At 73.4% G+C, this 56,096-nt stretch carries 54 protein-coding genes and 2 pseudogenes (1 of these 56 running past the window's edge); 31 read left to right on the top strand and 25 right to left on the bottom strand.

The annotated features are described in order from the left end of the window. Nucleotides 1-100: pseudogene (locus ABT232_RS30820) on the top strand (IS481 family transposase); the annotation flags it as partial. Between the two features lie 172 nt (nt 101-272). Here the strand turns inward: ABT232_RS30820 and ABT232_RS30825 are convergent. Together ABT232_RS30825 and ABT232_RS30830 are read right to left on the bottom strand one after the other, a co-directional pair. Then, complete coding sequence (locus ABT232_RS30825; protein ID WP_351845899.1) at nt 273-830, bottom strand: GNAT family N-acetyltransferase; 558 nt, start codon at nt 828-830, stop codon at nt 273-275. 89 nt (nt 831-919) lie between these two features. Beyond that, nucleotides 920-1,648, bottom strand: coding sequence for a hypothetical protein (locus ABT232_RS30830; protein WP_351845902.1), 729 nt, complete (start codon nt 1,646-1,648; stop codon nt 920-922). A 115-nt stretch (nt 1,649-1,763) separates the two neighbouring features. On the opposite strand from ABT232_RS30830, the gene ABT232_RS30835 reads away from it, so the two are divergent. The 3 genes from ABT232_RS30835 (at nt 1,764) to katG (ending at nt 6,663) form a co-directional block, all read left to right on the top strand. Then, nucleotides 1,764-3,824, top strand: coding sequence for a galactose-binding domain-containing protein (locus ABT232_RS30835; RefSeq protein WP_351845904.1), 2,061 nt, complete (start codon nt 1,764-1,766; stop codon nt 3,822-3,824). Between the two features lie 125 nt (nt 3,825-3,949). Beyond that, nucleotides 3,950-4,384 (top strand): Fur family transcriptional regulator, encoded by a 435-nt coding sequence (locus ABT232_RS30840; protein ID WP_351845906.1) that lies wholly within the window; start codon nt 3,950-3,952, stop codon nt 4,382-4,384. Nucleotides 4,385-4,446: 62 nt separating this feature from the next. Next, nucleotides 4,447-6,663 (top strand): catalase/peroxidase HPI, encoded by a 2,217-nt coding sequence (gene katG, locus ABT232_RS30845; protein WP_351845909.1) that lies wholly within the window; start codon nt 4,447-4,449, stop codon nt 6,661-6,663. A gap of 49 nt (nt 6,664-6,712) precedes the next feature. Here katG and ABT232_RS30850 read toward each other — a convergent pair whose 3' ends face one another. Beyond that, complete coding sequence (locus tag ABT232_RS30850) at nt 6,713-7,354, bottom strand: LysE family translocator (protein ID WP_351845912.1); 642 nt, start codon at nt 7,352-7,354, stop codon at nt 6,713-6,715. A 248-nt stretch (nt 7,355-7,602) separates the two neighbouring features. On the opposite strand from ABT232_RS30850, the gene ABT232_RS30855 reads away from it, so the two are divergent. Beyond that, nucleotides 7,603-8,004, top strand: a complete 402-nt coding sequence (locus tag ABT232_RS30855) for an SseB family protein (protein ID WP_351845915.1) — start codon at nt 7,603-7,605, stop codon at nt 8,002-8,004. 34 nt (nt 8,005-8,038) lie between these two features. On the opposite strand, the gene ABT232_RS30860 is transcribed toward ABT232_RS30855, so the two are convergent. From ABT232_RS30860 to ABT232_RS30875, 4 genes are read right to left on the bottom strand one after another with little or no spacing between them, the layout of a single operon-like run. Beyond that, a complete protein-coding gene (locus ABT232_RS30860) occupies nt 8,039-9,070 on the bottom strand; it encodes a LacI family DNA-binding transcriptional regulator (protein WP_351845918.1) in 1,032 nt (343 codons plus the stop codon). Then, complete coding sequence (locus ABT232_RS30865; RefSeq protein ID WP_351845921.1) at nt 9,067-9,972, bottom strand: carbohydrate ABC transporter permease; 906 nt, start codon at nt 9,970-9,972, stop codon at nt 9,067-9,069. Before ABT232_RS30865 ends, ABT232_RS30860 begins: the two co-directional genes overlap by 4 nt. Further along, a complete protein-coding gene (locus tag ABT232_RS30870) occupies nt 9,969-10,895 on the bottom strand; it encodes a carbohydrate ABC transporter permease (protein WP_351845923.1) in 927 nt (308 codons plus the stop codon). The genes ABT232_RS30865 and ABT232_RS30870 overlap by 4 nt, the downstream gene beginning before the upstream one ends. Then, nucleotides 10,892-12,211 (bottom strand): ABC transporter substrate-binding protein, encoded by a 1,320-nt coding sequence (locus ABT232_RS30875; RefSeq protein ID WP_351845926.1) that lies wholly within the window; start codon nt 12,209-12,211, stop codon nt 10,892-10,894. Before ABT232_RS30875 ends, ABT232_RS30870 begins: the two co-directional genes overlap by 4 nt. Nucleotides 12,212-12,393: 182 nt before the next feature. Here ABT232_RS30875 and ABT232_RS30880 point away from each other — a divergent pair, with 182 nt between their 5' ends. The 12 genes from ABT232_RS30880 to ABT232_RS30935 all read left to right on the top strand — a co-directional run bounded on the left by ABT232_RS30880 (nt 12,394) and on the right by ABT232_RS30935 (nt 25,070). Beyond that, the gene (locus tag ABT232_RS30880) at nt 12,394-14,415 is read left to right on the top strand and encodes a beta-galactosidase (RefSeq protein WP_351845928.1); all 2,022 of its coding nucleotides are present in this window, start codon (nt 12,394-12,396) and stop codon (nt 14,413-14,415) included. 234 nt (nt 14,416-14,649) lie between these two features. Then, nucleotides 14,650-16,209, top strand: a complete 1,560-nt coding sequence (locus tag ABT232_RS30885; RefSeq protein WP_351845930.1) for a glycoside hydrolase family 53 protein — start codon at nt 14,650-14,652, stop codon at nt 16,207-16,209. A gap of 229 nt (nt 16,210-16,438) precedes the next feature. Beyond that, nucleotides 16,439-16,726, top strand: a complete 288-nt coding sequence (locus tag ABT232_RS30890; RefSeq protein ID WP_351845932.1) for a helix-turn-helix domain-containing protein — start codon at nt 16,439-16,441, stop codon at nt 16,724-16,726. A gap of 102 nt (nt 16,727-16,828) precedes the next feature. Next, nucleotides 16,829-17,782 (top strand): SMP-30/gluconolactonase/LRE family protein, encoded by a 954-nt coding sequence (locus tag ABT232_RS30895; RefSeq protein WP_351845934.1) that lies wholly within the window; start codon nt 16,829-16,831, stop codon nt 17,780-17,782. Nucleotides 17,783-18,028: 246 nt separating this feature from the next. Then, nucleotides 18,029-18,490 carry a fluoride efflux transporter CrcB gene (gene crcB, locus ABT232_RS30900; RefSeq protein WP_351845936.1) on the top strand — a complete coding sequence of 154 codons (462 nt, stop codon included), beginning with the start codon at nt 18,029-18,031 and terminating at the stop codon, nt 18,488-18,490. Continuing rightward, nucleotides 18,487-18,834, top strand: a complete 348-nt coding sequence (locus tag ABT232_RS30905; RefSeq protein WP_351845938.1) for a DUF190 domain-containing protein — start codon at nt 18,487-18,489, stop codon at nt 18,832-18,834. Before crcB (ABT232_RS30900) ends, ABT232_RS30905 begins: the two co-directional genes overlap by 4 nt. Further along, nucleotides 18,831-19,205, top strand: a complete 375-nt coding sequence (gene crcB / locus ABT232_RS30910) for a fluoride efflux transporter CrcB (protein ID WP_351845940.1) — start codon at nt 18,831-18,833, stop codon at nt 19,203-19,205. Before ABT232_RS30905 ends, crcB (ABT232_RS30910) begins: the two co-directional genes overlap by 4 nt. 156 nt (nt 19,206-19,361) lie before the next feature. Further along, on the top strand, nt 19,362-20,087 hold the full coding sequence (locus ABT232_RS30915; protein WP_351845943.1) for a FadR/GntR family transcriptional regulator: 726 nt from the start codon (nt 19,362-19,364) through the stop codon (nt 20,085-20,087). A gap of 44 nt (nt 20,088-20,131) precedes the next feature. Next, a complete protein-coding gene (locus ABT232_RS30920) occupies nt 20,132-21,127 on the top strand; it encodes an asparaginase (protein WP_351845945.1) in 996 nt (331 codons plus the stop codon). A 128-nt stretch (nt 21,128-21,255) separates the two neighbouring features. Beyond that, entirely contained in the window at nt 21,256-22,188 is a 933-nt protein-coding gene (locus tag ABT232_RS30925; protein WP_351845948.1) for a glutaminase, read from the top strand. 96 nt (nt 22,189-22,284) lie between these two features. Continuing rightward, entirely contained in the window at nt 22,285-23,721 is a 1,437-nt protein-coding gene (gene mptB / locus ABT232_RS30930) for a polyprenol phosphomannose-dependent alpha 1,6 mannosyltransferase MptB (protein WP_351846060.1), read from the top strand. Next, on the top strand, nt 23,718-25,070 hold the full coding sequence (locus tag ABT232_RS30935) for a glycosyltransferase 87 family protein (protein ID WP_351845951.1): 1,353 nt from the start codon (nt 23,718-23,720) through the stop codon (nt 25,068-25,070). The genes mptB and ABT232_RS30935 overlap by 4 nt, the downstream gene beginning before the upstream one ends. Nucleotides 25,071-25,153: 83 nt before the next feature. Here ABT232_RS30935 and ABT232_RS30940 read toward each other — a convergent pair. Together ABT232_RS30940 and rho are read right to left on the bottom strand one after the other, a co-directional pair. After that, nucleotides 25,154-25,981: pseudogene (locus ABT232_RS30940) on the bottom strand (D-alanyl-D-alanine carboxypeptidase family protein); the annotation flags it as partial. A 132-nt stretch (nt 25,982-26,113) separates the two neighbouring features. Further along, nucleotides 26,114-27,259: a transcription termination factor Rho gene (gene rho / locus ABT232_RS30945; protein ID WP_351845954.1), complete on the bottom strand. Its 1,146-nt coding sequence runs from the start codon at nt 27,257-27,259 to the stop codon at nt 26,114-26,116. A 414-nt stretch (nt 27,260-27,673) separates the two neighbouring features. Here rho and ABT232_RS30950 point away from each other — a divergent pair, with 414 nt between their 5' ends. Together ABT232_RS30950 and ABT232_RS30955 are read left to right on the top strand one after the other, a co-directional pair. Continuing rightward, nucleotides 27,674-28,207 carry a GNAT family N-acetyltransferase gene (locus ABT232_RS30950; protein WP_351845956.1) on the top strand — a complete coding sequence of 178 codons (534 nt, stop codon included), beginning with the start codon at nt 27,674-27,676 and terminating at the stop codon, nt 28,205-28,207. 18 nt (nt 28,208-28,225) lie between these two features. Further along, a complete protein-coding gene (locus ABT232_RS30955; protein ID WP_351845959.1) occupies nt 28,226-28,957 on the top strand; it encodes a class I SAM-dependent methyltransferase in 732 nt (243 codons plus the stop codon). Nucleotides 28,958-29,050: 93 nt separating this feature from the next. Here ABT232_RS30955 and ABT232_RS30960 read toward each other — a convergent pair whose 3' ends face one another. The 6 genes from ABT232_RS30960 to ABT232_RS30985 form a co-directional block, all read right to left on the bottom strand. After that, the gene (locus tag ABT232_RS30960; protein WP_351845961.1) at nt 29,051-29,833 is read right to left on the bottom strand and encodes a GntR family transcriptional regulator; all 783 of its coding nucleotides are present in this window, start codon (nt 29,831-29,833) and stop codon (nt 29,051-29,053) included. A 141-nt stretch (nt 29,834-29,974) separates the two neighbouring features. Continuing rightward, entirely contained in the window at nt 29,975-31,141 is a 1,167-nt protein-coding gene (locus ABT232_RS30965) for a serine hydrolase domain-containing protein (RefSeq protein WP_351845963.1), read from the bottom strand. Between the two features lie 105 nt (nt 31,142-31,246). Beyond that, nucleotides 31,247-32,215, bottom strand: a complete 969-nt coding sequence (locus ABT232_RS30970; protein ID WP_351845965.1) for an acetylxylan esterase — start codon at nt 32,213-32,215, stop codon at nt 31,247-31,249. Between the two features lie 156 nt (nt 32,216-32,371). Beyond that, nucleotides 32,372-32,956 (bottom strand): Rv1733c family protein, encoded by a 585-nt coding sequence (locus tag ABT232_RS30975; RefSeq protein WP_351846063.1) that lies wholly within the window; start codon nt 32,954-32,956, stop codon nt 32,372-32,374. 111 nt (nt 32,957-33,067) lie between these two features. Continuing rightward, nucleotides 33,068-33,823: a ferredoxin reductase gene (locus ABT232_RS30980; protein WP_351845968.1), complete on the bottom strand. Its 756-nt coding sequence runs from the start codon at nt 33,821-33,823 to the stop codon at nt 33,068-33,070. Further along, nucleotides 33,816-34,421, bottom strand: coding sequence for a sulfite oxidase-like oxidoreductase (locus tag ABT232_RS30985; RefSeq protein ID WP_351845971.1), 606 nt, complete (start codon nt 34,419-34,421; stop codon nt 33,816-33,818). Before ABT232_RS30985 ends, ABT232_RS30980 begins: the two co-directional genes overlap by 8 nt. 270 nt (nt 34,422-34,691) lie before the next feature. Between ABT232_RS30985 and ABT232_RS30990 the strand changes: the two genes are divergently transcribed. Then, complete coding sequence (locus ABT232_RS30990; RefSeq protein ID WP_351845974.1) at nt 34,692-35,402, top strand: GNAT family N-acetyltransferase; 711 nt, start codon at nt 34,692-34,694, stop codon at nt 35,400-35,402. Between the two features lie 271 nt (nt 35,403-35,673). Here the strand turns inward: ABT232_RS30990 and ABT232_RS30995 are convergent, their stop codons facing one another. Continuing rightward, complete coding sequence (locus tag ABT232_RS30995; protein WP_351845976.1) at nt 35,674-36,114, bottom strand: MarR family winged helix-turn-helix transcriptional regulator; 441 nt, start codon at nt 36,112-36,114, stop codon at nt 35,674-35,676. Between the two features lie 102 nt (nt 36,115-36,216). Here ABT232_RS30995 and ABT232_RS31000 point away from each other — a divergent pair, with 102 nt between their 5' ends. Both ABT232_RS31000 and ABT232_RS31005 read left to right on the top strand, forming a co-directional pair. After that, nucleotides 36,217-37,254 (top strand): hypothetical protein, encoded by a 1,038-nt coding sequence (locus ABT232_RS31000; protein ID WP_351845978.1) that lies wholly within the window; start codon nt 36,217-36,219, stop codon nt 37,252-37,254. Nucleotides 37,255-37,433: 179 nt separating this feature from the next. Then, nucleotides 37,434-38,237 (top strand): putative protein N(5)-glutamine methyltransferase, encoded by an 804-nt coding sequence (locus ABT232_RS31005; RefSeq protein ID WP_351845981.1) that lies wholly within the window; start codon nt 37,434-37,436, stop codon nt 38,235-38,237. Between the two features lie 57 nt (nt 38,238-38,294). Here the strand turns inward: ABT232_RS31005 and ABT232_RS31010 are convergent, their stop codons facing one another. Next, nucleotides 38,295-39,140 carry an LLM class flavin-dependent oxidoreductase gene (locus ABT232_RS31010; protein ID WP_351845983.1) on the bottom strand — a complete coding sequence of 282 codons (846 nt, stop codon included), beginning with the start codon at nt 39,138-39,140 and terminating at the stop codon, nt 38,295-38,297. A gap of 249 nt (nt 39,141-39,389) precedes the next feature. Between ABT232_RS31010 and ABT232_RS31015 the strand changes: the two genes are divergently transcribed. Beyond that, entirely contained in the window at nt 39,390-40,325 is a 936-nt protein-coding gene (locus ABT232_RS31015; protein WP_351845985.1) for a hypothetical protein, read from the top strand. Between the two features lie 41 nt (nt 40,326-40,366). On the opposite strand, the gene ABT232_RS31020 is transcribed toward ABT232_RS31015, so the two are convergent. Further along, on the bottom strand, nt 40,367-42,445 hold the full coding sequence (locus tag ABT232_RS31020; RefSeq protein ID WP_351845987.1) for a SpoIIE family protein phosphatase: 2,079 nt from the start codon (nt 42,443-42,445) through the stop codon (nt 40,367-40,369). Nucleotides 42,446-42,723: 278 nt separating this feature from the next. Between ABT232_RS31020 and ABT232_RS31025 the strand changes: the two genes are divergently transcribed. From ABT232_RS31025 to ABT232_RS31035, 3 genes are all read left to right on the top strand, one after another. Beyond that, entirely contained in the window at nt 42,724-43,092 is a 369-nt protein-coding gene (locus tag ABT232_RS31025) for a hypothetical protein (RefSeq protein ID WP_351845989.1), read from the top strand. Between the two features lie 245 nt (nt 43,093-43,337). Beyond that, on the top strand, nt 43,338-45,353 hold the full coding sequence (locus tag ABT232_RS31030; protein WP_351845991.1) for an oxidoreductase: 2,016 nt from the start codon (nt 43,338-43,340) through the stop codon (nt 45,351-45,353). A gap of 41 nt (nt 45,354-45,394) precedes the next feature. Beyond that, complete coding sequence (locus tag ABT232_RS31035) at nt 45,395-45,946, top strand: PadR family transcriptional regulator (RefSeq protein ID WP_351845994.1); 552 nt, start codon at nt 45,395-45,397, stop codon at nt 45,944-45,946. Here the strand turns inward: ABT232_RS31035 and ABT232_RS31040 are convergent. Continuing rightward, nucleotides 45,934-46,470, bottom strand: coding sequence for a hypothetical protein (locus tag ABT232_RS31040; protein WP_351845997.1), 537 nt, complete (start codon nt 46,468-46,470; stop codon nt 45,934-45,936). The genes ABT232_RS31035 and ABT232_RS31040 overlap by 13 nt on opposite strands. Before the next feature lie 184 nt (nt 46,471-46,654). Further along, complete coding sequence (locus ABT232_RS31045) at nt 46,655-47,626, bottom strand: fibronectin type III domain-containing protein (protein ID WP_351845999.1); 972 nt, start codon at nt 47,624-47,626, stop codon at nt 46,655-46,657. A gap of 361 nt (nt 47,627-47,987) precedes the next feature. Here ABT232_RS31045 and ABT232_RS31050 point away from each other — a divergent pair, with 361 nt between their 5' ends. Beyond that, on the top strand, nt 47,988-48,707 hold the full coding sequence (locus tag ABT232_RS31050) for a glycoside hydrolase family 75 protein (protein WP_351846002.1): 720 nt from the start codon (nt 47,988-47,990) through the stop codon (nt 48,705-48,707). A 92-nt stretch (nt 48,708-48,799) separates the two neighbouring features. Here ABT232_RS31050 and ABT232_RS31055 read toward each other — a convergent pair whose 3' ends face one another. Then, entirely contained in the window at nt 48,800-49,561 is a 762-nt protein-coding gene (locus ABT232_RS31055) for an SDR family NAD(P)-dependent oxidoreductase (RefSeq protein ID WP_351846005.1), read from the bottom strand. 159 nt (nt 49,562-49,720) lie between these two features. Between ABT232_RS31055 and ABT232_RS31060 the strand changes: the two genes are divergently transcribed. Next, on the top strand, nt 49,721-50,362 hold the full coding sequence (locus ABT232_RS31060; RefSeq protein WP_351846008.1) for a TetR/AcrR family transcriptional regulator: 642 nt from the start codon (nt 49,721-49,723) through the stop codon (nt 50,360-50,362). Between the two features lie 450 nt (nt 50,363-50,812). Here ABT232_RS31060 and dhaM read toward each other — a convergent pair whose 3' ends face one another. The 4 genes from dhaM to ABT232_RS31080 all read right to left on the bottom strand — a co-directional run bounded on the left by dhaM (nt 50,813) and on the right by ABT232_RS31080 (nt 53,902). Next, nucleotides 50,813-51,232, bottom strand: coding sequence for a dihydroxyacetone kinase phosphoryl donor subunit DhaM (gene dhaM, locus ABT232_RS31065; protein ID WP_351846010.1), 420 nt, complete (start codon nt 51,230-51,232; stop codon nt 50,813-50,815). Further along, nucleotides 51,225-51,824, bottom strand: coding sequence for a dihydroxyacetone kinase subunit DhaL (dhaL, locus tag ABT232_RS31070; RefSeq protein WP_351846012.1), 600 nt, complete (start codon nt 51,822-51,824; stop codon nt 51,225-51,227). Before dhaL ends, dhaM begins: the two co-directional genes overlap by 8 nt. A 45-nt stretch (nt 51,825-51,869) precedes the next feature. Further along, nucleotides 51,870-52,862: a dihydroxyacetone kinase subunit DhaK gene (gene dhaK, locus ABT232_RS31075; RefSeq protein WP_351846015.1), complete on the bottom strand. Its 993-nt coding sequence runs from the start codon at nt 52,860-52,862 to the stop codon at nt 51,870-51,872. Between the two features lie 203 nt (nt 52,863-53,065). Next, nucleotides 53,066-53,902 (bottom strand): hypothetical protein, encoded by an 837-nt coding sequence (locus tag ABT232_RS31080; RefSeq protein WP_351846017.1) that lies wholly within the window; start codon nt 53,900-53,902, stop codon nt 53,066-53,068. Nucleotides 53,903-54,077: 175 nt separating this feature from the next. Between ABT232_RS31080 and ABT232_RS31085 the strand changes: the two genes are divergently transcribed. The 3 genes from ABT232_RS31085 to ABT232_RS31095 all read left to right on the top strand — a co-directional run. Beyond that, complete coding sequence (locus ABT232_RS31085) at nt 54,078-54,401, top strand: SHOCT domain-containing protein (protein WP_351846020.1); 324 nt, start codon at nt 54,078-54,080, stop codon at nt 54,399-54,401. A gap of 87 nt (nt 54,402-54,488) precedes the next feature. Continuing rightward, on the top strand, nt 54,489-55,772 hold the full coding sequence (locus ABT232_RS31090) for a chloride channel protein (RefSeq protein WP_450871870.1): 1,284 nt from the start codon (nt 54,489-54,491) through the stop codon (nt 55,770-55,772). Between the two features lie 214 nt (nt 55,773-55,986). After that, nucleotides 55,987-56,096, top strand: partial view of an SDR family oxidoreductase gene (locus ABT232_RS31095; protein ID WP_351846066.1) — the 5' end (the start) only. The gene runs 730 nt beyond the window's last position; only the first 110 of its 840 coding nucleotides appear in the window; the start codon lies at nt 55,987-55,989; its stop codon lies off the right edge, out of view.

Below are 56,096 nucleotides of genomic sequence, written 5' to 3' on the forward strand. Positions count from 1 at the left end.
AGACTTCCTGCACACCTACAACCACCACCGCTGCCACACCGCACTCGGCGGCCAGCCACCCATCACCCGCGTGAACAACCCTGCGGGTCAATACAACTAGGGCCTGCCTGACAATTCCCGCCTGCTCCGCGGTGCCTGGCACGCGCGCTCGCCGCGTTGCCGAATCACCCACGTGGCTCCGCCACGAGGGTGCTCCGGCGCCTTGCGATCGCACGCACCAGGCGCCGCGGAGCCCGCCCTCCGGGCGGACGACGGGAATTGTCAGACAGGCCCTAGGCCTGCCTGGCGGCCCGCCACTCCGGCGCGAGGATCGACCAGACCTCGATGTCGTACCGCTGGCCCCGGTACAGGAAGTACTCCCGCAGGACGCCCTCGCGCGTCATCCCCAGCCGCCGGGCCACCGCGATGCTGGCCTCGTTCCCCGACGCGGCCAGCCACTCCACGCGGTGGATGCCCCGCTCCTCGACGGCCCAGTCGACGATGACGCGGACGGCGCGGGTCACCAGGCCCTTGCCCACCGCCGACGGCTCCAGCCAGCAGCCGGCCTCGGCGGTGCCCTGCGCGACGTCCATCGTCCGGAAGAGGACACCGCCGACCAGCTCGCCGTCCACCCAGATGCCGAAGACGCGGCCGGTGTCGGCCGCCGCCTTCTCCGCGTAGGCCTGGAGGAACGCGCGGCTCGACTCCAGATCGCTGACCGCGTCGGCCAGCCCGATGAACCGCCCGACGAACTCCCGCCCCCGGTCCATGTGCGCCAGGAACTCCTCGGCCCGCCAGGGCTCCAACGGCCGCAGCTCCGCAGCGTCGTCGCCCAGCGATATCGCGTACATCGTCATCCTCCTGTTGGCCGGGACCGGCGGGAAAGCGGGAGTGATCGTCTCACGGCACCCACCGAGGGACGAGGCGATATTCCCGCCCCTCAGCTCACCGGGTCCCCCGCCGCCACCGGGAACGCCTCCAGCTCCGGCGAGGCCAGCAGTTCGGCGATCAGGGACTGCGGACCGCCGACGTAGGTGCTCACCAGGTCCACGTCGCCGCCCACGCACCAGGCGCGGTCCTCGGGCCACCACAGGTCCGGCAGCTCGGCGAACTCGTCCATGGAGACGGGGGAGACCGCGTCGGCCAGCGTGCCGGTGAGCAGGATCTCGTCACGGCCGGGCGTCTCGAAGGACGGCAGCGCGTCGAAGTCCCAGGTTCCGTAGCCGCTCCACAGGCCGAACCAGCAGCGGTCCGGGGTGCGGGTGTGCCGGGCGAGGACGGGGAGGAGGGCGCGGGCGACCTCGGGCGGGGTCGGGCCCTCGGCGGGGTGCTCGTCCCACACGCCGGGCAGGCCGTACTCGGAGGCGTTCTGGTAGTACACGTCCATGCCGGTGAGCCGGTGCCAGCGGGTGCCCGGCGCGAGCGGGCGGCCGTACGCGGCGGCCACCGTCGCCCAGCGCACCGGCCGCTCGTCCAGCGACGCGGGATGCAGTACGCGGACGTAGGCCGGGAATCCGGGTGCGGCCACCCCGGCGACCGTCCCGAAGTCGCCGTGGCCCAGGGAGCGTTCGGTGAGCCATCGGGCGGGTCCGAGGTCGTCGGTCCGCACGCGCAGACGCCCGTACCACTCCGGGGCGGGGTCCCGGTGCACCGGGCGGTAGTCGTTCACACCGGACAGTGTGACCGGCCGCGCACCTTGACTCTTCATGGACCCCTGACGACACTGGCGAGTAACTTGCGCCGGACATGACAAGGTGCCGGGCATCGAGGGACGAGGGCAGACCATGACCCGACGCTCGCACCATTCGCGCAAGCACCTCACCGTCGTCTCGCTGCTGCTCCTGGTGCTGGCCATGACCCTCGGCCCCGCGCCGAGCTCCGCCGCCGGCACCGACTGGTGGAACCCGACCGCACGGCCGGCCCCGGACTCCGGGATCGGCGTCACCGGCGAGCCCTTCACCGGCACGAACGCCCGCGGCGAGGTGCGCGGGTTCGTCGACGCGCACAACCACCTGTTCTCCAACGAGGCCTTCGGCGGCCGCCTCATCTGCGGCAGGCCCTTCTCCGAGGCGGGCATCGCCGACGCCCTCAAGGACTGCCCCGAGCACTACCCCGACGGCTCCCTCGCCGTCTTCGACTTCATCACGGGCGGCGGCGACGGCAAGCACGACCCGGTCGGCTGGCCCACCTTCAAGGACTGGCCCGCCCACGACTCGCTGACCCACCAGCAGAACTACTACGCCTGGGTGGAGCGCGCCTGGCGCGGCGGCCAGCGGGTGCTCGTCAACGACCTCGTCACCAACGGCGTGATCTGCTCGGTCTACTTCTTCAAGGACCGCGGCTGCGACGAGATGACGTCGATCCGCCTCCAGGCCAAGCTGACCTACGACCTCCAGGCGTACGTCGACCGGATGTACGGCGGTCCCGGCAAGGGCTGGTTCCGCGTCGTCACCGACAGCGCGCAGGCCCGCGACGTCGTCGAACAGGGCAAGCTGGCCGTGATCCTGGGCGTCGAGACCTCCGAACCCTTCGGCTGCAAGCAGATCCTGGACATCGCGCAGTGCGGCAAGGAGGACATCGACAAGGGCCTGGACGAGCTGTACGCGCTCGGCGTGCGCAGCATGTTCCTCTGCCACAAGTTCGACAACGCGCTGTGCGGCGTCCGCTTCGACTCGGGCACCCTCGGCACCGCCATCAACGTCGGACAGTTCCTGTCCACCGGCACCTTCTGGAAGACCGAGAAGTGCGCCGGACCGCAGGCCGACAACCCCATCGGCCTCGCCGCCGCCCCCGCGGCCGAGAAACGGCTCCCGGAGGGCGTCGCGGTCCCCGCCTACGACACGGACGCCCGGTGCAACACCCGCGGGCTCACCGCGCTCGGCGAGTACGCGGTGCGCGGCATGATGCAGCGCAAGATGATGCTGGAGATCGACCACATGAGCGTCAAGGCCACCGGCCGGGTGCTCGACATCTTCGAGGCCGAGTCCTACCCCGGCGTCCTCTCCTCGCACAGCTGGATGGACCTCGACTGGACCGAGCGGGTCTACGGTCTCGGCGGCTTCGTCGCCCAGTACATGCACGGCTCCGAGGGCTTCGGTGCCGAGGCGGAACGCACCGACGCGCTGCGCGACAAGTACGGCGTCGGCTACGGCTACGGCACCGACATGAACGGCGTCGGCGGCTGGCCCGCCCCGCGCGGCGCCGACGCCCCCGACCCGGTCCGCTACCCCTTCCGCAGCGTCGACGGCGGCTCCGTCATCGACCGCCAGACCACCGGCTCCCGCACCTGGGACCTGAACACCGACGGCGCCGCCCACTACGGCCTCGTCCCCGACTGGATCGAGGACATCCGGCTCCGCGCCGGCCAGGACGTGGTGGACGACCTCTTCCGCGGCGCCGAGTCCTACCTCGACACCTGGGGAGCCTCCGAACGGCACCGCGCGGAGACCGATCTCGCCGCGGGCGGCACGGCCACCGCCAGCTCCGCCGAGTGGTGGAACCCCTTCACCAGCCACGCCCCGGGCCGGGCCGTGGACGGCGACCGGGACACCCGCTGGGCCAGCGAGTGGAGCGACGCCCAGTGGCTGCGCGTCGACCTGGGCGCCACCCACCTCGTCGGCCGCGTCACCCTCGACTGGGAACGCGCGTACGGCAAGGCGTACCGCATCGAGCTGTCCACCGACGGCACCACCTGGCGGACCGTCTGGTCCACCACGGCCGGCGACGGCGGTCTGGACACCGCGCGGTTCACCCGTACGCCCGCCCGACACGTCCGGGTCGTCGGCGTGGAGCGCGGCACCGGCTGGGGTTATTCGCTCCACGAGGTGAGCGTCCACAGCGGCTGACGGCCGCCCTCCGAGGCGCGGCTCGGGCGCGTCACTCCCGCGCCGCGCAGCCCACCCCGCACGGCCATCCAACTTGAAGAGTTTGTTTTCTTTAATTGTTCGTGTTTACCCGCTAGGTTTGCCCCATGACCGCATCCGGGACCCCGAGCGCCGCCGACGAACTGCGCGGCGCCGGCCTGCGGGTGACGGCCGCGCGCGTCGCGATGCTCGACACCGTGCGCAGCGGTGACCACCTCGGTGTCGAGGCCATCGCCGAGGGAGTGCGCGAGCGCGTGGGCCACGTCTCCCTCCAGGCCGTGTACGAGGCGCTGCACGCGCTCGCCGCGGCGGGACTCGTCCGCCGCCTCGAACCCCCCGGCAGCCCGACCCTCTACGAGGGGCGCGTCGGGGACAACCACCATCACCTCGTGTGCCGCTCGTGCGGCGTCGTCGCCGACGTCGACTGCGCGGTGGGTCATGCCCCCTGCCTGACCGCTTCCGACGACCACGGCTTCGCCGTCGACGAGGCCGAGGTCATCTACTGGGGCCTGTGTCCCGACTGTTCCACCAGCAGTTCCTGAGCACGCAGTTCCTGAGCACGCAGTTCCTGAGCACTGTGATCCACTAGTTCGGAAGGTTTCCCATGGCTGAGAACCCCGATGCGATCGTCACCGACCCCAAGGCCGAGAGCACCGGAGGCTGCCCGGTCGCGCACGGGCGCGCCCTGCACCCCACCCAGGGCGGCGGCAACCGCCAGTGGTGGCCGGAGCGGCTCAATGTGAAGATCCTCGCCAAGAACCCCGCCGTGGCGAACCCGCTCGGTGCGGACTTCGACTACGCCGAGGCCTTCAAGAGCCTCGATCTCCCGGCCGTGAAACGGGACATCGCCGAGGTGCTCACCACCTCCCAGGACTGGTGGCCCGCCGACTTCGGCCACTACGGTCCGCTCATCATCCGGATGGCCTGGCACAGCGCCGGCACCTACCGGATCAGCGACGGCCGCGGTGGCGCCGGCGCCGGCCAGCAGCGCTTCGCCCCGCTGAACAGCTGGCCGGACAACGCCAACCTGGACAAGGCCCGCCGCCTGCTGTGGCCGGTGAAGAAGAAGTACGGCCAGAGCCTGTCCTGGGCCGACCTGATGATCCTCGCCGGCAACGTCGCCCTGGAGACCATGGGCTTCGAGACCTTCGGCTTCGCCGGTGGCCGCGAGGACGTCTGGGAGCCGGAGGAGGACGTCTACTGGGGTCCCGAGACCACCTGGCTCGACGACAAGCGCTACTCCGGCGACCGCGAGCTGGAGAGCCCGCTCGGCGCGGTCCAGATGGGCCTGATCTACGTCAACCCCGAGGGCCCCAACGGCAACCCGGACCCGCTGGCCGCCGCCCGCGACATCCGTGAGACGTTCCGCCGCATGGCGATGAACGACGAGGAGACCGTCGCGCTCATCGCCGGCGGCCACACCTTCGGCAAGACCCACGGCGCCGGCCCGGCCGACCACGTCGGCAACGACCCCGAGGCCGCCTCCCTGGAGGAGCAGGGCCTCGGCTGGAAGAGCACCTACGGCACCGGCAAGGGCGGCGACACCATCACCTCCGGCCTGGAGGTGACCTGGACCAGCACGCCCACGCAGTGGAGCAACGGCTTCTTCAAGAACCTGTTCGAGTTCGAGTACGAGCTGACCGAGTCCCCGGCCGGCGCCAAGCAGTGGGTCGCCAAGGACGCCGAGGCGATCATCCCGGACGCGCACGACCCGTCGAAGAAGCACCGGCCGACGATGCTCACCACCGACCTGTCGCTGCGCTTCGACCCGGTCTACGAGCAGATCTCCCGCCGCTTCTACGAGAACCCGGACCAGTTCGCGGACGCCTTCGCGCGCGCCTGGTACAAGCTGACCCACCGCGACATGGGCCCGAAGTCGCTGTACCTCGGCCCGGAGGTCCCGGAGGAGACCCTGCTGTGGCAGGACCCGCTGCCGGAGGCCGAGGGCGAGGTCATCGGCGCCGCGGACGTCGCGGCGCTCAAGGCCAAGCTGCTCGACTCGGGCCTGACCGTGGCGCAGCTGGTCAGCACCGCCTGGGCGTCGGCCTCGACGTTCCGCGGCAGCGACAAGCGCGGCGGCGCCAACGGCGCCCGGATCCGCCTGGAGCCGCAGCGCGGCTGGGAGGTCAACGACCCCGACGAGCTCGCCGTCGTCCTGCGCACCCTGGAGAGCATCCAGCAGGAGTACAACACCGGCGCCAAGAAGGTGTCCCTCGCCGACCTGATCGTCCTCGGCGGCTCCGCCGCGGTCGAGAAGGCCGCCAAGGACGCCGGCTTCGACATCGAGGTGCCCTTCACCCCCGGCCGCGTCGACGCGACCGAGGAGCACACCGACGTGGAGTCCTTCGCCGCGCTGGAGCCGACCGCCGACGGCTTCCGCAACTACCTCGGCAAGGGCAACCGCCTGCCGGCCGAGTTCCTGCTGCTCGACCGGGCGAACCTGCTCACCCTGAGCGCCCCCGAGCTGACGGTGCTCGTCGGTGGTCTGCGGGTGCTCGGCGCCAACCACCAGGGCTCGCAGCTGGGTGTCTTCACCACGACCCCGGGCGCGCTGACCAACGACTTCTTCGCCAACCTGCTCGACCTGGGCACGACCTGGAAGTCGACCTCCGAGGACCAGACCACCTTCGAGGGCCGCGACGCCGTCACCGGTGAGCTGAAGTGGGCCGGCACCCGTGCCGACCTGGTCTTCGGTTCGAACTCCGAGCTGCGCGCGCTGGCCGAGGTGTACGCGAGCGACGACGCGAAGGAGAAGTTCGTCAACGACTTCGTCGCGGCGTGGGTCAAGGTCATGGAGCTGGACCGCTTCGACCTGGTCTGATCCCGGTCCGTCCCGGGGCCGCCGTCACCTCGGCGGCCCCGGGACGGGGTCAGTCCTCGCGTCCCGTGACCGCCACGGTCACACCCAGCCCCACCATCGTCAGACCCCCCACACCGCCGACCAGCGAGAGCCGGCGGGGCGAGCGGGCGAACCAGTCGCGGGCCGTGGCCGCGGCCAGACCCCAGACGCTGTCGCAGGCCAGCGCGATGACGTTGAAGACCAGACCGAGCAGCAGCATCTGGGCCACCACGTGCCCGGCGCCGCGATCGACGAACTGGGGCAGCACCGCGGCGAAGAACACCATCGTCTTCGGATTGGCGACGCCGACCGCGAACCCGTCCCACAGCGTCCGCAGCCCGCTCCCACCGGCGGCCGTCTCCCCGGTGAACGAGTCCCGCAGCGCGCCCCGCCGCCGCCACGCCTTCACACCGAGGTGGATCAGATAGGCGGCCCCCGCGAGCTTCAGCGCCGTGAACACCACCACCGAGCGCTCGACGACCGTGCCGACCCCCAGGGCCACCGCCACCACCAGCACATACGCGCCGAGCGTGTTCCCCGCGACGGTGGTCAGCGCGGCCCGCCGCCCCTGCGCCAGCGCCCGCCCGACGACGAACAGGACACTCGGCCCGGGTATCACGATCAGCAGAAACGACAGGGCCACGAAGGCCCCGAGACGGTCCAGGGAAGTCATGCGCGCCATGGAAGCACGGGCGCACGAAGACGGTCAGCGGGTTTTTCCCGCGCGGCACCGGCGCCGGACGGGAGGCGCACGGGTGGCATGCGCGGACGGGCGTACGTACGGATGGGGCGTACGGGCTTTCCGCAGGCGGCCGTGGCGAGGGTGAATGGTCTCGCCGGCTTCGGGTACGCGAGGAGCACCGCCCCCGTCCGATCTTGGCCCGGGCGCGCCGTACGACCGCAGCTACCTGGGGACCCGCCATGGACGACACACCCGCCGAGAACGGCACCAACCCCGCCCAGCGGGCGCTCGACGCGCTCGCCCTGGACACCGAGAACACCGCCGCGCTGGACACGCTCGCCCACAGCGATGTGCTGATCCCGGTGCCGGACGATGTCTCCGAGGAGGACGCGACCGACCCCTCCGCCGTGGCGCTGCCGGTGCTGGAGCAGCCGGACGGCGTTCCGGTGGTGCCCGTCTTCACCTCCGAGCTGGAGATGGCGGGGCTGCTGCCGTTCGTCTCCCGCTACCGCCTGGTCCCGCTGAACGCGCTGGCCGCCCAGTGGCCCTCCGAGGACCTGTCCCTCACCATCGACGCCAGCTCCGCCCACGGGCTGACCCTCACCTCGGACGGAGTGCGCACCCTGCTGGCCCGCCCCTGAGCCCGCGACCACCGCGGCCGGGGCCTGACCAGCGTCACGTCGACCGGCGTCTGACCAGCTCGGTCGGCAGGATCACCGCCGCCGGGTCCTCGCCGCCGATCTGGGCGAGCAGCACCCGCACCATCTCGGCGCTGATCCGGTCCCAGGGCTGCCGTATGGTCGTCAGCTCGGGGCTGGCGGCGACCGCGGCGGGGGAGTCGTCGAAGCCGCCGACGGCGACGTCCTCCGGGACGCGCCGCCCGGCCCGCTGGAGCGCGGTGAGCACGCCCTGGGCCATCAGGTCGGAGGCGACGAACACCGCGTCCATGTCGGGGGCCTGCGCGAGCAGCCGCTCGGCGCCCGCCTCGCCGCTGGCCCGGCTGTAGTCGCCGGAGACGACGAGCCGGTCGTCGACCGGGATGCCCTCCTCGGCCAGCACCTCCTTGTAGCCGGCCAGCCGCTCCACGCCACCGGGCGTGTCGAGCGGGCCGGTCACCACGCCGACACGGCGGCGGCCGAGCGAGAGCAGATGCCGGACCATGTCGCGGGCGCCGTCCCGGTCGTCGGCGGCGACATAACTGACCTTGGAGCCGAGGCCGATCGGCTTGCCGCAGGCCACCAGCGGGACACCGGCCTCGCGCAGCTCCTGGGCGACCGGGTCGCCGGAGTGGCTGGAGACCAGCAGCACCCCGTCGACGTGTCCGGCGGTGATGTACCGCGTGATGCGGCGCCGTTCGTCCTGGGTGCCCGCCAGCATCAGCAGCAGCGGGATGTCGTGCGCGGCCAGCGCCTGGGTGCAGCCGCGCAGCAGGACGTTGAAGTTGGGGTCCTCGAAGAACCGCTCCTGAGGCTCGGTCAGCAGGAAGCCGACGGAGTCCGAGCGGCCGGTGATCAGGGAGCGCGCGTGCCGGTTCACGACGTAACCGGTCTTGCGGATGGCGGCGTCGACGGCCTCCTGCGCGGCGGGACTGACGTAGTGCCCGCCGTTGAGCACGCGTGAGACGGTGCCGCGCGAGACCCCCGCCTCGCGCGCCACGTCGTGGATCGTCGGCGGCTTGCGCCTGCCCCCCGTATGGCTCATGGTCATGACTTTACGGCCCCGGACAGCAGATCCAGGCTCCAGAAGCGCTGGATGACCAGGAACAGCGCGACCAGCGGGATGACCGCGAGGAACGCGCCGGTGATCACCAGGGTGTACAGCGCCGGGGTGTTCGCGCCCTGCTCCAGGAGCGTGTACAGACCGAGCGTGATCGGGAACTTCTCGTCGTCGCTCAGCATGATGTACGGCAGCAGGAAGTTGTTCCAGACGGCGACGAACTGGAAGAGGAAGACCGTCACCAGTCCGGGCACCATCATCGGCAGCGCGATCCTGGTGTAGATCCGCCACTCGCTCGCACCGTCCATCCGTCCGGCCTCCACCACGTCCGCGGGCACGGCGGCGGCCGCGTAGATACGGGAGAGGTAGACGCCGTACGGCGACAGGATCTGCGGCAGCAGCACCGACAGGTAGGAGTCCGTGAGGTCGGCCTCGGCGAGCAGCAGGTACTGCGGGATCGCCAGGATCACCGGAGGCATCAGCACGCCGGCGAGCAGCACGTTGAACATGGTCTCGCGGCCGCGGAAGCGGTAGATCGCGAGGGCGTAGCCGGCGAAGGACGACACCGCCGTGGAGAGCAGGGCGCCCAGGACCGCGTAGAGGGCGGAGTTGCCCATCCACTGCCAGTACACGCCGTCGCGGTAGGCGCTCAGGTCCGAGAGGTTCTCGGCGAAGCCGGTGCCCGGCAGGAAGGTGAAGGTGGAGAACAGCTCGCTGCCGGACTTGGTGGAGGCGATCACCACCCACGCGACGGGCAGCAGGCAGTACAGCGCGCCGAGCAGCAGCGTCACGGTCGGGACCAGTGCGATCCGGCGGCGCAGCGGCGGGCCCTGGGCGGTGCCGGGGGTGGTGCCCGCGGCTGGGTCGGCCTTGCGGATGGCGAGCGAGCTCATCGCGCCCCCTCCTGCTTCTGACGACGGTTCGCGGCCCGCAGGAAGCCGAAGGACAGCAGCAGCGTGGCCAGGGCGATGATCGTCGCCTGGGCGGCCGCCGCGTAGATGTCACCCTTGCCGAAGGCGTCCTGGTACACCTTCATCAGCGGACTCCAGGTCGTGGACACGGAGTTGGTGAGGGGTTTGAGGGTGGTCGGCTCGTTGAACACCTGGAGCGTCGCGATGATCGAGAAGAAGAAGGTGAGCACCAGCGAGGGCGCCACCATCGGGATCTTGATGCGCAGCGCGATCTGGAGCGGGGTGGCGCCGTCCAGCTTGGCCGCCTCGTACACCTCGGCCGGGATGGACTGGAGCGAGGTGTAGATGACGATCATGTTGAAGCCGGTGCCGCCCCAGACCGCGATGTTCGACAGGGCCAGATAGAGCGGCCCGCCGTCCAGCAGGTCCGGTTGCGGCAGGCCCAGCCGGTCGAGCACGAAGTAGAACGGGCTGACGTCCGGCAGGTACAGGAAGCCCCACAGCAGCGCGGCGACCACACCGGGGATGGCGTACGGGAGGAAGATCGCCAGCCGGGTGAACGGGGCGAGCCGCACCTTGTCGGAGTCGAGCATCAGCGCGAACAGCAGGGCGAGGCCGAGCATCACCGGGACGACGATGCAGCCGTAGCCGAGGACGCGGAGCGCGCCGTCCAGCAGTTCGCTGTCGGTCAGGGCGCCGGTGTAGTTCTCCAGGCCGGCCCAGACCTCGCTGCGGGCGCCGGAGCCCAGGCCGAGGCCCGAGACCTTCACCTTGCGGAAGCTGAGCCAGACCGCGTAGCCGATGGGCAGTGCGAAGAAGAGGGCGAAGAGGATCGCCGCGGGGAGGAGGAAACCGTACGGGGCCCCCTTGACCCCGTACGGTTTCCGGCGTGCCGTGCTTGTCACTGAGCGACCTCGAAGCCCTGCTTCTCCATGTCGGCGACGGTGGCGTCCTGCATGCTCTCCAGGGCGGCGACGAAGTCCGACTTGTTCTTGGCGGCGGCGCCGAAGGCGTCCTTGAACGTGGTGTAGGCGACGTTCACGTTCGGGCCCCACGCGGACGGCGCGGTGGTCTGCGCGATCTCGGCGGCCCGGGTGTAGAAGTCGGGCTGGTTGGAGAAGTACTCCGGCGACTCGGTGAAGGCGCCGCTGAGCTGGGCGGCGGTGGAGGCCGGGTAGATGCCGCTCTCCTTGGCCAGCGCGTTCAGCGCGTCGCCGTCGGTGTTCAGCCAGGCGGCGAACTTCGCGGCGGCCTCCTTGTGCTGGGAGTCGGTGGTGACACCGGTGGAGGAGCCGCCCCAACTGCCGGTGACGTTCTCGCCGCCGGACCACTGGGGCAGCGGGGCCATGGCCCACTTGCCCTTGGTGTCGGGCGCGGCGGTGGTCAGGGTGCCGGGGGCCCAGACGGCACTGACCCAGGCGATCTGCTTTCCGGTGTTGAGCGCCTTGTTCCAGGCCGGGGTGTACATCGGCTGGTTGTCGACGGCGCCCTCCTTCACGAGGCCGCCCCAGAACTTCGCGACCTTCTGGGTGGCGGCGTCGTCGATGCCGACCTTCCACTGCTCGCCCTGGGTGGTCCACCACTTGGCGCCGGCCTGCTGGGCGAGGCCCGCGAAGAGGCCGGAGTCGTTGGCGGAGAAGGTGGTGAGGTCCTTGTCCGGGGCCTTCTTCTTCAGCGCGCGGGCGGTCTCGGCGAACTGCTCCCAGGTGGTCGGGACCTTCAGTCCGTACTCCTTGAACAGGTCCTCGCGGTAGTAGAACATCATCGGGCCGATGTCCTGCGGCACCGCGTAGACCGCGTCCGTGCCCAGCGTGGTCTGCTGCCAGACGCCCTCGGCGAACTTCTCCTTCGCGTCACCGACCTCGCCCGATATGTCGGCGAGCGCGTCATTGCTGACCAGCGTGGGCAGCGCCTGGTACTCGGCCTGCACCAGGTCGGGCGCCTTGCCGGCCTTGTGCGCGGTGAGGATCTTGGTGACGAGCGTGTCGCCGGACGCCTGCTTCTTCACCGTGACGGTGATCTGGTCCTTCTTGCCCGGGCCCTTGTTCCACAGGTCGACGACCTTGTCCATGCCGGGCGTCCAGGTCCAGTACGTGAGCGAGACGGGACCCGACTGGGTCTCGCTGTCGCCCTCGTCCGAGCCGCACGCGGCGAGGGCGGTGGTGCCGAGCGCGACGGCGACGGCGGTGGCCACCAGGCGACGGCGCTTGGTGTTCGGCATGGATATCTCCCCTGACCTGGGTCCCCGCCTGTCGCGAGAACCTGCCATGCTTCTGTGAGCGTTCACAGTAGAGAAACATCCCGGACACTTGTCAATGGTTGTTGCTGTGCGGTTATGTTGGGCTCACAGCACCGATCGTGTGTGTGCACGTTCCCAAATGATCGACATCCCGGGAGAGATCCATGCCGGAGACCAGCCCCAAGGGCCTCACCAGGCTCGCCTTCGGTGGGGACTACAACCCCGAACAGTGGCCGGAAAGCGTCTGGCAGGAGGACGTCCGGCTGATGCGCGAGGCCGGCGTCTCCATGGTGAGCGTCGGGATCTTCTCCTGGGCGCTGCTGGAGCCGGCGCCGGGCGAGTACGACTTCGGCTGGCTCGACCGGCTGCTCGACCTGCTGCACGACAACGGCGTCCGCGTCGACCTCGGCACCCCCACCGTCGTCCCCCCGGTCTGGTTCTACCGCGCCCATCCCGAGGCCCTGCCGGTCACCGCCGACGGCACCCGCTACGAGTTCGGCTCGCGCGGCGCCATCTGCCACAGCAACCCCGACTACCGGGCCGCCGCCGCGAACATCACCACCCGCCTCGCCGAGCGCTACGGCGACCACCCCGCGCTCGCCCTGTGGCACGTCCACAACGAGTACGGCGTGCCCGTCTCCGCCTGCTACTGCGACAACTGCGCCGCGCACTTCCGCCGCTGGCTGACCACCACCTACGGCACGGTCGAGGCGGTCAACGAGGCCTGGGGCACCGCCTTCTGGGGCCAGCGGTACACCGGCCTCGACCAGATCAACCCGCCGCGCGCCACGCCCACCGTCGGCAACCCCGGCCAGGCGCTGGACTACAAGCGGTTCGCCGACGCCACCATCCGCGAGAACTTCCGCAGGGAGCGGGACATCCTGCACCGCCTCTCACCCGGCGTCCCGGTGACCACCAACTTCATGACCGCGCTCAGCCAGTGCGACTCCCTCGACTACTGGGCCTGGGGCCGCGAGGTCGACCTCGTCACCAACGACCACTACCTGATCACCGACGGCCGCCGCACCCACGTCAACCTCGCGATGGCCGCCGACCTCACCCGCTCGGTCGCCGGCGGCGCCCCCTGGCTGCTCCTGGAGCACTCCACCTCCGGCGTCAACTGGCAGGCCCGCAACCCCGCCAAGGCCCCCGGCCAGATGGCCCGCAACTCGCTCGCCCATGTGGCGCGCGGCTCCGAGGGCGCCATGTTCTTCCAGTGGCGGCAGTCCCGGCGCGGCGCCGAGAAGTTCCACTCGGCGATGGTCCCGCACGGCGGCACCGACACCCGCGTCTGGCGAGAGGTGGTGGAACTCGGGGCCTCCTTGGAGTCGCTGGAGGAGATCCGCGGCACCCGCACCCGCGCCGACGTAGCCGTGCTGTGGGACTGGCACTCCTGGTGGGCGCAGAACCTGGACTGGCGGCCCAGCGAGGACCACGACGCCCGCGAACGCGCCGACGCCTTCTACGAGGCGCTCTACGACCGCCACCTCACGGTCGACTTCGCCCACCCGGAAGCCGACCTGTCGTCCTACCCCCTGGTCGTGGTTCCCGCGCTGTACCTGATGACCGAGGCGGCCGGACGCAACCTCCGGGCCTACGTCGAGAACGGCGGCACCCTGCTGGTGTCGTACTTCTCCGGCATCGTCGACGAGCACGACGCCGTCCACGAGGGCGCCTACCCGGGCGCGCTGCGCGACGTCCTCGGCCTGACCGTCGAGGAGTTCTCACCGCTGCTGAAGGGCGAGACGGTCCGCCTCACCGGCCCCGGCGGCGGCGAGCTGGCCGCCGACGTGTGGACGGAGTTCGTGGTGCCGCGCGGCGCCGAGACCGTGTGGACGTACGCCGAGGGACTCACCGCCGGCCGGCCCGCCGTCACCCGGCACCGCCTCCGCGAGGGCACCGCCTGGTACGTCTCCACCCGCCTCGGCGCCGAAGGCCTGGACGCGGTGCTCGCGCGGGCCGGCGAGGACGCGCGCCTCGCCCCGCGCGCCGACCTGCCCCGGGACGTCGAAGTGGTGCTGCGCACCGGCGGGTCGGGCCGCTACCTGTTCGCGATCAACCACACCGGCGCCGACGCCAAGGTGCCGCTGGAGACGCCCGGAACCGAACTGCTGACCGGCGAACGCGCCGCGGGCCGCCTGGAGGTGCCCGCCGGCTCCGTACGGGTCGTCCGGCTCGACGGCTGAGCCCGGCCGGCGATCGAACCGGCCGGCGATCGAACCGGCCGGCTACCGATCCGGTCTCACGGCCGATCCGGCCTCACGGCCGACCCGGCCCCCGCGGCCGAAACCGACTCCCCTCCGCCCGTGCGAGCCGCGAGAGCCGCGGGCGGAGGGGCCGCCTCCCTCGCCCCCGTGCGGAGCCTGCCCGAGGGCACGGAGGTCCCATCCCCCCTTACGTCGAAGGGACGACGGACGACGATGTTCCATCCCAGACGCACCCTCAGGGCCCTGCTGCTGCCGCTCACCGCGGGGCTCGCCCTCACCTTCCTGCCCGCGCAGACCGCCCAGGCGGCGAGCACCCTCACCAACGGCGGTTTCGAGACCGACGGCACCGGCGCGGCCACCCCGAGCGGCTGGTCCGAGTACGGCTCCACCGGCGCCTCCTTCGTCGAGGCCGGCGGCCACGGCGGCAGCTACCGGCTGAGCCACTGGGCGTCCACCGCCTACAAGGCGGAGACGTACCAGTACCTCTCCGGGCTGACCAACGGCAACTACACGCTGACCGCCTGGGTCCGCTCGGGCGGCGGCCAGAACTCCGCCTACATAGCCCTCAAGAACTGTGGCGGCACCGAACAGCGCACCGACCTGCCGGTCTCCGCGAGCGGCTGGATCCGGATCGTGGTGCCGGTCAAGGTCACCACCAACCAGTGCACCGTCAGCATCAACAGCGACGCCAACGCGGGCAACTGGATCAACGTCGACGACCTGACCTTCGCCCCGGGCACGACCGGCACCACGATCCACGGCGCCGATGTCTCCTCCTTCGTCAAGAGCGAGGCGCTGGGCGGCGTCTACCGGACCGCCTCCGGCACCCTCGCCGACCCGCTCGCCGTGATGAAGTCCGCCGGCATGAACTACGCGCGGCTGAAGGTCTGGGTGAACCCGGCCGACGGCTACAACAACAAGGCACGGGTCCTCGCCGCCGCCAAGCGCGTCAAGGCGCAGGGCATGAAGCTGCTCGTCGACTTCCACTACTCGGACACCTGGGCCGACCCGGGCGCCCAGTCCAAGCCGGTCGCCTGGGCGGGCCACTCCTACAGCCAGCTGAAGACGGACGTCTACAACCACACCTACGACGTGCTGAACGCGCTGAAGGCGCAGGGCACCACCGCCGACATGGTCCAGGTCGGCAACGAGATCAACGGTGGCATGCTGTGGAACGAGGGCTCCACCGGCAACTGGTCCCAGCTGGCCGGACTGCTCAACTCCGGCTACGACGCGGTCAAGGCGGTCAGCTCCTCCACCAAGGTGGCGCTGCACCTCGCCAAGGGCGGTGACCTGACCGGCACCCGCTGGTGGTTCGACTCGGCCGTCGCGAACGGCGTGAAGTTCGACGCCATCGGCCTGTCGTACTACGGGTACTGGCACGGCTCCCTGTACGACTTCCAGACCACCCTGGACGACGCGGCCACCCGCTACGCCAAGCCCGTCTTCGTCGCCGAGACGGCCTACCCCTTCCGGCTCGACAGCGAGGACACGCACGAGAACATCATCGACCTCTCCGGAGAACTGGTCTCCGGCTACCCGGCCACCACCGCCGGTCAGACCAGGTGGATGAACGACATCGCGAGCATCGTGGAGGCCGTCCCCAACGGCCGCGGGCTCGGCGTCTTCTACTGGGAGGCCACCTGGACCGCCGTGACCGGCAACGGCTGGGACCCCACCGACGCCGCCTCCGGCAACGGCTGGGAGAACCAGGCCCTGTTCGGCTACGACGACAGGGCACTGCCGGCGATGGCGTGGTTCAGCCACCGGTGAGCACGTCGACCGGCGTGCGCTGAACCGGTTCGGCCATCGCAGCCTTCCGGATCCGAGGGTCCGGCCGCGGGAGAACGCACCTCCGCGGCCGGACCCTCGGCCGTTCCCGCCCCCAGCGCTCGAAGAACCGTTCGATACCGGACAAGGGCCGCGGAGTCCGGGATACGACGTCTCACCCTCCGCCGCACCGGGAACACGGGCAGTGAGGAGCCCGACCGAGGGGAACGAGATGCTGAGGACTCCCGGCAACGACACACGGCTGCGCATCCTGGAGTGGCTCAAGGACCCCGCCGCGCACTTCCCGCGACAGCCCCGCCCCGGCCCGCTCGCGGACGGCGTCACCGCCGAGACCGTCGCGGCGAAACTCGGCGTGCCCCGCCCGGTCGCCGACACCCACCTCACCCTGCTCACCGCCCTCGGCCTGCTGCGCGCCCGGACCGTCCACGGCCGCGTCCACTACCGCAGCGACGAGGTCCGGATCGCCGAGGTGGCGCGGCTGTTCGAGAAAGGGTGGTGACCTCGGGTCGTTCCGGTGATCCCGCCGCACCCTCGGCCCGGCCCGCCCGCACCTGGCAGGATGGCCGCCTCCGACCGCCCCGCCTCGCGAAGGGCAGCCCCCATGGACCGACCCGCCACCCTCGTCCCGCTGCGCTACGTCGACGTCGGCGGCCAGGGGCCCGAGGACGTCGTCACCGACGCTCAAGGCCGGGTGCTGACCGGCGTCGAGGACGGCCGCGTCCTGCGCCTCGACGGCCTCGACGGCACCCCGCGCGTCACCACCCTCGCCGACACCGGCGGCCGCCCGCTCGGCCTCGAACTCCTCGCCGACGACATCCTGTTGGTCTGTGACGCCGACCGCGGACTGCTGCGCGTCGGACTCACCGACGGCACCGTCGACGTCCTCGCCGACTCGGTGGCGGGGGAGCGGCTGCGGTTCTGCAGCAACGCCGTCGCCCTGTCCGACGGCACGGTGTACGTCACCGTCTCCAGCCGCCGCCACCCCCTCGCCCACTGGATCGGCGACATCGTCGAACACACCGGCACCGGACGGCTGCTGCGGCTCACCCCCGACGGCACCCTGGAAGTCGTGCTGGAAGGGCTTCAGTTCGCCAACGGGCTGGCCCTGAGCGCCGACGAGTCCTTCCTGGTCGTCGCCGAGACCGGCGCGTACCGCCTCGTCCGCCACTGGCTCACCGGCCCGCGCGCCGGGCGGACCGAGCCGTTCGCCGAGGACCTGCCGGGCATGCCGGACAACCTCTGGCGCGGCGGCCCGGACGAACCGATCTGGGTGGCCCTGGCCGGCCCGAGCGTCCCGCCCCTCGACCTGCTGCACCGCACCGGCCCCGCCGTACGCCGGGCCGCCGCCCGCGTAGCCGTCCACGCCCCCTACCGCCCCTCCGGCACGATCGGCGTGCTCGCCCTCGACGACCACGGCGACACCGTCCACCACCTCAGCCGCCGCCGCTCCGGCTTCCGGATGGTCACCGGCGTCTGCCGCACCGGCGACCTGCTAGTCCTCGGCAGCGTCCGCGAACGCGGCGTCGCCGTCTGCGCGGCACCCGCCCCGAAATGACCACCGGCCCGCCCCGAAACGACCACCGGCCCGCCCTGATATGACCACCGCCCCGCCCCGAAACGACCACCGGCCCGGAATGACCACCGCACGGACCCGGCGCTAGGCTGTTGACCGGCCGCGATCACCTCGCGGCGCGGCGGTGGGGCCCGCCGTTCCCCACCGCGGCAGCCGGGCCGCCGACGGTCCCTCCTCGCGAGGACAGCGCCCGCACTGCCGGGCCCGGCGAGCAGGAGACGCACGACCATGACAGCCCCCGACACCGGCAGCGCGCCCCTGACCGGCCGGCCCCCGCGGCGGTCCGCCGGGCGCGCCCAGGCACCGATCGTCGCCGTCGTCGCGCTCGGCGGCGGCCTCGGCGCCACCGCCCGCTACGCGGTCTCCCTCCGCTGGCCCGCCGCACCGGACGGGTTCCCGTGGGCGACCTTCTGGATCAACGTCGTCGGCTGCGCGGTGATCGGCGTCCTCCTGGTGGCCGTCACCGAGGTCCGCCCCGCCCACCCGCTGGTCCGCCCGTTCTTCGGCACCGGTGTCCTCGGCGGCTTCACCACCTTCTCGACGTACGCCGTCGAGATCCGGCACCTGCTCGACGCGGGCCGCCTCGCCACCGCCTTCGCCTATCTCGCGGCGACGCTGTGCGCGGCCCTCGCCGCGGTGTGGCTCGCGGCCGTCGCGGCCCGGCGGCTCCTGACCGGGTGGCGGCGATGACCCGCCCGGCCGGCCGGGGCCTGCGTCTCACCGTCCTCGTCGGCGAGAACGACACCTGGCACCACCGGCCCCTGTACACCGAGATCGTGCACCGCGCGCACTCGGCGGGCCTCGCGGGGGCCAGCGTCTTCCGGGGTGTCGAGGGCTTCGGCGCCTCCTGCGTGGTCCACACCTCACGGCTGCTCTCCCTGAGCGAGGACCTGCCCGTCGCCGTGGTGATCGTCGACACCGAGGAACGCGTCCGCGCGTTCCTGCCCGAGCTGGACGAACTGGCGGACGTGGGGCTGGTGACCCTCGACCCGTGCGAGATCGTCCGCCGCGACGCCCGGGAGGAACCCGCGTGAACTGGCTGCTGGTCGTCGTCGGCGGCATGATCGGCGCGCCGCTGCGCTACCTCACCGACCGCGCGGTGCAGGGCCGCCACGACTCGGTCTTCCCCTGGGGCACCTTCATCGTCAACGTCACCGGCTGTCTGGTCCTCGGCCTGTTGACCGGCGCGGCCACCGCCGGGGCCGCCGGCTCCCACCTCCGCCTGTTCCTCGGCACCGGCCTGTGCGGCGCCCTGACCACCTACTCGACCTTCTCCTACGAGACCCTCCGCCTGGCCGAGACCGGCGCGCGCGGACAGGCCGCCGTCAACGCGGTGGCGAGCGTGGCGGTGGGGCTGGGGGCGGCGTTCGCGGGGGTGGCGTCGGGGCAGGCGGTGTGGGGATAGCGGCATGGCGGCGGGCCGGGCGGTGTGGGAGACAGCGGTGGGCCGGGCGGTGACAGGGCGGGCGGTGACAGGGCGGGCGGTGACAGGGCGGGCCGGTCGGCGACGGCCCCGTCCCGCCTTGACAGCCCACTCGACCTGCCCGCAGGATCGACCCTCGTGAACCTGTCAGACAGCCAGACAGCTGGAGTGGTACCGCGCCGCGTCAGCGCCATGGACGCGGTCCTGTCCCATCTGCGCGGCGCCATCGAACGCGGCGAGTACGCGATCGGCGACAAGCTGCCCTCCGAGGCGGAGCTGTGTCGCACCCTGGAGGTCTCCCGGCCGGTCCTGCGGGAGGCCCTGCGGGCACTGCAGACCCTCGGCCTGACCGTCGCCAAGACCGGCAAGGGCACCTTCGTGGTGGCCGACCGCGTCGAGGACCCCACCTTCGGCGACTACGCGGCCGGCGACCTGCTGGAGGTGCGCCGCCACGTCGAGATCCCGGTCGCCGGATACGCGGCCCTGCGCCGCACCCCGAAGGACCTGGACCGCCTGGCCCACCTGCTGGACCGGATGGAACGGGAGACCGACACCACCGCCTGGGTCGCCATGGACACCCTCTTCCACCTGGCCGTGGCCGAGGCCGCCCGGAACCCGGTGTTCCGCCGGGTGATCGAGGAGATCCGGGACGCGCTGGCCCGCCAGTCCGCGTTCCTGAACGAGCTGGGCGGCCGGCGCGAGCAGTCCGACCGCGAGCACCGGGCGATCGTCGAGGCGCTGGCCGCCGGTTCCGAGCACGACGCCGTCGAGGCGATGGCCCACCACCTGGACCGCGTCGAGACGACCCTCACCCGCATCCTCCGTCCCGAGCGCGCGGACACTCCCACCGGGGCCGACGCGTGACCCGCGTCCCGGCCGAAGCCACCTCACCGACGAACCAGGCAGTGATGTACGACAGCACCCTCGCGGACGCACCCCATGTCCGCGCTCCCCGCCACGCCCCCGTCGCCCACCTCGTCCGCGGCGGCGTCATAGAGGGCATCCACTACGGCTCCACCGTCGTCCTCGGCGCCGACGGCGAGGTCGCCTTCCAGCTCGGCGACACCGAGGCCGCGTTCTACCCGCGCTCGGCGCTCAAGCCGGTCCAGGCCGTCGCGATGGTGCGGGCCGGGCTGCCCCTGCGAGGAGAGCTGCTGTCGCTCGCCGCCGCCAGCCACTCCGGCGAGGAACGCCACCTCGCCGGCGCCCGGCGCATCCTGGAGTCGGCCGGTCTCACCGAGGACCACCTGCGCAACGTGCCCGACCTGCCGTACGACCCGGCCGTCCGCGACACCTGGGTGCGCGAGGGCCGGCCGCCGTCCCGGCTCGCCCAGAACTGCTCCGGCAAGCACGCCGCCATGCTGTACACCAGCAAGCTCAACGGCTGGCCCCTGGACGACTACCTCGACCCGGCCCACCCGCTCCAGCAGGCGATCGCCGAGACCGTGGAGGAGCTGACCGGCCGGCGGGTCGCCGCGGTGACCGTCGACGGCTGCGGAGCGCCGCTGTTCGCCGTCTCCCTGCACGGCCTCGCCCGTGCCGCCGCCCGCCTCACCACCGCCGCGCCCGGCACCCCCGAGGCCCAGGTCGCCGACGCGATGCGCACCCACGCCGAGATGGCCTCCGGCTCCGGCCGGGACGTGGCCGCACTGATGCGGGCCGTCCCCGGGCTGCTCGCCAAGGACGGCTTCGAGGGCGTCCAGGTGGCCGCGCTGCCCGACGGCCGCGCGATCGCCGTCAAGATCGCCGACGGGGCGAACCGCGCGCGCATACCGGTGGCCGCGGCGGCGCTGGTCCGCGCGGGCGTGGATCCGCGGCTGCTGACCGACTTCGCGGGTGAGCCGCTGCTCGGCGGAGGGAAGCCGGTGGGTGCGGTGCGTGCGGTGGAGCCCGTGTCCGTCTGAGCCGCTGCGGGCCCGCTTCGGCCGAAGGACCGCCGTCCGCGGCCGTACCGGGCCGTACCGGGCCGGTCGCGCGGGTCCCCGCGTCCGGGACGCTCGCCCTCTCCGCCTCCGCGAGGGCGCCGGGCACAATGGTGATCATGACATCGTCGATGGACTTCCGGCCGGTCCTGGAGCGCATCGCCGAGGAGATCGAGCGGACCCCCGGCCGCGGCCGACCCGCCGACTACATCCCGGCGCTCGCCGCCTGCGATCCGCGTCGCTTCGGCATGGCCGTCGCGGAGCTCGACGGCACGGTGTACGGCGTGGGGGACTGGCGCGAGCCGTTCTCCACGCAGTCCGTCACCAAGGTCTTCACCCTCGCCCTGGACCTCGCCCGCGAGGGCGGCGAACTCTGGGAGCACGTCGGCCGCGAACCGTCCGGCAACCCCTTCAACTCCCTGATCCAGCTGGAGTACGAGAACGGCATCCCGCGCAACCCGTTCATCAACGCGGGCGCGCTCGTCGTCACCGACCGCCTCCAGACCCGTACCGGCGACGCGGCCGGCGCCCTGCTGGACTTCCTGCGCGCCGAGTCCGGCAACCCCACGCTGTCCTACGACGAGGAGGTCGCCGCCTCCGAGGCCGCGCACGGCGACCGCAACGCCGCCCTGGCCCACTTCATGGCCTCCTACGGCAACATCGACAACCCCGTGCCGCTGCTCCTGGAGCAGTACTTCCGCCAGTGCTCCCTGCGGGCCTCCTGCGCCGACCTGGCCCGCGCCACCGCCCTCCTGGCCCGGCACGGGGTCCGCGCCGACGGCTCCCGGCTGCTCACCCGCAGCCAGGCCAAGCAGATCAACGCGGTGATGCTGACCTGCGGGACGTACGACGCGGCCGGCGACTTCGCCTACCGGGTGGGCCTGCCCGGCAAGAGCGGCGTGGGCGGCGGCATCGTCGCGGTCGTCCCCGGCCGCTGCGCCCTCTGCGTCTGGAGTCCCGGCCTCGACGAACGCGGCAACTCGGTGGCGGGCGTGGCGGCCCTGGACCGCTTCACCACCCTGACGGACCTCTCTGTCTTCTGAGCGTCCTCCGACCGTGGCCGGTGATGAACGGCGCACGCCGCGCTCACCGCACCCACCGGTCACACCGCGGCTCACCGCCGGAGGGCTCGCCGTCGGCTGCGCGCCACCCCACGTCGACACGCTGACCGCGTGTGGGCCATGGTTTCCTCCGGCGATCTCCGCCGCTGCCGGTTCCTGGGGCTGGCCGGGACCGGCGTCCTCGCCCTGGGCGGTGAGACGGCCGGAGCCCTCCCCGTCCGCGAACTCCTCTCCCCGGCGTCGGCCGGCGCCGCCCTCGGCCTGGTCGGCGTCTACTTCGGCCTCGTGCTGCTGATCGCCGCCTGGGCGCTGCTCGGCCGGCTGGTGCACGGGCCGCGGCCGCCCGCGCCGCGCGCCCTGCTGCTGGTCCTCGCCGTGTGGGCGGCCCCGCTGCTGCTCGCCCCGCCGCTGTTCAGCCGGGACGTCTACAGCTACCTCGCGCAGGGCGCCATGGTGGACGCCCGGATCGACGTGTACACGCACGGGCCGTCCGCGCTGGGCGGGCCGGCGGCCGACGAGGTGGCCCCGATGTGGCGGCACACCGCGGCCCCCTACGGCCCGGTCTTCCTCGCCGCCGCCTCCGCGCTGGCCGGTCCGACCCGCGGCGAACTTTCCGCCGGGCTGCTGGGGATGCGGCTGCTCGCCCTGGCCGGTGTGGCCCTGATGGCGGCCGCGCTGCCCCGGCTCGCCCGGCACAGCGGCGCCGACCCGGCCGCCGCGCTGTGGCTCGGCCTGCTCAATCCGCTGGTGCTGCTGCATCTGGTGGCCGACGCGCACAACGACGCCCTGATGCTCGGTCTGCTCGGCGTCGGCCTGATCGCGGCGCTCGGCCGCAGGCCGGTCCTGGGCGCCGTCCTCGTCACGCTCGCCGCGCTGGTCAAGGCGCCCGCCGTGCTGGGGCTCGCCGCGGTCGTGGTGCTCGCGGTGCGCGCCGGGCACCGTCCCGTCCGGGCCGTGCCGACGATCGTCCTCGCGGCGGTGGCCACCACGGTCGCCGCGACGGCCGCCGCGGGCACCGGTTACGGCTGGACGGCCGCCCTCGACACCCCGGTCTCCGCGCACAACTGGGCGCCCATCTCCCTGCTCGGCCGCGCCACCGGCGCCCTGCTGGAGCGTCTGGGCAGCGACCTCGCCCCGCTCGCCGTGCCCGCCTGGCACGCCCTCGGCCTCGTCCTGACGGCGGTCGCGCTGCTCCACATCTGGCTGCGGCTGCGGTCCCGCCCGGTGTACGCGCTCGGCCTGAGCCTCGCCGTGGTGGCCGCCTTCGGCCCGGCGATCCGCCCCTGGTACGCGCTGTGGGGTCTGTTCCTGATCGCCGCGGCCGCCCCCAGCGTCCCGGTGCGGCACCGGACGGCCGCCGTGACCGGTGTGCTCGCCCTCGCCGTGCTGCCCGGCGGCGGCCCGGCGGACCCCGGCCGGCTGGTCCTGGCCGCCTCCGGCGGTGTCCTCGCCGTGGTCGTCCTGTGGCAGGCCCACCAGGCGGCGCGGTCGCCCGCTCTCGGGCGCACGGCGTGAACCGGGCCCGCACCGACTGCCGCCGGCTGCTCCTGCTGCTCGCCGCCGTCGCCGCCGTGACCGTCTTCACCGCCACCGTCCCGCTGCTGCGGGACTGGTTCGACCTGCGCGTCTACCACGGGGCCGTGCGCCACTGGGTCCACGACGGCGGCCGCCTCTACGACTACCGGGTGCCGGGCACGCCGTACGGCTTCACCTATCCGCCCTTCGCGGCCGTCGCCATGCTGCCGCTGGCCCTGGTCGGCCTGGGCACCGCGATCGTGCTCACCCTGCTGCTCAACCTGGCGGCCCTCGCCACGGTCGTACGCCTGCTGACCGGCCCGGCGCGGCGGCGGTACGGCTGGTACGGCGGCGCGTCGGCCGCCTGCGCACTCGCGCTGTTCGAGCCGATCCGCGACACCGTCAGTTTCGGCCAGGTCAACCTGGTGCTGCTGGCGCTGGTGCTCGGCGACGCGTGGCTGCTGACCACGGGCCGGGGCCGCTGGGCGGGGATCGGCATCGGCCTCGCGGCGGCCGTCAAGCTCACCCCGGCGCTCTTCATCGGCCTGCTGCTGCTCGCCCGCCGGGGACGGGCCGCCGCGCTGGCGACCGGGGTGGCCGCCGCGGTGACGGCGTTCGCCGCCTGGGCGGCGCCGGACGCCTCGCGCTTCTACTGGACGCGGGCGCTGTGGGACACGGGCCGGGTGGGCCGGCCGGAGTATGTCTCCAACCAGTCGCTGCGGGGCGTGCTGGCCCGGCTCGGCGAGACCGGGCACGGCGGGTGGGCGGTGGCCGTGCTGCTGGTGCTGGGCGTGTGGGCGTGGCGGTCCCGGCGTGCCGTCGCGGCGGGGGACTGGCCCGCCGCGTTCGCGCTGACCGGGCTGACGGCCTGTCTGGTCAGCCCGGTCACCTGGGTGCACCATCTGGTCTGGCTGCTGCCGTCGTTCGCCGTGCTGGCCCGCGCCGGACGGGCGCGGCCGGCGGGCGTCCTGTACGCGGTGCTGTGCACCAGCGTGGTGTGGCTGTGGTTCCGCGACGCCTCCGGCGTCGACGGATTCCTCGGCGCCAACGCCTACACCTGGATCACCCTCGGTCTGCTGCTGTGGCTGCCGGCCGGTCAGTTCGGTTCCGTGCGCACACCCAGCAGCCGCAGCGCCAGCACGACGGCTCCCGCGCCGAGCGCCGCGGCGACCGCGATCGCCGCGGTCGCCCCCCAGCCGGGCCGGGTGTCCGGCGCGGTGGCGGCGGCCACCGGCACCGGCTCCGGACCGGGCCTCGGCCGCACCCGCAGGGCGTCCAGCGAGCCCACCGGATCGACCCGGCCGGCCGCCTCGAAGCCCCAGTCGAGCAGGGAGCGGGCCTCCTCGTAGACGGCGAGGCCGCCGCCGGACTGCGGGTTCAGCACCGTCACCACCAGGGTCCGGTCACCCTGACGTGCCGCGGCGACCAGCGTGTGGCCCGCCTTGCTGGTGTAGCCGTTCTTCACGCCGAGCAGCCCCGGATACCGCTCGACACCGTCGGCGCCGGTGAGCAGCCGGTTGGTGTTGCGGATGCCGTACGCCCATCCGTCGCGCCCGGGGAAGCTGGCCTCGACCGTGCCGCAGTACCGCGCGAAGTCCGCGTTGCGCAGCCCCGCCCGGCCGAACACCGCCAGGTCGTACGCCGACGAGACCTGCCCCGGTGTGTCGTACCCGTCGGGCGACAGCACGCGCGTGTCGAGCGCGCCCAGCGAGCGGGCCTTGGCCTGCATCCGCTGGGCGGTGGCCCGCCACCCGCCGTTGAGCCCGGCCAGCACCCGCACGGCGTCGTTGCCGGAGCTGAGGAAGACCCCGCGCCACAGGTCGGCGACCCGGTAGCTGTACCCCTCGGCGACTCCGACCAGACTGCTGCCCGGGCCGATGTCCTCGAGCTCGGCCGCTTCGACCCGGTGCCGGATGCCGCCGGGCAGGGCCGGCAGCACGGTGAGGGCGAACAGGGCCTTGAGGGTGCTCGCGGGCGGCAGTCTGCGGTGCGCGTCGTGCGCGGCCAGCACCTCGCCGGTGTCGGCGTCGGCGACCAGCCACGACAGCGCGGAGACGTCCGGGACCTTCGGTGCCCCGGCGCGCGGCCGGACCTGGGTGCCCGGCCGGTACAGCAGCGCCGGACGGGGGACCGCCGCCCGCGGTCCGCCCGGTGCGCCGGGGTCCGTGCCGGCCGCCGCGGCGGGCGCGAGAGCCAGGACGCCCGCCAGACAGAAACCGCAGGTCGACACGGTCATCCGGGATGAGAATCCGATCGTCATACGGTCAACCTAGAAATGCTCGGGTCGCGCGGGACGCTGGCCGGGCCGTACACCGCGCGCGTGCACCCGGATGCCGCACAGGGCCGGCCGGTGCGTGGGCAGCGCCGGCCGGTGCGCAGGCCGGTCTCCCGGCTAGTCCGTGGGCAGGGTCGGCTGGACGCGCCGCAGGAACGTCGCGTTGTCCGGCGTCTCGCGCATCCGCTGGAGCAGCGTCTCCAGGTTGGTCTCCGCGTCCCGCGCGCGCAGCGCCCGGCGCAGCCCGCGCACGGCGGCCGACTCGGCGGGGGAGAGCAGCAGTTCCTCGCGGCGGGTGCCGGAGGCGATGATGTCGACCGCCGGGAAGAGCCGCCGCGCGGCGAGCTCGCGGCTGAGCCGCAGTTCCATGTTGCCGGTGCCCTTCAGCTCCTCGAAGAAGAACTCGTCGGCCCGGGAACCGGTCTCCACCAGCGCGGTCGCGAGAACGGTCAGCGAACCGCCCTCCTCGGCCTGGCGCGCCGCGCCGAAGAACCGCTTCGGACCGAGCAGCGCGGACGCGTCGACGCCGCCGCTGAGGGTGCGCCCGCCGGAGGCGGCCGCGTTGTTGTGCGCCCGGCACAGCCGGGTCAGCGAGTCGAGCAGGATCACGACGTCCTCGCCCTGCTCGACGAGGCGCTTGGCGCGCTCCACGACCAGCTCGGCCAGCGCGATGTGGTGCCCCGGCGCCCGGTCGAAGGTCGAGGCGTACACCTCGCCGCGCACCGAGCGCCGCATGTCGGTGACCTCCTCGGGTCGTTCGTCGAGCAGCACCACCATCAGCCGGCACTCGGGGTGGTTGGCGGCGATCGCGGCGGCGGTCTGCTGGAGCAGGACGGTCTTGCCGGTCTTGGGCGGGGCCACGATCAGCCCGCGCTGGCCCTTGCCGACCGGCGCGATCAGATCCGCGATCCGGCCGGTGAGCCCGGCAGCCGGGTGTTCGAGGCGCAGCCGCCGGTGCGGGTGGAGCGGGGTGAGGTCGCGGAAGGCGCGCCGGCCGCGCACCCGCTCGGGGGCATGGCCGTTGACGTGCTCGACGCCGGTCAGCGCGCCGCGCCCGCCGCTCACGCCGTCCACGAGGTCGCCCTTGCGCAGTCCGTGACGGCGGATCAGCGCGGCTGGCACCTGGGGATCGGCGGGCGTCGGCAGCAGGTCCCGCGGGCGCAGACGGCCCTTCCCGCTCGCGTCGATGTCGAGGACACCGCCGACGGCCCGGACGACCGGGGACTGCTGCCGGACAGGAGGGTGTTCGAGAGTGGTGGTCATGAGAGTGGGGTCCTTTCCAGGACGATCAGACGATCAGGAGGGAAGTGCGCACGGAGGGCGGAACAAGGAAGGGGGAGGCCGCACGGGGCGAGGCGCACAGCGCGCCTGCGGGCGGCGGGAACACACCTCGGCGCAGCGGGAACGGCCTTCGGGCCTTGCTGTGCGAGGTGGTGCGGGAAGCCGACGTACCGGCCGGAGAACGGCGGGCGAGGCGGCGAACAGAGAGAGGAGACCGGCACCGGCGCCACAAGGGGGCGTACACGAATGCCAATCGCACTGTAGCACTTACAGTGGACTGAACGCAGCCCACTCCGGTGAACCGCCCCACGGGGTGCCGGTGCCCCGGACACGGTACGAATCGGATCACGGCCTCCAGCGCCCCGGCCCCGCACCGACCGACCAGGAGAGACCGCCATGGACACCCCGCTCACCACCGACCGGCTGCTCATCCGTGACTGGACCGTCGAGGACGCCGACGCCGCCCTGCGGATCTACGGCTCCCCGGACGTCGCCCACTGGCTCACTCCGGCGATGGAACGCGTCCACGACGCGGCCGCCATGCGCTGTCTCCTCCAGGCCTGGCAGGAGTCCCAGCCGAACCTGGTGGCACCCCGGGGGCGCTGGGCGGTGCAGCGCCGGGACGACGGCACGGTGGTCGGCGGCCTCGGCATCCGGCTGCTCCCGCCGTACGAGGACGATCTGGAGGTGAGCTGGCAGCTCGCCCCGGACGCCTGGGGCCAGGGGTACGCCGTCGAGGCCGCCCGCGCGCTGATCGGCTGGGCCTTCACCCAGGACACCGACGAGCTGTTCGCCGTCGCCCGGCCGGCCAACCGGCGCGCCGTGGCCACCGCGAAACGGCTCGGCATGCAGTGGGTCGGCGAGACCGGCAAGTACTACGACCTGCGGCTCCAGGTGTACCGCGTCCGCCCCGGAGACCTGGCCCCCTGACCCCGTAAGCTGACGCGGATGTTCAGCCCTGAAGGTCCTAGCCTCCGCGAACTCGCCGTGCAAGCCCTGTCGTCGGTCGAGCGCGGCTACGACCTGCTCGCGCCGAAGTTCGACCACACCCCCTTCCGCACCCCCGACTCCGTCCTCGACGCCACCGCGACCGCTCTCGAACGCCTCGGCCCCTTCCAGGACGGCCTCGACCTGTGCTGCGGCACCGGAGCGGGCACGGCCGTGCTGGCCCGGGTGTGCGAACGCGGCGTCACCGGCGTCGACTTCAGCGCGGGCATGCTCGACGTGGCGAGGCGGCGGACGCGGCCCGCGGCGGACGGGCCGCGGGTCTCCTGGGTCCGCGCGGACGCCCGCGCGCTGCCCTTCGGGCCCGCCTTCGACCTGGTGGTCAGCTTCGGGGTGTTCGGGCACTTCCTGCCGTCCGAACTGCCCGGCCTGTTCGCCCAGGTCCGTTCGGTGCTGCGGCCCGGCGGCCGGTTCGTGTTCCCGGTCGTCGCCCCGCCCCGGCCGGGCTCGGTCGGGTACTGGGCGCTGCTGGGCTTCGACACGGTGATGCGGGTGCGCAACGCCCTGTGGCGGCCCCCGTTCGTCATGTACTACCGCACCTTCGGGCTCGGCGCGGTCCATCGCGAGCTGGAGCGCGCCGGATTCGCCGTGGAGCTCTACGCCCTGCCGGAGTTCGGGCGGCGACGGGACGGAAGCCCACGCGTCCGGCTGGTGGCGGCCGGACGGCTGCCGTAGCGCACGAGGCGTACGAGGCGACACGGGACGGACGAGAGCGGGCGGGGCCGGCGAGGCCGGTCCGGGTGGACCGGGCGGGCGGTGGGGCCGGGGTCAGACCGCCGCGGGCAGGGTGAACTCGTAGACGAGCGCGTCCTGCTGGGCGTCCACGACCAGGTCGGTGACCTCCAGCGGGCGGGTGTACTGGTCCTGCACGAGCCGGGTCACCCGCACCGAGGACGTGTCCGGGATCCGGGTGATGGTGTCCCGGTGGTGCAGGGTCAGGCCCGCCCGGCGCATCCAGTCGTAGGCGCGCCGCAGTTGGGCCGAGGAGGTGCCGTCGGCGCGGTCGCGGTAACGGCCCAGCTCCTCGACCTCGGCGAGCGCCACCGCCGAGAAGGAGGTGACCGCCGTCCGCCGGTCCCGGCCGTCGGCGCCCGCGGACTCGTAGCGGTGCACCAGGGTGGGCCGGTGCGGGGCGAGTCCCAGCGCCTCGGCGTGCGCCTGCGGCGGTGGCTCCCAGGCGACGGTGGCCCGGTCGACGGCGCGCGGGTCGGCCGGGCGGCGGGCGCCGACCGGGAAGGCGAGCGAGGTCGGGTGCTCGACCGGCGGGCCGGGCAGGGTGGCGTGACTGCCCCGCCGGTCGGTGGCGACCAGTCCGTCGCGGCGCAGCACCTCCAGCGCCTGCCGTACGGTCTCCCGGCTGACCTGGAAGTGCTCCGCCAAGTGCCGTTCCCCGGGCAGCCGTTCGCCCGGCGGGATGCTGCCGTCGCGCAGCTCGCCGAGCAGCTCCGTGGCGATCCGCCAGTACAGGGGCTGGTCGTCGGTGCGCCGGGCGGGCCGGACGGCGGTCTGCCGGTGGTCGTGCGGGTGGTCGTGCGGGGTGGTGCGGGCCATGCCGCGCCCTCCTGTTGGTGACGTGCCGTAGCCACTCGGGCTCATTGCGCCACCACAATTAGCATTGGTCTAAACCACTAGGGAAGGGCGGCCCGGCGGTTCGGCCGAAACCGGACCGCGCCGACCGCCCCTCCCGGCCGCTCACAGGGCGCTGTACAGGGCCTCCATCAGCGCCATCTTCCGCGGGTCGTCCGCGACCCGCGGGCCCATGCGGTTCATCACATAGCCCAGCGAGACGCCCGCCTCCGGGTCCGCGAGCCCGCAGGAACCACCGAAGCCGTCATGGCCGAAGGCACGCGGGTTGGGCCCGTACGAGCCGTGCGGTCCGCTCAGCCACAGGCCGAGTCCCACCTCCGTGTCCCGGCCGAACGCCGCGCCGAGCACCAGGTCCCGGCAGGCGCCCTGGCCCTCGCGCACCCGCTCGGCCGCCTCGGCGGACAGCACCCGGTGGCCGTCGAGCGCGCCCCGGCCCGCGAGGACGCCATAGAGGGCGGCGACCGCGCGGGCGGTGCCGTGGCCGTTCGCGGCGGGTATCTCGGCGGCCCGCCACTCGGGCGTGCAGGCCTCCCTGGCGCCGACCGCCGGGTTGGCCAGCGAGGCCAGCGCGGCCGGCGTCAACTGGCTGAAGACGGCTGCCTGTTCCTCGCGCGGCGGGGCCGGCGCGTGCACCAGCCGGGCGGCGCGCCCGGCCTCCTTCTCCGGCAGCCCGATGGTGAAGTCGATGCCGAGCGGCCCGGTCACCTCCCGCTCCAGGAAGGCGCCGGGAAGCAGTCCGGAGACCCGCCGCACCACCTCGCCGACCAGATGGCCGAAGGTCAGCGCGTGATAGCCGGAGCGGGTGCCCGGCTCCCACCACGGCTCCATCGCGGCGAGCCGGGCGGTCGTCAGCTCCCAGTCGCACAGGTCGGCGACGGAGTGCGGCTCACGCGGGCCCGAGAGGCCGGCGCGGTGCGACAGCAGATGCCGTACGAGCACCCGCTCCTTGCCGGCCGCGGCGAACTCCGTCCAGTAGTCGGCCACCGGCGCGTCCAGGTCGAGCAGCCCCCGGTCGGCGAGGATGTGCGCGCACAGCGCCACCGGCCCCTTGGTGGTGGACCAGACGTTGACCAGCGTGTCGCGCTCCCAGGGGCGGGTGCGGGCCGGATCGGCCCAGCCGCCCCACAGGTCGACCACGCTCACCCCGTCGACCGTGACGGCGACCGCGGCCCCCAGCTCACCGCCCTCGCGGAAGTTCTCCTCGAAGGCCGTGCGCACCGCCGAGAAGCGGCTGTCGCAGTGGCCGTGGACCTCTGGTTCGCGCTCGGACATGCATCCTCCGTCGTCCGTCGGAAAGCCCGGCGCGCTGCTGCGGACCGGGCGATCCGAACGTACCGACTGGTCGGACTGGAGGGAAGCGGTGTCCGGTGCCGAAGCTCAGGCGTACGACCGCAGCCAGCGCAGCCTGGCCTGCTCCTGGTAGGGGCCGCCGCCCTCGTGGTCGTTGAAGTCGTAGACCTCGATCGTCTTGTCGTCGTCGGCCCAGGCGTTGAACGCGGCGAACACGGTCGAGGGCGGGCAGGTCTGGTCCTCCAGGGCCGCCGAGAACAGCGCGGGCGCCCGGCCGCGGGCGGCGAAGTGCACGCCGTCGAAGTACGACAGGGTGCGCAGGACGTCCTCGGTGCGGCCGCGGTGCGTCTTGAGGTAGAGGCCGATCTCGCGGTACGGGTGACGGTCCGTGAGGGTCGCGCCGCGCGGGAAGTCGCAGAGGAACGGCACGTCCGGGGCGACCGCCACCAGGTCCGGCACCAGACCGCCCACCGCGATGGCGATGCCGCCGCCCTGGCTGGCGCCGAGCGCCACGGTCCTGGAGGCGTCGGTCAGCGGATGCGAGCGGGCCGCCTCGACGGCGCGCACCGCGTCGGTGAACACCCGGCGGTAGTAGTAGTGCTCGGGCGCGTCGATGCCCTGCGTCATGAATCCGGGGTACGACGGGGCGCCGCCCACCGGGTCGGGGGTGCCGCCGCCACCGCCCCAGGCGCTGCCCTGGCCGCGGGTGTCCATCACGAAGTGGGCGCGGCCCGTGGAGGCCCACAGCAGGTGCTCGTGCGGCAGGCCGCGTCCGCCGCCGTAGCCGACGAACTCCACGACCAGCGGCAGCGGCTCACTCGCCCCGGCGGGCAGGGTCAGCCAGCCCTTCACCGGGTGTCCGCCGAACCCGGCGAACGTCACATCGAACACCTGGACGGTGGTGAGACCCGTGTCGACGGGCTCGAACCGGGCGTCCAGATCGTGCTCGCGCGCCTCCTGGAGGGTCTTGGACCAGAAGGCGTCGAAGTCCTCGGGCTCGGTCGAGTCGCTGCGGTACTGCCGCAGTTCGTCGAGCGGGAGGTCGAACAGGGGCATGGAGGGTCCGCCTTAGGAAGAGGGCCGGTGATGATCACACCGTACGGCGGCCCCGCGACCGATCGCCAGCCCCCGACCACCTCGTGGACAGCGCTTTCTATCAGGCGCCGCGAGGCGATCACGGTTCAGACGCCGTCGGGTGCCGGCCGCGGACGTTCAGGCGTCGCGCCGGGTCCACTCCGGTTCGGTGCGCGCCCACGCCCGCTCCCACTCGGCCATCCGGTGCCTGGTCGCCGTCCGGCGGACCAGCGCGTGACCGAGCAGTGTCACTCCGGCCGAGCCGCCCGCCGCGCAGATCCCGAGGGCCAGCGTGTGCTGCCAGACCGCCGTACCGTCGGGCGGCGGTGCCACGTTGCGGCCCCGCGAATCGAACCACACCTCGACCGTCTGCCCCTGCTCGGTGCCCGCCGGAACCCGCGCGACAGCGGTCCGCACCCCCTGCTCGGGGTCGGACCAGCGCACGGTCACGCGGTACGAGTACTCCCGGCCGCCCTGCACCACGGGCAGCGAGTCCGCGGTCCGGCCGACCACCTCGGCCCGCACCCGCTGCCGGTCCGCGCGCAGCTCGGCCGCCGTCTCCCGCGCCTCGTCGTGCGCCCACCAGGCCACGCCCACGCCGATCAGCGGCGCGACCAGGAACAGCAGGACGGCGACGGCCAGCACCGTCCACGCCTCCACGACATCCGACCGGCGTCGCAGCGGGTTGTGCCGCCAGCGCCAGCCGCGCACCCGGATTCCCATCTCCGCCTCCTCGCCGCGTCCGCGGGCGAGTACCCACATGCATCTCGTACCCCGTCGGCCGGGGTTCGTTCACGCCGTGCGGGAGCGGGCCGGGGAATGTCCGGAAGCGGCTCAGCCGAAGCGTTCGATGCGGATCCGGTCGACCGGCTGGCCGGCCTTCACCAGCAGCCGGGAGGCGTGCTCGGCGAAGGCGTTGGAGCCGCAGATGTAGGCCTCCCAGCCGCCCGCGGGCCGCTCGGCCAGCAGCGGCGCCAGATGGGCGGCCGTCATCCGGCCCACCGGCACGCCCGGCGGCGCGCTGCGGGTGAACACCAAAGTGGTCTCGGCGCCGTACTCCCGCGCGTAGATCAGCTCCTCGGGGCTGCGGGCGGACACCAGCAGCCGCAGCGGCACGTCGAGGCCCCGCGCCCTATGGTGGCGGACCATCGACATCAGCGGGACGACGCCGGAGCCGGCGCCGATGAGCAGTGCCGGCCGGTCGCCCGGCCAGGCGAAGAAGCCGCTGACCGGGCCGCGTACCTCGACGCGGTCGCCGGTGCGGGCCGCGGTGTGGAACCAGCCGGACACCTCGCCGCTGTCGACGTGGTCGAGGGTCAGCTCGATGTGCCCGGAGTCGTCGGGCGCGGACGCCAGCGAGTAGTGGCGCTGGGCGCTGTAGCCGTCCTCGGCGGTCAGCCGCAGCATCAGGTGCTGGCCGGGGACGTGCCCCACCCAGGCGGGCACCGCGAGCCGGAAGGTGGCCGCGCGCGGGGTCTCCCGGCGGATCTCGGTGAGGGTGGCGGTCTGCCAGACGTTCGCCTCCTGGTGGCTCACGGCGATCCGGCCGGGGATGGCGAACCGGGTCGGGGGAGTGAAGGTCTCAGTCACCGGAGTACCGCTGCTCCTCCCACGGGTTGCCCCGCGCGTGATAGCCGTTCTGCTCCCAGAAGCCGGGCGAGTCGTGGTCGAGGAGCGTCAGGCCCGCGATCCACTTGGCGCTCTTCCAGAAGTACAGGTGCGGCACCAGCAGCCGGGCCGGGCCGCCGTGCTCGGGCGCGAGCGGCCGCCCGTCGTAGCTGAACGCGATCCACGCCCGCCCGCCGGTCAGGTCCGCCAGCGGCAGGTTCGTGGTGTACCCGGTGTGCGACCAGGCCACCGCGTGGGTGGCGGACGGGAGCGGGCGGACGGCGGCCAGGAAGGTGTCCATCGACACGCCTCCGAACCGCACCCCGAACTTCGACCAGCTCGTCACGCAGTGGATGTCGCCCTCGTACGCCGACTCCGGCAGCGCGTGGGCCTGCTCCCAGTCCCAGACGCGGGACTCCTCGACCAGGCCGTCGACGCGGAAGGTCCAGTCGGCGGGTGCCAGGTCGGGGGTGACCTCGGCGGACAGCACGGGCCAGTCGTCGCCCGCGTCGTACTGCCCGGGCGGCAGGCCCGGACGGTGGACGCGCGGGCGTCCGGTGAAGCCTCGGGTGACGTTCATGACCTCAACCGTACGTCCCGCCGCGGGGTGCTCCGGCGCCCGGGTGCGTACGTCACGTCACAGGCGTGTGTACACGTCACAGGCGTATGAACAGCGCGGAGTCGCGGGAATAGCCGCGCGCCGTCCCCTCTTGATCCCTGATGGGCCGGGCGAGACCCCGGCCGGCGGACCGGTGAGATTCCGGCTCGCGGACCGGGTGAGATACCGGCCGGCGGACCGGTGAGACCCCGGACCGAGGACCGACCGGATAGTGGCGAGAGAGCGGGAGTGATGGCGGAGCCGACCGGAGGGCATGTCCTCGACCACCCCGCGCGAGCCGCGCTCACCGGGCCGCACGCCCACTTCGCCGAGGCGCACGGCCGCATACTGCGCTACCCGGTCGACGTGACGCCCTGGCTGGCGCTGCCGGAGGATCCGGACGCCCGCGACTGGGCGGACCTCGCGGCGCTGGCCGGACCGGGCGGCGAGGTGCCGCTGCTGGGCCACCGGGGCCGGGTGCCGGACGACTGGGAGATCACCTTCCGGATGGAGGGCGTGCAGTACGTCGACGCCGGTCTCGCCGCCGCGCCCGACCCGGAGGCGGTCCGGCTCGGTCCGGCCGACATCCCGGAGATGCTGGACCTGGTCGCCCGGACCCGACCGGGACCCTTCCTGCCGCGCACCATGGAACTCGGCACCTACCTGGGCATCCGCCGGGGCGGCGCGCTGGTCGCCATGGCGGGGGAGCGGCTGAGGCCGCCGGGCTGGACCGAGATCAGCGCGGTCTGCACCGACCCCGCCGTACGCGGCGAGGGCCTGGCGAGCCGGCTGATCCTCGCCGTCGCCCACGGCATCCGCGAACGCGGGGACACCGCGTTCCTGCACACCGGCGCGGACAACGTGCACGCCATACGGCTCTACGAGACCCTCGGCTTCCGGCTGCGCCGCACGACGGCGTTCCTGTCGGCCCGCGTTCCGGAGCCGGTGGCCGCGAGGGGATAGCACGGCCCGGCGGTCCGCGACGCACCGCGGCTCGCGGGCGGTGCTCAGCGGTCCGGGAGTCCCGCGGCTCGCGGACGTGGTCCAGCCGTGCTGGGAGCCCCGCGGCTCGCGGACGTGGTCCAGCCGTGCTGGAACCTCCGCCGCTCGCGGTCATGGCTCAGCCGTCCTGGGAGTCTCGCCGCTCTCGGGCGGTGCTCAGCCGTGCTGGAAGTCCCGCCGCTGGCGAACGTGGTCCAGCCGTGCTGGAAGTCCCGCCGCGCACGGGAACGGCTCACTCGTCCTCCGCGTCCCGTGGCGTCCAGGCGTTGTAGCGGACCAGATACTCCGCGAACCGGGTCAGATCCTCCTCCGGCCAGTCCGTGAGCCGTTCCCGGAAGGCCGCCCGGCGGCTCTCGGTGACCTGGGCCAGCAGGTGCCTGCCGGTCTCGGTGAGGTGCAGCACCTGGACGCGGTGGTCGTCCGGATCGAGGCGGCGCTCGATCAGCCCGGCCCGTTCCAGGGCGGCCACCTGGCGGCTCACCGTGGACTTGTCCAGGGCGTAGTGCGCGGCCAGGTCGGTGGCGCGGCAGCCGCCGCGCTCCTCCAGATGACCGAGCAGGGTGTACGAGACGAGCGACAACTCCGGATGCATCCGCCCCGCCGAGGCGCGGGCGCGGCGGGCGAAGACCGTCATCTCGCGCTGAATGGCCTCCACGGCCTCGGCTGCTGTCACGGGACCTCCCTCACGCTCCTAGTTGTATAGTACAACTTGAAGCGAAAGTTGTATATGCCAACTGGTTTCGGCCGGCTCGGCACACCGAAGGAGGAACCGAGGATGCGGTCACCCGCGCTGCGCCATGTGCTCACGCACCTGATCACGCCGCTGCTGATGTGCGTGGGCATGGGACTCGCGTACATGGGGGCGTTCGTGACACCCGAACCCCACCACCTGCCCGTCGCCGTCGTCGGAACCGGCGCCGAGACCGAGGCGTTCGCCCGCGCGGTCCGCGACGAGGCCGGTGACGCGCTCGACGTCCGGACCGTCCCCGACCGGGCCCACGCGGTCGACCTGCTGAAGTCCCGCGACATCACCGGCGCCTACGTGCCCGGCGGCCGGACGCCCGAGGTGCTCGTCGCCACCGCCGCCTCCGACATGGGCGCCATGGCCGTCGAGAAGGTCTTCACGCCCGTCGCCGCACGGCAGGGCGACCCGCTGAAGGTGACCGACGTGGCGGCGCCCGTCGACGACGACCCCACCGGGCAGGGCCTGTTCTTCCTGATGATCGCCGTCAGCATCGGCTCGTACGCCTCGGTCGCCGTGCTCGGCGGCGCCGGCGCCACCCTGCCGATGCGGCTGCGGGTGCTGCTCACGCTCGGCGTCTCCGTCGTGGTCAGCGGCATCGGCGCGCTGCTCGCCGGACCCGTCTTCCACCTCGCCCACCACGACCTCGCCGGCGTCTGGGGACTCGCCTGGCTCTACTCGGCGGGCATCCTGCTGATCGGCGTCGGCCTGCACACCTTCCTCAAGCGGTGGACCACGCTAGCCCTGATGGTGCTGTTCGTGATGCTCAACTTCACCAGCTCCGGCGGCCTGTTCCGGCCCGAGCTGCAGAACGGCTTCTTCGGCACCCTGCACGCCTTCTGGAACGGCGCCGGATTCGTGGAGGGCACCCGCAGCCTGCTCTACTTCGACGGCGACGGGCTGGGCCGCAGCGCGGCCACGCTGGTGGTGTGGCTGGCGGCGGGCCTCCTCGCCACGGCGATCGCCGGACGGTACGAGCGCGGCCGGACGCCGGAGGCCGTGACGCCGGGTCAGGAGGCCCGTGAGCGGCGGGAGGCCGAGGAGGAGGCGGAGGAGACCGTCGGCGTCTGACCGGAGCGGCGTGGGATAGGGTGGCCGTCCGGCCGTGGACGCTCCCGGCCGTGCGAGACCCAGGAGGTGAGACCCATTACCGCTATGACGGCTCGGGTGCCCTCACCTCACCACGGCGCGGATCGCCGGCTCGGCTGACCGCGAGGGTGCCCTTCGGCTCTCGAAAGGCTCTCGGGTACATGCCCTCTCCCTCCGCTTCACCCCTGTCCTCCGCCCGCCCCTCCGTCGTCGCCGCGCTGCGCGCCGCCGGTTGCGTGTTCGCCGAGGACGAGGCCGAACTGATCCTCTCCGCCGCCCGCACCCCGGACGAGCTCGCCGCCCTGGTGGCCCGGCGGGTCGACGGCCTGCCCCTTGAACTCGTCCTCGGCTGGGCCGAGTTTCGCGGCTTGCGCATCACCGTCGAACCCGGTGTGTTCGTGCCCCGCCGCCGCACCGAGTTCCTGGTCGAACAGGCTCTCGCGCAGGCGCCCTCCGCCCGCGTCGTCGTCGACCTGTGCTGCGGCTCCGGCGCGGTCGGCGCCGCCCTCGCCGACGCCCTCGGCCCCGTCGAGCTGCACGCCGCCGACATCGACCCGGCCGCGGTGCGCTGCGCCCGCCGCAACCTCGCCGCGGCGGGCGGCCGGGTGCACGAGGGCGACCTGTTCGAGGCGCTGCCCGCCGACCTGCGCGGCCACGTCGACATCCTCGCCGCGAACGTGCCGTACGTCCCCACCGACGAGGTCGGCCTGCTTCCCGCCGAGGCCCGCGATCACGAGCCCCTGACCGCTCTCGACGGCGGCACCGACGGCCTCGACCTCACCCGCCGCGTCGCGGCGGAGGCCGCCCGCTGGCTGGCTCCCGGCGGCTGCGTCCTCACCGAGACCAGCGAACACCAGGCCCCCACAGCCCTCCAGGTCTTCGCCGCCCACGGCCTGACCGCTCGCTCGGCGACCTCCGAGGAGATGCACGCGCAGGTGGTGATCGGGGTCCGGGGAGGGGTGTAGGGAGCGGGGGAGCGGGCCGGTCGGCCGGCTTGCCGCTCCCCGCGTCGCTCGGGTTCGTCAGAGGATGTCGGCCAGGCGGTCGGCCTGGGCCGGGTCCAGGCCGTAGCAGTAGCAGATCACCTCGTCCGCGCCGAGGTCGGTGAAGGCGTGGATGGCGGAGCGGACGGCCGTGGGGGTGGTGAGCAGGCCCGCCACCATCCGATCGGGCATTCCCGTGAAGGCGTAGTACGCGTGCATCCTGGCGCGGGCGTCGTCGAGCACGGCGTCGGGGCCGAGGGCGACGTTGATCTGGGCCACCAGGCGGGGCTCGCCCTCGCGGTCGTACTCCCTCCAGAAGTCGCGCACCGTGTCGAAGAGTCCGCCCGCCCAGGACGGCGGCGCGGCGGCGAGGAAGCCGTCGCCCCAGCGGGCCACGCGGCGCAGTGCCGCGGGCTGGAAGCCGCCGAAGAGCAGGGTGGGGCCGCCGGGCCGGGCCGGGGACGGGCCGATGGGTCCGGCGCCGTCGCCGTAGGGTTCACCGGCCCACAGGCGGCGCAGTACCGCCGGCTGGCCGTCCAGCCGCTTGCCGCGCGTGCGGAGGTCGACGCCGGTGACCTGGTGGTCGTCGGCGCGGCCGCCGACACCGAGCCCGAGGACGAGCCGGCCGCCGGTCATCCGGTCGAGGGTGGCTGCCTGCTTGGCGAGCAGCGCGGGCTCGCGCAGCTTGGCGAGCAGCACCTCGGTCTGGACCCGGACGCGGGAGGTGGCGCCGGCCAGGACGGCGAGGGCCACCAGCGGCTCGGGGTTGTCGTACACGAGGCGGTCGAGGAGGCCGAGGGTGCTGAAGGGCCCGGCCTCCGCGCGCCGCGCCCAGTCGAGCAGGGCGGGCGGGTCGCCGATGGGCAGGCCGATACCGATGTTCATGGAAGAGGTCACCTTTCGAAGGGACGGGTCGACGTCGAACCGCTGCCGCCCCTTCGGCACCTCCCGCGGCGCGTACGGCGCACGGCGGTGGAACGCTCCCGCTCTGCGGCGTACTTCGGGGGAGCGTCACTTCGAAGTGCTCGCACTGTAGAGCGCGCCGAGTTCACCGCGCACCGTGTTTTCCGGTGAACGCCCGGCCCCGCTCGCGCGTCACAGGTGCGGTAGCAATCCACCGCCCCTGGGGGAGCCATGCGTACGACCCGTACCCGCACCACTCCTGCGCGGACGACCCGCGCCCGTACGACCCGACTCGTCGCGGTTCTCGTCCTCGCCGCGGCCGGCGGTGCCACGCTCGCGGGCTGTGGTGAGGAGCGGCCCGACGACGCCGGCGCGCGGGTGCGCGACGAGGGCCAGGCACCGGCGGCCGCCGCCCGCGCCCGGCAGGTCGCGAAGGCCTGGGACGGCTCACGCGCCGCCGAGGTGTGGCGCGCGGGATACCACCCCATGGAGGAGACGGTCCGCCTGCCCGAGGACGCCTTCCACAGCGCCGCCGACAAGGAGGCGTACGCCGCCCGGAACTTCGAGCTGCGCGGCGGGCTGCCCGAACCCACCCAGGACAAGGGCGAGGTGAAGTGGGAGAGCGGCGGCTCGCTCAGTCTGCCCTTGATGGACGCGCGGGAGGCGTTCGACGAGCTCGGCGCCAAGAGCGCGCCCGCGCCGCTCACGGTGACCGCGATGAGGCTCGGCGAGATGAAGCTGGCCACCAGCCGTGGGCAGGCGACCGTCCCGGCCTGGCTGTTCACGCTGGAGGGCTACGACACTCCGCTGAAGCGGGTCGCGCTCGACCCGTCGGAGCTGCCGAAGGCGCCGATCGGGCCGGCCGCGGACGTGCCGAGCGATGAACTGGGGCCGCTGATGCGCCTGACCGGGGTGTCCGCGGACGGACGGTCCGTCACGGTCGGGGCCGGGCACGGCTCCTGCGACGACGGGGCCGCCGTCGACGTGCTGGAGACCGACGGCAGCGTGGTGCTGTCGGCCTCCGTGGTCGGGGCCACCGACGGAGCGTGCACCTCGGATCTTCGGGTCGAGGACGTGACGGTCCGGCTCGACCGGCCGGTCGGCGACCGGGTTCTGCTGGACGCCTTCACCGGCCGGCCGGTACCGCTTCCGGAAGGCCGGGGGTAGCCGCCGAGCCGGAGCCCAGGCCGCTGCCGCGGCCGGGGTGGTCAGGTGTCGGCGCGGGCGCGGGCGATGAGGACCGCCACGTCGTCGTGGTTGTCGGGATGGTGCAGGGTGCGCACCAGCAGGTCGCACACCTCGTCCAGTGGACGGGCCGGGTCGTCGAGCAGGGTCAGCAGCGTCTCCAGGCGTTCGTCGAGGGAGTGCCGCCGGGTCTCCACCAGGCCGTCGGTGTAGAGGACGAGCTGGTCGCCCGGGTCCAGGTCGAACGCCGTGGTCGCGAAGGCCACCCCGCCGACCCCCAGCGGCGCCCCCGTGGGCAGGTCCAGCAGCTCCCGCCCGCCGTCGGCGCGCACCCGTACCGGCGGCAGATGCCCCGCGTTGGCGATCCGGCACTGCCGCAGCCGCGGGTCGTGGACGGCGTACAGGCAGGTGGCGATGGAGTGGTCCAGGTCGGCCGTGATCCGGTCCAGGTGCTCCAGCAGCCGGGCCGGGTCGAGGTCGAGCGAGGCCAGCGTGTTGGTCGCGGTGCGCAGCCGGCCCATGGTGGCGGCGGCGCTGATGCCGCTGCCCATCACGTCGCCGACGACCAGCGCGGTCTTGCCGTCCTCCAGCGGGATGACGTCGAACCAGTCGCCGCCGACCTCGGTGGTGGCCCCGGCCGGCTGGTACCGGGAGGCCACCTCCAGTCCACCGGTGACCGGCGGATGGCTGGGCAGCAGGCTGCGCTGGAGGGTGAGGGCGGTGTCGCGGGCGTTCTGGTACCAGCGGGCGTTGTCGATCTGCACCGCCGCCCGGGACGCCAGCTCCCGGGCCAGCAGCAGGTCGTCCTCACCGAACGGCAGCGGGTTGCCGGTCCGCTTCAGGTCGAGCGCGCCCAGCACCTCGCCGCGGGCGATCAGCGGGACCGCCAGATACGAGTGGACGCCCGCCCGGCCGAGCAGCACGGCCGCCTCCGGTGAGCGCGCGATGCGGGGCAGGTCCTCGTCCTTCACCTGCGGCACCAGCACGGGGCGGCCGGTGCGCACGCACTCGGTGACGAGGCGTTCCGGCCCGTACCGGGCCACCCGCCCCGGCGGGTCGGCGGCCTCCAGCGCCTCCGGCGACCCCTGCGCGCGCACGGCGAGCGCCCGGATCGCCGCCGGCTCGGCCGGACCGAGATTGCTCTCCCGGCCCTCCACCACCGCCGCCAGCAGATCCACCGCCGCCACGTCGGCCAGCTCCGGCACGGCGACGTCGGCCAGCTCGCCGGCGGTCAGCTCCAGGTCGAGGGTGGTGCCGATCCGGGCGGTGGCGTCGGCGATCAGCGCGAGCCGCCGCCGGGCCGCCTCCGCCTCCACGCCCGTCCGGTGCTGCTCGGTGACGTCCACCACCGACAGCGCCACGCCGAGGACCGTGCCGAGCGCGTCCTCCAGCCGGTACAGCGAGACCGACCAGGCGTGGTCCTCGTCCGGGTCGGCGGAGGTCCGCCCGAGCACCGACCGGTCGACGACCGACCTGCCGGTCTCCAGCACCCGGCGCCCCGCGGCCTCCAGGGCCTCCGTGTCCATCAGCGGCAGCACCTCGCGCGGCGTCCGCCCGAGGTGCTGTTCGGCCGGGACGCCGTCGATCCGTTCCAGGGCCGGGTTGACGGAGACGTAGCGCAGCCCGGTGTCCAGCACGGCCAGTCCGATCGGCGACTGGGCCACCATCCGGGACGACAGCGCCACGTCCCGCTCCAGCCGGCGCACGGTCGAGTGGTCGGCGGCCAGCCCGAGGGCGTAGACGTCGCCCCGGACGTCGAGCAGCCGCATGTTGCGGAACTCCACCAGCCGGGTGCTGCCGTCCTTGTGCATGACGGGAAACGCCCCGGCCCAGCCGCGGCCGGTGGCCAGCACGTCGGCGAACAGCTTGATCACCAGGTCGAGGTGCTGCTCGTGCACCAGCAGACGGGCCGCGTACCGGCCCAGCGCCTCGTTTGCCGGATAGCCGAACAGCTCCTCGGCCTGCGGGCTCCACAGCACGACGCGGCCGTCGGCGTCGAGCACCACCGAGGCCACGCCGAGCACGTCGAGCAGACCGCTGGGCTGTTCCGCCCCGCGGTCCGGTCCGGCCCCGCCCGCCGCCGGTGGCCCGGTTGCACCCATCGCACGCACCGCCTTCGCATCGGCACGCCGTCCCCCGTGCCGACTCCCCTTGTCGTACTGCGCTCAACCATCTCTCTTACGCGACCCCGCCCCTCTCCACCATCCCCCGACACGGCCCGACGCGTCGGGGAATCACCCTGAGCGGTGTACCGGGCGGTGCTCCCGCGGCCACCGCCGCCGGTGGTGCTCGGCGGGGGCCGGTGCTTTCCTTGGGGAGTGCGGGCCGTTGTGCGGGGCACTCGCGCATTCCCGGCCCTGCCACGAGAGGAGCGGTCACGATGAACGGCGAACGGTCGCACCCGGAATCCGTCTCCGTCGAGATCAGCGGGTGCAGCAAAGAGGATGCCCGCGTGGTCTTCGACACCCTGTGCGCGTGCTTTGCGTCCGATCGGTGCGCCGAGGACGTACCGGAGCAGTGGCACGAGACCCGTCCGATGGTCTGGCTCGGCACCTTCGACGTCGCCGACGCCCATGAGGGGGCCCGCCCGGCCCGGCTCTCCGCCCCGGTCACCGCCGACGTCCAGGGCGGCTACTGGGCGATCGACCGGTTCCGCACCACCGTCGACTCACTGTTCTCGGTGCACGACCAGAGCACGGCCTCCGGCGACCAGGAGCGGGAGCTGCGCCTGATCCTCGAGAGCCGCTGAGCCGCTGAGCCGCTGAGCCGAGCCCGTCGTTCGGCGCCGGTCGGCTCGGTACCCGGTCAGCTCGACGCCCGATCCGCACGGGGCGGCCACCGCCGGACGGTGGCCGCCCCGAGCCGTGTCCGGCCGCGGGGAAGCGTGGCTGTGCATCCCGTCACGTCACCCGCCCCAGCGTTGTGCAACTAGTTGCATAAACCGCGCGCGGTCCTCTACAACTACAGGGCACCAGACCGCGCACGGAGGCGTCGATGAGCCGTTACCCCCACCTGCTGAGCCCGCTCGACCTGGGCTTCACCACCTTGCCCAACCGCGTCCTGATGGGCTCCATGCATGTGGGACTGGAGGAGGCGGAGGGCGGCTTCGCGCGCATGGCGGAGTTCTACGCCGCCCGGGCCCGCGGGGGAGTCGGCCTGATCGTCACCGGCGGCATCGCCCCCAACGACGAGGGCCGCCCGTACGAGGGCGGAGCCAAGCTCACCACCGAGGCCGAGGCCGAGCAGCACCGGGTGATCACCGAGGCCGTGCACCGCGAGGGCGGGCGGATCGCGCTCCAGATCCTGCACTTCGGCCGGTACGCCTACCACCGCGACCTGGTCGCCCCGAGCCCGCTCCAGGCGCCCATCAGCCCGTTCCCGCCGCGCGAGCTCACCGACGACGAGGTCGAGCGGACCATCGACGACTACGCCCGCACCGCCCGCCTCGCCCGCGAGGCCGGCTACGACGGCGTCGAGATCATGGGCTCCGAGGGCTACCTGATCAACGAGTTCATCGCCGCGCCGACCAACCACCGCACCGACCGCTGGGGCGGCTCGTACGAGAACCGCATGCGGTTTCCGGTGGAGATCGTCCGCCGGGTGCGCGAGGCGGTCGGCGAGGACTTCATCGTCGTCTACCGGCTGTCCATGCTGGACCTCGTCCCCGGCGGCTCCACGCTGGACGAGGTGATCACCCTCGCCAAGGCGGTCGAGGCGGCCGGGGCGACGATCATCAACACCGGTATCGGCTGGCACGAGGCCCGCATCCCCACCATCGCCACCTCCGTGCCCCGCGGCGCCTACACCTGGGTGACGAAGAAGCTCATGGGCGCGGTGTCCGTCCCGCTCGTCACCACCAACCGCATCAACACCCCCGAGCTCGCCGAGCGGCTGCTCGCCGACGGCGCGGCCGACATGATCTCCATGGCCCGCCCGATGCTCGCCGACCCCGACTTCGTCGCCAAGGCCGCGGCCGGCACCCCCGAGGCGATCAACACCTGCATCGGCTGCAACCAGGCCTGCCTCGACCACACCTTCAGCGGACAGATCACGTCCTGCCTGGTCAACCCGCGCGCCTGCCACGAGACCCAGCTGGTGCTCTCCCCGACCCGGCTGCGCAAGCGGATCGCCGTCGTCGGTGCCGGACCGGCCGGCCTCGCCTGCGCCGTCTCGGCCGCCGAACGCGGCCACACGGTCACCCTCTTCGACGCGGCCGCCCGCATCGGCGGCCAGCTCAACGTGGCCCGCCAGGTCCCCGGCAAGCAGGAGTTCGACGAGACGCTGCGCTACTTCCGCCACCAGCTCGAGCGCCACGGCGTGGACGTACGGCTGAACACCTGGGTGACGGCCGCGGACCTCTCCGCCTACGACGAGGTGGTGGTCGCCACCGGCGTCACCCCCCGCACCCCGGACATCCCCGGCGTCGACCACCCGAGCGTGCTCGGCTACCTGGACGTGCTGCGCGACGGCGCGCCCGTCGGCGAGCGCGTCGCCGTCCTCGGCGCCGGCGGCATCGGCTTCGACGTCGCCGAGTACCTCACCGACGGCGGCGACAAGGCGAGCGAGGACCCGGCGGAGTACTTCCGCCAGTGGGGCGTCGACATGGACTACGCGGCGCCCGGCGGCCTCGCCGCCCCCGAGCGGCCCGCCCCGCCGCGCACCGTCCACCTGCTCCAGCGCAAGGCCAGCAAGGTCGGCGCGGGCCTCGGCAAGACCACCGGCTGGATCCACCGCACCGAACTGAAGCACCGCGGCGTCACCATGGTGCCGGGCGTGCGCTACGACCGTATCGACGACGCCGGACTGCACATCACCGTCGGCGACGAGAGCACCGTCCTGGAGGTCGACACCATCGTGCTGTGCACCGGCCAGGAGCCGCGCCGGGACCTGTACGAGGAGCTGATCGCCGCCGGCCGTCCCGCGCACCTCATCGGCGGCGCCGACGTGGCCGCCGAACTGGACGCCAAGCGCGCCATCAAGCAGGGCACCGAGCTGGCGGCGGCGCTGTAGGGCGGCGGCCCGGGCCAAGGGCCGTCCCTAGGATGGCCCCCATGTCACTCCCGCACGCGATCCTCACCGCTCTGCTCGAAAAGCCGTCCTCGGGGCTGGATCTGACCCGCAGGTTCGACAAGTCGATCGGCTACTTCTGGTCGGCGACGCATCAGCAGATCTACCGCGAGCTGGGAAAACTGGAGGCCGACGGGCTGATCCGGGCGCTGCCCAGCGAACAGCCCGCCCGTGGCCAGAAGAAGAGCTACGAGGTGCTGCCCGCCGGCCGCGCCGAACTGGCCCGCTGGACCGCCGCCGCCCAGGACCCGAGGCCGCACCGCGACCCGCTGCTGCTGCGGCTGCGCGCCGGGGCAGTGGTCGGCACCGAGGGCCTGGAGGAGGACCTGCGCCGCCATCTGGAGCTGCACCGGCGCCAGCTGGCCGAGTACCAGGAGATCGAGGAGCGGGACTTCCCGCCGGGCCGGGACAGCGCCCCGGACCGGATGCGGCACCTGGTGCTGCGGGCGGGCATCGACCTGGAGACCTTCTGGACCCGGTGGCTCACCCACGCGCTGGCGGAGTTCGCCGAGCTGCCCCCGGATCAGAGCCGGTAGGGCTTGGAGCGGCGGCGCAGGAACCAGCCGGCCGCGCCCGCGCCGCCGGCGACCAGCACCCCGCCCACCACCAGCGTGAGCGTGCCGTAGTCCTTGCTGCCGCCGCCCATGCCGCCCATCACACCGCGCGACGGGGAGACCGACGGGGTGGGGGTGGGCGTGGCGGGCGCGGAGACGATCACCGACTGGGTGCCCGCGGTGGTGCCGTTGGAGCACACCACGACGACCGTGTACGTGCCGGGGCTGACGCTGGACCAGGCGGCGGACTGGAGACTGGCGGTGCCGGTCAGCGCCGCCTGACGGCCCTGGGAGAAGTTGGCCTGGCTGCTGTTGAGCAGCGAGGCGTTGCCCCAGCTGCCGCCGACCTGGGTGCAGGCGCTGGTCGTCACCGAGACGGTGGAGCCGGTGGTGCTCACCGAGATCCCGGAGACGGCGCCGGCCGGCTGGGCGGCCAGAGCGAGGGGCAGCGCGGCGGCGGCTGCCACGGCCAGCCCGGAGCGGATGGAAGGCTTGGATGTACGCATGGACCTGTCCTCCGGCTGCACGGTTGGCGGTACATCCCTTGCGCCGCCTGGGTCGGGGAACGCCCGTGCTGCCTCAGGGGCAGCCAACGTCGCCCGGGCGCGTCGCGCCTGCGGACCGCACCCGGTCAGGTGACACACTGCGCCGTCCGGGGGACACGGAAGGCCGCCGCGGACCGGCGGGCGCTCAGCCGCCCGTCGTCACCGTCCGCTCCGCCGAGAACCCGCCCCAGGTGCCGTCCGGCAGCTTGGCGCGGATGCGCACCCGGTGGCGTACGCCGTCCTCGCCGCCCAGGTAGAAGCTGTACGTCGCCCGGTCGCGCGGCACGCTCCCGCCCCAGACGAGGGAGGTGGCCACCCGGCCGTCGAGGTGGATCTCGTACTCCGTGATCAGCCCGTCGGCGCGCGGCGGCACCCAGGACAGGTCGAGGTAGTGGGCGTCGCCGTCACGGCGGGTCGCCGCGCGGAACCCGGTGGGAGCGGTGCCGCGTCCGTCGTCGTCGCCCGGCGCGGTGGTGAGTTCGACGGCCGCGCTCGCGGGTGAGACGTTGTCCGCCGCGTCGCGGGCCCGGACGGTGAAGGAGTAGCGGGTGCCCGGCCGCAGCCCCGTGACGACCGCCCCGGTCTGGGTCCCGCCGACGCTGTGGATCTTCGTACCGCCCTGATGGATGTCGTACGACACCACACCCCGGTCGTCCTTCGCCGCGGTCCAGGTGAGCTGGACCGCGCGGCTGCCGGCCGGGCGTCCCCGCACCCCGCCCGGCCGGGAGGGCGCCGAGGCGTCGGCCGCGACGGCGGCGGGCGTGGTGGCCCGCACCTCCCGGCTGCTCGGGCCGAGCCGGCCGTCGGTGTCCCGGGCGCGCACGGTGAAGACGTAGCCGGTGGAGGGCCGCAGCCGGGTGACGTCCACCATGTGCTGGGAGCCGGGCACCTCCTCGACCTTGGTGGTGCCGCGATAGACCTCGTACTCGCTGATGCCGGCCTCGGAGGACACCGCGTTCCACATCACGTGCACAGTGGTCGCGCTGCCCGCCGCCGCCGTGACCCCGGTCGGTGCTCCGGGTGCCGCGCCCGTCTCGCCGTCCCCGCTCCAGCCGCAGGAGACCAGCGGGACGAGCGTGAGACAGGCCAGGAGCGCGGGTACGGGGACGCGTCGCACGACTCGGCCTCCTGGACGGGACGACGGAATGGTCCGGACCAATATGGCGCGGCTGACGGGATCACATCAAGGGGGCGGTGTGGCCGGCGGGCCCGCCGGGTTGCGTATGCTGAACTCTCCCGCGGCCGAACTCGACGCGTTCGAGCAGGAGTTCAGGTCCGCGGCGCGGGCCGCTGTCGTCGCTGATCCCGCGCCGGCGCGGGCGACCGGGCGGCCCGAGCCGACACGGGCTCAGGCCCCCGGTCCCCACGCGAGGTTGAGGTCCGTGCGCCGTCCGGCCCCTTCGGGCTGGCCACACGATCCCCCGGGCCCCAGATTGGGCTGAGTGCTCGTCAGTCGCCGTCGGAGAGGGTCCCCTATCGTGCGTGTCCAGTCGCTCACGCTGGCCGCGGCAAGCGCCGCCCTGATCGCCCCGACGGCGGTCCCCGGCGTCGGCGCCGCCGCTCCCGCCGCCGCCCCGGTACGCCCGCGGGTGGCGCCCTCCGTCCACGGCGAGGGCGCCGTCAGCGCCGCCGACCTGCTGGCCAGGGTGCGTGACTGCCCCCGGATCTCCCGCGGTCACTACCGCAGCGACGAGGGGGCGCCCGCCGACATCCCGGTCTGCGGCACCCGCGACGCCGTCTTCTGGAAGGCGGACCTCGACATCGACTGCGACGGCCGCCCCGGCCGCCACTGCAACAGCCGCACCGACCCCTACTTCAGCGCCAGTACCGCCTTCACCCAGTCCGACGGCCGCCCCCTCGACGCCGAGGAACTGCCCTACATCGTCGTCCCGACGCCCAGTCACCTCTGGAACCACCGGGACCACGGCGTGCACGGCGGTTCGGTCGCGGCCGTCGTCCACCACGACCGCGTGCAGTACGCGGTCGTCGGCGACACCGGGCCGGGCCATCTCATCGGCGAGGCGTCCTACGCCACGGCCCGGGGGCTCGGCATCCCGTCCGACCCGCACGCCGGCGGCACCGACTCCGGCGTCACCTACATCGTCTTCCGCGACTCCCGGGTCACCCCCATCGAGAGCCATGCCGCCGCCGTGGCCGCGGGGGAGCGGCGGGCGCGGCAGTTCGTCGACGGGGACTGAGGCGGCGTCAGGGCGGCGCGGGCGCACGGGCGGACGCCGTCGCGCCGGCCGAGGTGCGGTCGGACCGGCGGACGCGGTGGACCGAGGCCCGGTCAGACGGCCGACCAGCCGTCGTCCACCGGCAGCACCACGCCGTTGACGTTGCTCGCCGCGTCCGAGGCGAGGAACACGATGGCCGCCGCCTGCTCCTCCGGCTGCGCCAGCCGCCCGGTGTTGACGAAGTGCGGGCCGAGCGCCGCCGGACCGTGCGCGCCCTGCTCGGCCTCCACCACGATGCCGGTGTGGGTGCCGCCCGGGGCTATCGCGTTCGCGCGGATGCCCTGCTTGCGGTACATCACCGCGAGGTTCTTCGTCAGGCCGACGACGCCGTGCTTGGACGCGGTGTACGCGGCGCCCGCCGCGCTGCCGCGCAGGCCCGCCTCCGAGGCGGTGTTGACGATCGCGCCCCGACCGGCGGCCAGCATGTGCGGCAGCACCGCGCGGGTCAGCAGGAACGGCGCGGTCAGATTGATCCGGATCACCCGCTCCCACTCCGCGTCGGTGACGTCCGCGAGCGCCGACATCCGGTCCATGATCCCGGCGTTGTTCACCAGCACGTCCACTGCGCCGAACCGCTCGACGGCGGTTGCCGCGACCCGGTCCACGACCTCCCGCTCGCTCAGGTCGCCGGTCACGGCGACGGCCGTACCGCCCGCCCGCTCGATCTGTCGCACGACCAAGTCCGCGCCGTCGGCGTCGAGGTCGGCGACGACGACCCGGGCGCCCTCGGCGGCGAAGGCCAGGGCGGTGGCCCGCCCGATGCCGGACGCCGCTCCGGTGACGATGACGCTGCGGCCGTCGAGTCCTGTGGCCATGGGGGTGCTCCTGATCTTTCAGCGGGGGAGGGCCGGAGGCCCGATGCGGCGCCACTCTACGACTTATTGTCTGTGAGTGACATAAAGTCGCGGCGTCGAGGTGCCGTCCCTCCGGTCGGGGACAATTCCCCAAACCGATCACCGGCGCCGGAGGAACAGATGACCGCAGGTCGCGGACGCACGGGCCGACCGCCCCTGACCGAGGAACGCAAGGCCGAGACGCGGCTGGACATCGCCCGCGCCGCGGTCGACCTGTTCGTCCGTCAGGGCGTCGCCGCGACCACGGGCGAGCAGATCGGACAGGCGGTCGGCGTCTCCGCCCGCACCGTCTGGCGGTACTTCCCCAGCAAGGAGAGCTGCGTACGGCCGCTGTTCACGGCCGGCATCGACGCCATCGCCGAGTGCCTGCGTCAGTGGCGGCCCGGACAGGACCTCACCGCCGCCTTCGACCGGGCGTTCGCGCCGCCCGGCACGCACTGGACCGCCGGCCCCGAGCGTGCCACCCTCGGCGCGCTGGTCCGGCTCACCCGCACCGAGCCGGGACTGCGCGCGATCTGGCTCCAGACCTACGACGAGGCCGAACCGGCCTTCGCCCACGCCCTCGCCGAACGCGCCGGCCTCCCGGCCGACGACCTGCGCCCCGCCATCCAGGCCGCCATGTTCAACGCCGCCCTGCGCGCGGCGGTCGAGCACTACGCCTGGACCACGTCGGACCCGCACACCGCCCCGGCGACAGCCGAGTCCCACCTGACGGCGGCGATGCGGACGGCGTTGGAGGTGGTGACGGAAGGGTTGCGGTGAGGACGGGCGGGCGGACGGGCTCGGGGCAGGCGTACTCGGGGTGCGGCTGGGTGGGGTGAGCGGCGGGCCGGGGCCGGCCGCGGGGCGGTTGGTGCGCGGGTGCGGGCCGCAGGCCGTGGGTGGTGGCGCGGTGCCCGAGCCGCGGTGCCGGCGGGCACTCGGGCCTGGGGCGGCGTGCGAGCGGTGGCGGCGTGCGGGTGGGTCGTGTCGCGGGCGGCGGGTGGTGGCGGGGCGCACGGGCCCCGCCGTCGGGCGGACCACGGCGGTGAGCGTGGGCGTAACGGCCCGGTCGCCGAGGGGGTTCCCACCGCGTACGGCCGGCGGCGGACCCCCGGGCACAGGACGCCGACGCCGCCGTGCTGCTCGGGGGTTGACTCCTGGGGGTGTTCCCACCGCGTACCGCCGACGGCGGCGCCGTGGGCACGGGCCCCGGCGCCGCCGTCGTGCTGCTCAGACCTTGCGGTAGGCGTACGCCTCCGAGGCCGCCGCTGTCACGGTGTCCAGGTCGGCGCCCGTGGCGGCGGTGACGACCGCGGCGACGGCGCCCTCGACGAACGGGGCGTCCACCAGCCGGGTGTCGGCGGGAAGCTCGTCGCCCTCGGCGAGCAGCGCCTTCACGGTGAGGACGGCGGAGCCGAGATCGGTGAGCACGGCGACGCCCGCGCCGCGGTCCACGGCGGCCGCCGCCGCGGCGATCAGTTCCGCGCTGGTGCCCAGCTCCCCGCCCTCGGTACCGCCCGCCGGAGCCACCGGCACCGCGGCGCCGCCCCCGGCGAGCCCACGCGCCAGTTCGGCGACGGACTCCGCGACCCGCGCGCTGTGCGACACCAGGACGATCCCCACCAGCCGTTCCGCGCCCGTGTCACTCACCGGCGGCCTCCGCGAGGCCCGCGATCAGCAGCGCCGCCGAGGTGGCGCCCGGGTCCTGGTGGCCGATGCTGCGCTCGCCCAGATAGCTCGCCCGCCCCTTGCGGGCCTGCAGCGGAGTGGTGGCGAGCGCGCCCTCCTCGGCGGCGACGCGTGCCGCGCCGAAGCCGTCGGCGAGCGCGTCCACCGCCGGCACCAGCGCGTCGATCATGGTCTTGTCGCCCGGCGCGGCACCACCCAGGGCCATCACCGCCTCCACGCCCGCGCGCAGCGCCCGCGCCAGCTGCTCCTCGCTCACCTCACCGGCGTCCGAGAGCGCCTTGCCGGTCCGCCGCAGCAGGGTGCCGTACAGCGGCCCGGACGCACCGCCGACCGTCGAGATGAGGTGCCGTCCGGCCAGCGTCAGCACCGCGCCCGGCGTGCCGGGGGCCTCCTTCTCGATCACGGTGGTCACCGCGGTGAACCCGCGCCGCAGATTGCTGCCGTGGTCGGCGTCCCCGATGGGTGAGTCGAGGGCCGTGAGCCGGTCCGCCTCCCGGTCCACGGACGCGGCGGTCACCGCCATCCAGCGGCGGAAGAAATCGGCGTCGAGCACTGGATCTCCTTGCGTGAGACGTCGGTTGATCGCGTCGGGCGCCGGTCACATACCCCAGCGCAGGCCCGCCGTACGCACCGGAGCGTCCCACAGCCGCAGCAGTTCCTCGTCGACCTGGCACAGCGTCACCGAGGCACCGGCCATGTCGAGCGAGGTCACGTAGTTGCCGACCAGCGTGCGGGCGACGGCGACCCCGCGCTCGGCCAGCACCCGCTGGACCTCCGCGTTGAAGCCGTACAGCTCCAGCAGCGGCGTCGCACCCATGCCGTTGACCAGCACCAGGACGGGATTGCGCGGAGCGAGGTCCTCCAGGACCGCGTGCACGGCGAAGTCGGCGATCTCGCCCGAGGTCATCATCGCCCGCCGTTCGCGGCCGGGCTCGCCGTGGATGCCGATCCCCAACTCAAGCTCCCCGGACGGCAGATCGAAGGTGGGGCTGCCCTTGGCGGGAGTGGTGCAGGCGCTCAGCGCCACACCGAAGCTGCGGGAGTTCTCGTTGACCCGGCGGGCGATCGACTCCACCCGCTCCAGCGGCTGCCCCTCGTCCGCGGCGGCGCCGGCGATCTTCTCCACGAACAGTGTGGCCCCGGTACCGCGCCGGCCGGCGGTGTAGAGGCTGTCGGTGACCGCCACGTCGTCGTCGACCAGCACCTTGGCGACCTGGATGCCCTCGTCCTCGGCGAGTTCCGCGGCCATGTCGAAGTTGAGCACGTCACCGGTGTAGTTCTTCACCACGAACAGCACGCCGGCCCCGCTGTCCACGGCCGCCGCCGCCCGCACCATCTGGTCGGGCACCGGCGAGGTGAACACCTCTCCCGGGCAGGCCGCCGACAGCATGCCGGGCCCCACGAAACCCCCGTGCAGCGGCTCGTGCCCCGAGCCGCCGCCGGACACCAGCGCGACCTTCCCGGCGACGGGCGCGTCCCGCCGTACGATCACCCGGTTCTCCACGTCGACGATCAACTCGGGATGCGCCGCCGCCATGCCCCGCAGGGCATCCGCGACGACGGTCTCCGGAACGTTGATCAGCATCTTCACGGGTACCTCCTGATGAGACCCACAGCGGTCCTGCGCGCTACTGGTGTCGAGTTCACGGACTTCCTGACGATACGTCAGGGCGTGTCCCGGCGGACACTGCCCGGGGAACTGCTCACCGCCCGCACGGGCATCACCGTGTCCGCGCGCGGCCCGGACGTCAACCGTCGGACGATCGGGCCCCGGCGGACGACAGGGCGCGTTCGTCAGGGGCGTTCGAAGTACTGGAGCACCCCTCCGACGCAGAAGCAGAGCGCTCCCGTGAGGGTGCCCCAGTTGGCGATGTCGGCGTTCACGACGCTTCCGGTCGCGGGGCGGGTGAAGTCGGCCAGCGCCGAGACCATGAAGAGCACGGACCCCAGTTGGTTGACGGCGACGATCCACCAGCCGAGATCGCGCGGACGGACGCCCCAGCGGCCGTGGCAGACCTCGACCAGCGCGAGGTGCCCGGAGACCAGGAACAGGACGCATCCCACCACGTCGGGGGCCCACACCAGCCTGTTCACCTGCTGCACCGAGAGCCCTTGCAGCAGGGAGCTGAGCAGGTTGATGCCGAAGACGAGCGTTCCCGCGAACAGCAGAAACGTGCTCAGCCAGTCGATCCGGCCGGGCTCGTAGCTCCACCACCTCCAGTGCCGTGCCGTCGGCGCACCGGTGTCACGGTCGTGGTGAGGAGCGTTGACCGCCTGGAGCAGTGACGCGTAGCCGCCCGTGTTGAAGAACAGACCGCCGACGAAGTAGATCCAGGCGCCCGTCGCACCCCTCGTGCCGAACTGGGCCACCCCGGCTCCGAAGGCGAACAGGGCCCCGCCGATCGTGAACGCGCCCGCGGCGACGGTGTTCAGCCGGCGGAGACGGCCGGCCGACACGCTGTCCGCCCTCCGCGGGCGCGACTCCGCCTCGCCCGCGGCCCGCACGGTGAGCAGGCCGCGCTTGCGCGCCGGCCGGGACTCCCAGATCGCGACGCCACCGTCCTTGAGGCGCCAGGTCAGCCGGGTCGTGAACGGCCCGGCACCCTCGGTGGTCTCCTCGATTCGGCTCACCCGTCGACCCTAGCCCTCCGGCGCCGAGTCATCCCTTACGTCACCTTCGCGACTTCTCTCCGCAAGGGGCCGGCGGGAGCGCCCGTCGGCCCGCAGGAAGTGCGAGGCCCGCGGTCCGGTGCTGAAATGACGGGGACTGCGGACTCACCGCACCGATCACACAGAGGTGAGCACCATGCCAGGACTCCTGCGCGGGATCGCCCGGACCGCCGTGATCTCCGGCACGGCCACCGCGGTGTCCAACCGCGTGTCACGCCGCCAGGCCGGCCGGTGGGCGCAGCAGGCCGACCAGCGGCAGCTCATGGAGCCGCCGGGCTACGCCGCACCCGCCCAGCCGGCACAGCCCGCCCCGCCGCCCGCCCAGCCCGCGGTGTCCCAGCCGCTCACGGACGACATGTCCCACAAGATCGATCAGCTGAAGCAGCTGGCCGACCTCAAGGCCCAGGGTGTGCTCTCCGACGAGGAGTTCGAGTCGCAGAAGCGCCGGTTGCTGGGCTAGGGCGGGAACGCGGTGGTGGACAGGCGGGCGTCCGACGCGGCGCACGCCGGCGGGACGCAACCCGAGGAGGCCGACCGGCTGCGGGAGATGCTGCGCGAACCCGCCTACCAGAAGGCGCTGGTGTTCTCCGCGCTCATCGGTGTCCCCGTGGCCCTGGCCGCCTTCTGGTTCCTCGCGGGGCTCCACGAGCTGGAGCACGTCATGTGGGCGGTACTGCCGGAACACCTCGGATGGGACACACCTCCCTGGTGGTGGCCGCTGCCGCTGCTGCCGCTCGGCGGTCTCGCCGTGGGCCTGGTCGTCCGGCATCTGCCGGGCGCCGGCGGGCACATCCCGGCCGGCGGCCTGCACTCCGCCGGCATGGCACCCGCGGCCCTGCCCGGTGTCGTCCTCGCGGCGACGGCGAGCCTGCCGCTGGGCGCCACCCTCGGCCCCGAGGCGCCCCTCATCGCGCTCGGCGGGGGCCTGGCCGTGTGGTTCGCGCAGCTGGCCCGCGCACCGTCGACACCGCAGAGCACGGTGCTGCTCGGCGCCGCCGGAGCGGCCGCCGCGCTCTCCGCGATCTTCGGCAACCCGCTGGTCGGCGCGGTGATCCTCATCGAGGTGGCCGGCGTGGGCGGTCCTCAGCTGTTTGCCGTGATGCTGCCGGCGCTGCTGTCGAGCGGCATCGGGTTCCTCGTCTTCACCGGCTTCGGCCGCTGGACCGGCCTGTCCACCGGCAGTCTGACCCTGCCGGCCGATCTGCCGTCCCCGCGGCTCGACACCGGGGACGTGGTCTGGTCGCTGCTGATGGCCGTCGGGATCGCGGCCGGCGTCCATCTGATCCTCGGCGGAGGGCGTCTGGCGGCCAGGTTCGTCGCCCGCCGGATCGTCCTGCACACGACACTGTGCGCTCTCGCCGCCGGGGTGTGCGCCTCGGTGTACACGCTGGTCACCGACCGCTCGCCGGTGGACGTCGCGTCGTCGGGCCAGGCCGTACTGGCCCAGTTGGCCGACGACCCGCACGCCTGGGGCGTCGGCGCCCTGGTCGCGGTGCTGCTGTGCAAGGGGGTGGCGTACGCGCTGTGCCTCGGCTCGCTGCGAGGCGGCCCGATCTTCCCCGCGCTGTTCCTGGGAGCCGCGGCGGGCGTGCTGCTGGCACCCCTGCCCGGCCTCGGGGTCGTGCCCGCTCTGGCCGGGGGCATGGCGGCCGCGGCGGCGGCGGCGCTGCGGCTGCCGGTCAGCAGTGCGGTGCTGGTCGTCCTGGTGCTCGGCGGTTCGGAGATGATCCCCGTGGTGATTCTCGCGGCGGTGGCGGCGTTCGTGACGGTCGAACTCCTGCCGCCCGGCCCCGCGGTGCCGCCGGTGGGCAAGCCGGCCGGACCTCACTGAGACCCGCCGCCCGCCCCGGCGAGGAACCCCCGGACCAGAACCCCGAAGGAGAACCCCCGAACGGGAACCCCCGACCGGGCGAAATCCTCCACCGTCGGCCCAGTCCGGAGCGCGCCCGGAGTACGGCCCCCGGCGCGAGGTGGTTGCGTGACCGTGACACTCCGGGCCGGGCCGAGGCCCGGTGTCCGGGTCGGTCCACGGGAGGAAAGCGATGATGAGTGCCACCGAGAGCGCGTCCCGGGCGGTGATTCCCTCGCACCTTCTGAAGGGCCAGAAGGCGCTGGTCACCGGCGCCAACTCCGGTATCGGCAAGGCCACGGCCAT

The sequence above is a fragment of the Streptomyces sp. NPDC001532 genome (assembly GCF_040298625.1).
Classification (GTDB): Bacteria; Actinomycetota; Actinomycetes; order Streptomycetales; family Streptomycetaceae; genus Streptomyces.

Coding starts and splice junctions, on each gene's coding strand:
- ABT232_RS30825 (WP_351845899.1), bottom strand. CDS start 830: ATGTACGCGATATCGCTGGGCGACGACGCTGCGGAGCTGCGGCCGTTG.
- ABT232_RS30835 (WP_351845904.1), top strand. CDS start 1,764: ATGACCCGACGCTCGCACCATTCGCGCAAGCACCTCACCGTCGTCTCG.
- ABT232_RS30840 (WP_351845906.1), top strand. CDS start 3,950: ATGACCGCATCCGGGACCCCGAGCGCCGCCGACGAACTGCGCGGCGCC.
- katG (WP_351845909.1), top strand. CDS start 4,447: ATGGCTGAGAACCCCGATGCGATCGTCACCGACCCCAAGGCCGAGAGC.
- ABT232_RS30850 (WP_351845912.1), bottom strand. CDS start 7,354: ATGACTTCCCTGGACCGTCTCGGGGCCTTCGTGGCCCTGTCGTTTCTG.
- ABT232_RS30855 (WP_351845915.1), top strand. CDS start 7,603: ATGGACGACACACCCGCCGAGAACGGCACCAACCCCGCCCAGCGGGCG.
- ABT232_RS30860 (WP_351845918.1), bottom strand. CDS start 9,070: ATGACCATGAGCCATACGGGGGGCAGGCGCAAGCCGCCGACGATCCAC.
- ABT232_RS30865 (WP_351845921.1), bottom strand. CDS start 9,972: ATGAGCTCGCTCGCCATCCGCAAGGCCGACCCAGCCGCGGGCACCACC.
- ABT232_RS30875 (WP_351845926.1), bottom strand. CDS start 12,211: ATGCCGAACACCAAGCGCCGTCGCCTGGTGGCCACCGCCGTCGCCGTC.
- ABT232_RS30880 (WP_351845928.1), top strand. CDS start 12,394: ATGCCGGAGACCAGCCCCAAGGGCCTCACCAGGCTCGCCTTCGGTGGG.
- ABT232_RS30885 (WP_351845930.1), top strand. CDS start 14,650: ATGTTCCATCCCAGACGCACCCTCAGGGCCCTGCTGCTGCCGCTCACC.
- ABT232_RS30890 (WP_351845932.1), top strand. CDS start 16,439: ATGCTGAGGACTCCCGGCAACGACACACGGCTGCGCATCCTGGAGTGG.
- ABT232_RS30895 (WP_351845934.1), top strand. CDS start 16,829: ATGGACCGACCCGCCACCCTCGTCCCGCTGCGCTACGTCGACGTCGGC.
- crcB (WP_351845936.1), top strand. CDS start 18,029: ATGACAGCCCCCGACACCGGCAGCGCGCCCCTGACCGGCCGGCCCCCG.
- ABT232_RS30905 (WP_351845938.1), top strand. CDS start 18,487: ATGACCCGCCCGGCCGGCCGGGGCCTGCGTCTCACCGTCCTCGTCGGC.
- ABT232_RS30920 (WP_351845945.1), top strand. CDS start 20,132: ATGTACGACAGCACCCTCGCGGACGCACCCCATGTCCGCGCTCCCCGC.
- ABT232_RS30925 (WP_351845948.1), top strand. CDS start 21,256: ATGGTGATCATGACATCGTCGATGGACTTCCGGCCGGTCCTGGAGCGC.
- rho (WP_351845954.1), bottom strand. CDS start 27,259: ATGACCACCACTCTCGAACACCCTCCTGTCCGGCAGCAGTCCCCGGTC.
- ABT232_RS30950 (WP_351845956.1), top strand. CDS start 27,674: ATGGACACCCCGCTCACCACCGACCGGCTGCTCATCCGTGACTGGACC.
- ABT232_RS30955 (WP_351845959.1), top strand. CDS start 28,226: ATGTTCAGCCCTGAAGGTCCTAGCCTCCGCGAACTCGCCGTGCAAGCC.
- ABT232_RS30960 (WP_351845961.1), bottom strand. CDS start 29,833: ATGGCCCGCACCACCCCGCACGACCACCCGCACGACCACCGGCAGACC.
- ABT232_RS30965 (WP_351845963.1), bottom strand. CDS start 31,141: ATGTCCGAGCGCGAACCAGAGGTCCACGGCCACTGCGACAGCCGCTTC.
- ABT232_RS30970 (WP_351845965.1), bottom strand. CDS start 32,215: ATGCCCCTGTTCGACCTCCCGCTCGACGAACTGCGGCAGTACCGCAGC.
- ABT232_RS30975 (WP_351846063.1), bottom strand. CDS start 32,956: ATGGGAATCCGGGTGCGCGGCTGGCGCTGGCGGCACAACCCGCTGCGA.
- ABT232_RS30985 (WP_351845971.1), bottom strand. CDS start 34,421: ATGAACGTCACCCGAGGCTTCACCGGACGCCCGCGCGTCCACCGTCCG.
- ABT232_RS30990 (WP_351845974.1), top strand. CDS start 34,692: ATGGCGGAGCCGACCGGAGGGCATGTCCTCGACCACCCCGCGCGAGCC.
- ABT232_RS31000 (WP_351845978.1), top strand. CDS start 36,217: ATGCGGTCACCCGCGCTGCGCCATGTGCTCACGCACCTGATCACGCCG.
- ABT232_RS31005 (WP_351845981.1), top strand. CDS start 37,434: ATGCCCTCTCCCTCCGCTTCACCCCTGTCCTCCGCCCGCCCCTCCGTC.
- ABT232_RS31010 (WP_351845983.1), bottom strand. CDS start 39,140: ATGAACATCGGTATCGGCCTGCCCATCGGCGACCCGCCCGCCCTGCTC.
- ABT232_RS31015 (WP_351845985.1), top strand. CDS start 39,390: ATGCGTACGACCCGTACCCGCACCACTCCTGCGCGGACGACCCGCGCC.
- ABT232_RS31020 (WP_351845987.1), bottom strand. CDS start 42,445: ATGGGTGCAACCGGGCCACCGGCGGCGGGCGGGGCCGGACCGGACCGC.
- ABT232_RS31025 (WP_351845989.1), top strand. CDS start 42,724: ATGAACGGCGAACGGTCGCACCCGGAATCCGTCTCCGTCGAGATCAGC.
- ABT232_RS31030 (WP_351845991.1), top strand. CDS start 43,338: ATGAGCCGTTACCCCCACCTGCTGAGCCCGCTCGACCTGGGCTTCACC.
- ABT232_RS31035 (WP_351845994.1), top strand. CDS start 45,395: ATGTCACTCCCGCACGCGATCCTCACCGCTCTGCTCGAAAAGCCGTCC.
- ABT232_RS31040 (WP_351845997.1), bottom strand. CDS start 46,470: ATGCGTACATCCAAGCCTTCCATCCGCTCCGGGCTGGCCGTGGCAGCC.
- ABT232_RS31055 (WP_351846005.1), bottom strand. CDS start 49,561: ATGGCCACAGGACTCGACGGCCGCAGCGTCATCGTCACCGGAGCGGCG.
- ABT232_RS31060 (WP_351846008.1), top strand. CDS start 49,721: ATGACCGCAGGTCGCGGACGCACGGGCCGACCGCCCCTGACCGAGGAA.
- ABT232_RS31085 (WP_351846020.1), top strand. CDS start 54,078: ATGCCAGGACTCCTGCGCGGGATCGCCCGGACCGCCGTGATCTCCGGC.
- ABT232_RS31090 (WP_450871870.1), top strand. CDS start 54,489: ATGCTGCGCGAACCCGCCTACCAGAAGGCGCTGGTGTTCTCCGCGCTC.